This is a genomic window from Comamonas sp. BIGb0124 (genome assembly GCF_003752175.1).
Classification (GTDB): domain Bacteria; phylum Pseudomonadota; class Gammaproteobacteria; order Burkholderiales; family Burkholderiaceae_C; genus Comamonas_F.
Map to the genome: position 1 here is coordinate 1 of NZ_RJVF01000002.1, position 56,719 is coordinate 56,719.

General features: G+C 66.2%; 55 protein-coding genes, 3 tRNA genes and 1 pseudogene (1 of these 59 cut by a window edge). 26 read left to right on the forward strand and 33 right to left on the reverse strand.

The features are described 5' to 3' along the window. From EC845_RS00740 to EC845_RS00755, 4 genes are all read right to left on the reverse strand, one after another. Positions 1–93, reverse strand: a 93-nt coding sequence (locus EC845_RS00740; RefSeq protein WP_005434227.1) for a GTP-binding protein, incomplete at its 3' end; no start/stop codon positions are given. Positions 94–164: 71 nt separating this feature from the next. Next, positions 165–239: transfer RNA gene (locus EC845_RS00745), tRNA-Thr, on the reverse strand. A 56-nt stretch (positions 240–295) separates the two neighbouring features. Then, positions 296–369 (reverse strand) — tRNA-Gly (locus tag EC845_RS00750). Between the two features lie 66 nt (positions 370–435). Continuing rightward, positions 436–521: transfer RNA gene (locus tag EC845_RS00755), tRNA-Tyr, on the reverse strand. Between the two features lie 193 nt (positions 522–714). Here EC845_RS00755 and EC845_RS00760 point away from each other — a divergent pair. Continuing rightward, complete coding sequence (locus EC845_RS00760) at positions 715–1,803, forward strand: patatin-like phospholipase family protein (RefSeq protein ID WP_123295324.1); 1,089 nt, start codon at positions 715–717, stop codon at positions 1,801–1,803. 9 nt (positions 1,804–1,812) lie between these two features. Here the strand turns inward: EC845_RS00760 and EC845_RS00765 are convergent, their stop codons facing one another. From EC845_RS00765 to EC845_RS00780, 4 genes are read right to left on the reverse strand one after another with little or no spacing between them, the layout of a single operon-like run. Then, positions 1,813–2,508, reverse strand: a complete 696-nt coding sequence (locus EC845_RS00765) for a uracil-DNA glycosylase (RefSeq protein ID WP_123295325.1) — start codon at positions 2,506–2,508, stop codon at positions 1,813–1,815. Positions 2,509–2,519: 11 nt separating this feature from the next. Next, positions 2,520–3,323 (reverse strand): indole-3-glycerol phosphate synthase TrpC, encoded by an 804-nt coding sequence (gene trpC / locus EC845_RS00770; RefSeq protein ID WP_123295326.1) that lies wholly within the window; start codon positions 3,321–3,323, stop codon positions 2,520–2,522. Positions 3,324–3,357: 34 nt separating this feature from the next. Then, entirely contained in the window at positions 3,358–4,392 is a 1,035-nt protein-coding gene (trpD, locus tag EC845_RS00775) for an anthranilate phosphoribosyltransferase (RefSeq protein ID WP_123295327.1), read from the reverse strand. An 11-nt stretch (positions 4,393–4,403) separates the two neighbouring features. Continuing rightward, complete coding sequence (locus EC845_RS00780) at positions 4,404–4,997, reverse strand: aminodeoxychorismate/anthranilate synthase component II (RefSeq protein ID WP_199739693.1); 594 nt, start codon at positions 4,995–4,997, stop codon at positions 4,404–4,406. A 618-nt stretch (positions 4,998–5,615) separates the two neighbouring features. Here EC845_RS00780 and hpf point away from each other — a divergent pair. Further along, complete coding sequence (gene hpf, locus EC845_RS00785; protein ID WP_123295329.1) at positions 5,616–5,945, forward strand: ribosome hibernation-promoting factor, HPF/YfiA family; 330 nt, start codon at positions 5,616–5,618, stop codon at positions 5,943–5,945. Between the two features lie 115 nt (positions 5,946–6,060). Here the strand turns inward: hpf and dprA are convergent, their stop codons facing one another. Next, positions 6,061–7,311 carry a DNA-processing protein DprA gene (gene dprA / locus EC845_RS00790; RefSeq protein ID WP_123295330.1) on the reverse strand — a complete coding sequence of 417 codons (1,251 nt, stop codon included), beginning with the start codon at positions 7,309–7,311 and terminating at the stop codon, positions 6,061–6,063. Between the two features lie 184 nt (positions 7,312–7,495). On the opposite strand from dprA, the gene def reads away from it, so the two are divergent. Beyond that, positions 7,496–8,014, forward strand: coding sequence for a peptide deformylase (def, locus tag EC845_RS00795; protein WP_123295331.1), 519 nt, complete (start codon positions 7,496–7,498; stop codon positions 8,012–8,014). Positions 8,015–8,055: 41 nt separating this feature from the next. Further along, positions 8,056–8,586: a hypothetical protein gene (locus EC845_RS00800; protein WP_123295332.1), complete on the forward strand. Its 531-nt coding sequence runs from the start codon at positions 8,056–8,058 to the stop codon at positions 8,584–8,586. A 58-nt stretch (positions 8,587–8,644) separates the two neighbouring features. Here the strand turns inward: EC845_RS00800 and EC845_RS00805 are convergent, their stop codons facing one another. Continuing rightward, the gene (locus EC845_RS00805) at positions 8,645–9,625 is read right to left on the reverse strand and encodes an AEC family transporter (protein WP_123295394.1); all 981 of its coding nucleotides are present in this window, start codon (positions 9,623–9,625) and stop codon (positions 8,645–8,647) included. A 105-nt stretch (positions 9,626–9,730) separates the two neighbouring features. Here EC845_RS00805 and EC845_RS00810 point away from each other — a divergent pair, with 105 nt between their 5' ends. The 8 genes from EC845_RS00810 to EC845_RS00845 all read left to right on the forward strand — a co-directional run bounded on the left by EC845_RS00810 (position 9,731) and on the right by EC845_RS00845 (position 18,468). Beyond that, the gene (locus EC845_RS00810) at positions 9,731–11,818 is read left to right on the forward strand and encodes an ATP-dependent helicase (RefSeq protein WP_123295333.1); all 2,088 of its coding nucleotides are present in this window, start codon (positions 9,731–9,733) and stop codon (positions 11,816–11,818) included. Between the two features lie 80 nt (positions 11,819–11,898). Continuing rightward, positions 11,899–12,474: a hypothetical protein gene (locus EC845_RS00815; protein ID WP_148077204.1), complete on the forward strand. Its 576-nt coding sequence runs from the start codon at positions 11,899–11,901 to the stop codon at positions 12,472–12,474. Positions 12,475–12,516: 42 nt separating this feature from the next. Then, positions 12,517–13,794, forward strand: coding sequence for a phospholipase A (locus tag EC845_RS00820; RefSeq protein WP_233597890.1), 1,278 nt, complete (start codon positions 12,517–12,519; stop codon positions 13,792–13,794). 278 nt (positions 13,795–14,072) lie between these two features. Continuing rightward, entirely contained in the window at positions 14,073–14,714 is a 642-nt protein-coding gene (queE, locus tag EC845_RS00825) for a 7-carboxy-7-deazaguanine synthase (RefSeq protein WP_123295335.1), read from the forward strand. 49 nt (positions 14,715–14,763) lie between these two features. Next, positions 14,764–15,129, forward strand: a complete 366-nt coding sequence (locus EC845_RS00830) for a 6-carboxytetrahydropterin synthase (protein WP_123295336.1) — start codon at positions 14,764–14,766, stop codon at positions 15,127–15,129. Positions 15,130–15,278: 149 nt separating this feature from the next. Beyond that, positions 15,279–16,037: a DUF3108 domain-containing protein gene (locus EC845_RS00835; RefSeq protein WP_123295337.1), complete on the forward strand. Its 759-nt coding sequence runs from the start codon at positions 15,279–15,281 to the stop codon at positions 16,035–16,037. A 168-nt stretch (positions 16,038–16,205) separates the two neighbouring features. Next, entirely contained in the window at positions 16,206–16,517 is a 312-nt protein-coding gene (locus EC845_RS00840) for a DUF3567 domain-containing protein (RefSeq protein WP_123295338.1), read from the forward strand. A 262-nt stretch (positions 16,518–16,779) separates the two neighbouring features. Next, positions 16,780–18,468, forward strand: coding sequence for a diguanylate cyclase (locus tag EC845_RS00845; RefSeq protein WP_123295339.1), 1,689 nt, complete (start codon positions 16,780–16,782; stop codon positions 18,466–18,468). On the opposite strand, the gene EC845_RS00850 is transcribed toward EC845_RS00845, so the two are convergent. Together EC845_RS00850 and rsmI are read right to left on the reverse strand one after the other, a co-directional pair. After that, positions 18,465–19,550, reverse strand: coding sequence for an AbrB family transcriptional regulator (locus EC845_RS00850; protein WP_370451218.1), 1,086 nt, complete (start codon positions 19,548–19,550; stop codon positions 18,465–18,467). The genes EC845_RS00845 and EC845_RS00850 overlap by 4 nt on opposite strands. Then, positions 19,534–20,454, reverse strand: coding sequence for a 16S rRNA (cytidine(1402)-2'-O)-methyltransferase (gene rsmI / locus EC845_RS00855; protein ID WP_199739694.1), 921 nt, complete (start codon positions 20,452–20,454; stop codon positions 19,534–19,536). The genes EC845_RS00850 and rsmI overlap by 17 nt, the downstream gene beginning before the upstream one ends. Positions 20,455–20,493: 39 nt before the next feature. Between rsmI and EC845_RS00860 the strand changes: the two genes are divergently transcribed. The 3 genes from EC845_RS00860 to EC845_RS00870 all read left to right on the forward strand — a co-directional run bounded on the left by EC845_RS00860 (position 20,494) and on the right by EC845_RS00870 (position 22,244). Next, on the forward strand, positions 20,494–20,886 hold the full coding sequence (locus EC845_RS00860) for a YraN family protein (RefSeq protein WP_233597891.1): 393 nt from the start codon (positions 20,494–20,496) through the stop codon (positions 20,884–20,886). Positions 20,887–20,997: 111 nt separating this feature from the next. Continuing rightward, positions 20,998–21,558 (forward strand): phosphoheptose isomerase, encoded by a 561-nt coding sequence (locus tag EC845_RS00865; protein WP_123295342.1) that lies wholly within the window; start codon positions 20,998–21,000, stop codon positions 21,556–21,558. 2 nt (positions 21,559–21,560) lie between these two features. Beyond that, positions 21,561–22,244 (forward strand): BON domain-containing protein, encoded by a 684-nt coding sequence (locus tag EC845_RS00870; protein ID WP_123295343.1) that lies wholly within the window; start codon positions 21,561–21,563, stop codon positions 22,242–22,244. Between the two features lie 45 nt (positions 22,245–22,289). Here the strand turns inward: EC845_RS00870 and EC845_RS00875 are convergent, their stop codons facing one another. Together EC845_RS00875 and EC845_RS00880 are read right to left on the reverse strand one after the other, a co-directional pair. Continuing rightward, the gene (locus EC845_RS00875; RefSeq protein ID WP_123295344.1) at positions 22,290–23,192 is read right to left on the reverse strand and encodes an NAD(P)-dependent oxidoreductase; all 903 of its coding nucleotides are present in this window, start codon (positions 23,190–23,192) and stop codon (positions 22,290–22,292) included. Positions 23,193–23,304: 112 nt separating this feature from the next. Continuing rightward, positions 23,305–24,348, reverse strand: coding sequence for a type IV pilus twitching motility protein PilT (locus EC845_RS00880; RefSeq protein WP_123295345.1), 1,044 nt, complete (start codon positions 24,346–24,348; stop codon positions 23,305–23,307). A gap of 73 nt (positions 24,349–24,421) precedes the next feature. Here EC845_RS00880 and EC845_RS00885 point away from each other — a divergent pair, with 73 nt between their 5' ends. From EC845_RS00885 to EC845_RS00905, 5 genes are all read left to right on the forward strand, one after another. After that, the gene (locus EC845_RS00885) at positions 24,422–25,177 is read left to right on the forward strand and encodes a YggS family pyridoxal phosphate-dependent enzyme (RefSeq protein WP_370451219.1); all 756 of its coding nucleotides are present in this window, start codon (positions 24,422–24,424) and stop codon (positions 25,175–25,177) included. 4 nt (positions 25,178–25,181) lie between these two features. After that, complete coding sequence (locus tag EC845_RS00890; protein ID WP_123295347.1) at positions 25,182–26,447, forward strand: patatin-like phospholipase family protein; 1,266 nt, start codon at positions 25,182–25,184, stop codon at positions 26,445–26,447. A 329-nt stretch (positions 26,448–26,776) separates the two neighbouring features. Further along, entirely contained in the window at positions 26,777–27,763 is a 987-nt protein-coding gene (gene corA, locus EC845_RS00895) for a magnesium/cobalt transporter CorA (RefSeq protein ID WP_123295348.1), read from the forward strand. A gap of 293 nt (positions 27,764–28,056) precedes the next feature. Next, on the forward strand, positions 28,057–29,055 hold the full coding sequence (locus tag EC845_RS00900) for a tripartite tricarboxylate transporter substrate binding protein (RefSeq protein WP_123295349.1): 999 nt from the start codon (positions 28,057–28,059) through the stop codon (positions 29,053–29,055). Positions 29,056–29,771: 716 nt separating this feature from the next. Next, complete coding sequence (locus EC845_RS00905; RefSeq protein WP_233597892.1) at positions 29,772–30,965, forward strand: murein transglycosylase A; 1,194 nt, start codon at positions 29,772–29,774, stop codon at positions 30,963–30,965. Between the two features lie 95 nt (positions 30,966–31,060). Here the strand turns inward: EC845_RS00905 and EC845_RS00910 are convergent, their stop codons facing one another. After that, positions 31,061–31,528, reverse strand: a complete 468-nt coding sequence (locus EC845_RS00910) for an Lrp/AsnC family transcriptional regulator (protein ID WP_123295351.1) — start codon at positions 31,526–31,528, stop codon at positions 31,061–31,063. A 115-nt stretch (positions 31,529–31,643) separates the two neighbouring features. Between EC845_RS00910 and EC845_RS00915 the strand changes: the two genes are divergently transcribed. The 5 genes and pseudogenes from EC845_RS00915 to purU all read left to right on the forward strand — a co-directional run bounded on the left by EC845_RS00915 (position 31,644) and on the right by purU (position 39,844). After that, complete coding sequence (locus EC845_RS00915; RefSeq protein WP_123295352.1) at positions 31,644–35,240, forward strand: indolepyruvate ferredoxin oxidoreductase family protein; 3,597 nt, start codon at positions 31,644–31,646, stop codon at positions 35,238–35,240. 212 nt (positions 35,241–35,452) lie between these two features. Next, positions 35,453–35,788, forward strand: coding sequence for a preprotein translocase subunit YajC (gene yajC / locus EC845_RS00920; protein WP_123295397.1), 336 nt, complete (start codon positions 35,453–35,455; stop codon positions 35,786–35,788). A 177-nt stretch (positions 35,789–35,965) separates the two neighbouring features. Next, a pseudogene (secD, locus tag EC845_RS00925) lies at positions 35,966–37,846 on the forward strand (protein translocase subunit SecD); the annotation flags it as partial. 107 nt (positions 37,847–37,953) lie between these two features. After that, complete coding sequence (gene secF, locus EC845_RS00930) at positions 37,954–38,907, forward strand: protein translocase subunit SecF (RefSeq protein WP_123295354.1); 954 nt, start codon at positions 37,954–37,956, stop codon at positions 38,905–38,907. An 88-nt stretch (positions 38,908–38,995) separates the two neighbouring features. Then, the gene (gene purU / locus EC845_RS00935; RefSeq protein ID WP_123295355.1) at positions 38,996–39,844 is read left to right on the forward strand and encodes a formyltetrahydrofolate deformylase; all 849 of its coding nucleotides are present in this window, start codon (positions 38,996–38,998) and stop codon (positions 39,842–39,844) included. 34 nt (positions 39,845–39,878) lie between these two features. Here purU and EC845_RS00940 read toward each other — a convergent pair whose 3' ends face one another. The 9 genes from EC845_RS00940 to EC845_RS00980 form a co-directional block, all read right to left on the reverse strand. Beyond that, entirely contained in the window at positions 39,879–40,370 is a 492-nt protein-coding gene (locus EC845_RS00940; protein WP_123295356.1) for a RidA family protein, read from the reverse strand. After that, positions 40,367–40,840 (reverse strand): cupin domain-containing protein, encoded by a 474-nt coding sequence (locus EC845_RS00945; RefSeq protein ID WP_123295398.1) that lies wholly within the window; start codon positions 40,838–40,840, stop codon positions 40,367–40,369. The genes EC845_RS00940 and EC845_RS00945 overlap by 4 nt, the downstream gene beginning before the upstream one ends. A gap of 37 nt (positions 40,841–40,877) precedes the next feature. Then, complete coding sequence (locus EC845_RS00950; protein WP_233597893.1) at positions 40,878–41,789, reverse strand: glycine betaine ABC transporter substrate-binding protein; 912 nt, start codon at positions 41,787–41,789, stop codon at positions 40,878–40,880. 110 nt (positions 41,790–41,899) lie between these two features. After that, positions 41,900–42,733, reverse strand: a complete 834-nt coding sequence (locus EC845_RS00955; RefSeq protein WP_158615575.1) for an IclR family transcriptional regulator — start codon at positions 42,731–42,733, stop codon at positions 41,900–41,902. Positions 42,734–42,877: 144 nt separating this feature from the next. Next, positions 42,878–43,594, reverse strand: a complete 717-nt coding sequence (locus EC845_RS00960) for an ABC transporter ATP-binding protein (RefSeq protein ID WP_199739692.1) — start codon at positions 43,592–43,594, stop codon at positions 42,878–42,880. Further along, positions 43,587–44,339 (reverse strand): ABC transporter ATP-binding protein, encoded by a 753-nt coding sequence (locus EC845_RS00965; RefSeq protein ID WP_123295358.1) that lies wholly within the window; start codon positions 44,337–44,339, stop codon positions 43,587–43,589. Before EC845_RS00965 ends, EC845_RS00960 begins: the two co-directional genes overlap by 8 nt. Positions 44,340–44,367: 28 nt before the next feature. Continuing rightward, the gene (locus EC845_RS00970) at positions 44,368–45,660 is read right to left on the reverse strand and encodes an ABC transporter substrate-binding protein (RefSeq protein WP_123295359.1); all 1,293 of its coding nucleotides are present in this window, start codon (positions 45,658–45,660) and stop codon (positions 44,368–44,370) included. 57 nt (positions 45,661–45,717) lie between these two features. Next, positions 45,718–46,692, reverse strand: a complete 975-nt coding sequence (locus tag EC845_RS00975) for a branched-chain amino acid ABC transporter permease (protein ID WP_158615576.1) — start codon at positions 46,690–46,692, stop codon at positions 45,718–45,720. Beyond that, positions 46,689–47,555 (reverse strand): branched-chain amino acid ABC transporter permease, encoded by an 867-nt coding sequence (locus EC845_RS00980; protein ID WP_123295361.1) that lies wholly within the window; start codon positions 47,553–47,555, stop codon positions 46,689–46,691. The genes EC845_RS00975 and EC845_RS00980 overlap by 4 nt, the downstream gene beginning before the upstream one ends. A gap of 265 nt (positions 47,556–47,820) precedes the next feature. Here EC845_RS00980 and EC845_RS00985 point away from each other — a divergent pair, with 265 nt between their 5' ends. After that, entirely contained in the window at positions 47,821–49,326 is a 1,506-nt protein-coding gene (locus EC845_RS00985) for an FAD-linked oxidase C-terminal domain-containing protein (RefSeq protein WP_123295362.1), read from the forward strand. Between the two features lie 39 nt (positions 49,327–49,365). Here the strand turns inward: EC845_RS00985 and EC845_RS00990 are convergent, their stop codons facing one another. From EC845_RS00990 to atpE, 9 genes are all read right to left on the reverse strand, one after another. Next, positions 49,366–50,442 carry a YheT family hydrolase gene (locus EC845_RS00990; protein ID WP_123295363.1) on the reverse strand — a complete coding sequence of 359 codons (1,077 nt, stop codon included), beginning with the start codon at positions 50,440–50,442 and terminating at the stop codon, positions 49,366–49,368. 4 nt (positions 50,443–50,446) lie between these two features. Next, on the reverse strand, positions 50,447–50,896 hold the full coding sequence (locus EC845_RS00995) for a nuclear transport factor 2 family protein (RefSeq protein WP_123295364.1): 450 nt from the start codon (positions 50,894–50,896) through the stop codon (positions 50,447–50,449). A 220-nt stretch (positions 50,897–51,116) separates the two neighbouring features. Next, positions 51,117–51,533 (reverse strand): F0F1 ATP synthase subunit epsilon, encoded by a 417-nt coding sequence (locus EC845_RS01000; RefSeq protein ID WP_123295365.1) that lies wholly within the window; start codon positions 51,531–51,533, stop codon positions 51,117–51,119. A 103-nt stretch (positions 51,534–51,636) separates the two neighbouring features. Then, positions 51,637–53,040, reverse strand: a complete 1,404-nt coding sequence (gene atpD, locus EC845_RS01005; RefSeq protein ID WP_123295366.1) for a F0F1 ATP synthase subunit beta — start codon at positions 53,038–53,040, stop codon at positions 51,637–51,639. Between the two features lie 36 nt (positions 53,041–53,076). After that, a complete protein-coding gene (atpG, locus tag EC845_RS01010) occupies positions 53,077–53,958 on the reverse strand; it encodes a F0F1 ATP synthase subunit gamma (RefSeq protein WP_123295367.1) in 882 nt (293 codons plus the stop codon). 30 nt (positions 53,959–53,988) lie between these two features. After that, entirely contained in the window at positions 53,989–55,542 is a 1,554-nt protein-coding gene (gene atpA, locus EC845_RS01015) for a F0F1 ATP synthase subunit alpha (protein ID WP_123295368.1), read from the reverse strand. Positions 55,543–55,578: 36 nt separating this feature from the next. Continuing rightward, a complete protein-coding gene (locus EC845_RS01020) occupies positions 55,579–56,121 on the reverse strand; it encodes a F0F1 ATP synthase subunit delta (RefSeq protein WP_123295369.1) in 543 nt (180 codons plus the stop codon). A 9-nt stretch (positions 56,122–56,130) separates the two neighbouring features. After that, a complete protein-coding gene (locus tag EC845_RS01025; protein ID WP_123295370.1) occupies positions 56,131–56,601 on the reverse strand; it encodes a F0F1 ATP synthase subunit B in 471 nt (156 codons plus the stop codon). 36 nt (positions 56,602–56,637) lie between these two features. After that, positions 56,638–56,719, reverse strand: partial view of a F0F1 ATP synthase subunit C gene (gene atpE / locus EC845_RS01030; RefSeq protein ID WP_123295371.1) — the end only. The gene runs 176 nt beyond the window's last position; 82 of the gene's 258 nt are visible here — the last part of the coding sequence; the start codon falls outside the window, past its right edge; it ends in the stop codon at positions 56,638–56,640.

A 56,719-nucleotide genomic window follows, 5' to 3' on the forward strand; every position in this document is an offset into this window, starting at 1 on the left:
CGCTGCCGTCAGCGTGGTCTTGCCGTGGTCAACGTGACCAATCGTGCCCACGTTCACGTGCGGCTTGGTACGTTCGAATTTTCCTTTTGCCATTTTCGACTCCGATCTGATCTATGGACGCTTACTGCGAAACTAGACGCTAACGAATTTAGAACATCAAACTGTGGTGCCCATGGCGGGAATCGGACCCGCGACCTCTCCCTTACCAAGGGAGTGCTCTACCACTGAGCCACATGGGCTTATGCACCGGCGAGGCCGTTGCACAAAATTTTTACCGTTTGCCAACTACCTTGACTGGAGCGGGAGACGGGAATCGAACCCGCGTCATTAGCTTGGAAGGCTAGGGTTCTACCATTGAACTACTCCCGCCCGATTGCTGCAAGCCACCCTAACAGCCGGCGACTGTACAGATCTCAACGACACTTCAAGGATCGCTGGTGGAGAGGGCTGGATTCGAACCAGCGTACTCGTAAGAGGGCAGATTTACAGTCTGCTGCCATTAACCACTCGGCCACCTCTCCAGCGAATCTCGAAATATACCACACCTTTGGCTCGGCGTGTGGCGATATTCTGGCACAAAAAATACGGCGTTTCAGCTTCGTGGCCACCTCTTTCTGCAATGAAAGGGTGTCACAGGGCTGACACGCCTTTGCGGCAGTGGCGTCGCCGCCGCGCTGTCATCACGCGATCGGCCACAGGCGCCACAATGAGTCCATGCAAAACGACTCCACCCCGTCCAGCAAGACCGATCCGGTGCAGCCCCAGGCACACCGGCCCATCAACCTGGCGCTGCAGGGCGGCGGCTCGCATGGTGCCTTCACCTGGGGCGTGCTCGACACCCTGCTGGCCGACGAGCGCCTGTCCATCGAGGGCATCAGCGGCGCCAGTGCCGGCGCGGTCAATGCGGTTGCATTGGCCCATGGCTACGCCAGCGCCCTGGCCAGCGGCGAGGATGCACGGCTGGCGGCCCGGCAATCGCTGCGCCGGGTGTGGGAAGGCGTGGTGGGGCTGGGCAGCCTGGGCTCCATCCAGAACAGCCTGCTCAAGATGCTGCCGGGCTTCAGCATGCCCATGGACATGATGAAGGGCGCCATGAACCGGCTGATCTCGCCCTACCAGGCCAACCCGCTGGACATCAACCCCCTGCGCGACCTGCTTCAGCGCGAGGTCGACTTCGACGCCGTGGCGCGGCTGCGCCAGCCCAAGGTATTCGTCTCGGCCACGCACGTGACCACCGGCAAGGTCGAGGTCTTCGAGGGCAAGCGCCTGAGCCTGCAGGCCGTGATGGCATCGGCCTGCCTGCCGATGATGTTCCAGGCGGTCGAGATCGACGGCCACGCCTACTGGGACGGCGGCTATTCCGGCAACCCGGCCATCACGCCGCTGATCAACCAGTGCAGCACCCGGGACATCCTGCTGGTCCAGATCTCGCCGCTGGTGCGGCCGCAGACGCCCCAGAATCCCGCCGACATCCTCGACCGCATCAGCGAGCTCACCTTCAACTCCAGCCTGCTGAGCCAGATGCGCATCATCGACTTCATCAACCGGCTGCTGGAAAACGGCAGGTTGTCGGGAGACGATTACAAGCAGGTCCTGCTGCACCGCATCGACGGCGGCGAAGCCATGGCGGCCTATCCGGTGTCGAGCAAGCTGTCGACCGATCCCTCGATGATCCAGGCGCTGTTCCAGCTCGGCCAGAGCGCGGCCGAGAACTGGTTGCACAAGCACTATGCCGCGCTGGGCGTGAAAAGCACGGTCAATATCCGCCGCGACTACCTCGACGACATGAAGCTGGGCATCTGAACGCCCGGCTCAGCCCCCGTGCTGTTCGCGCCAGGCACGTGCCTGCGAGAAATGGCCGTTGCCGATGAAAGGGACGGGCGGGCGCAGGGCCGACAGCGGCGACGGGTGGTTCGAGGTCAGCACCAGATGGCGCTTCGCATCGATCAGCGCCCGTTTGCTCTGGGCATGCGAACCCCACAGCATGAACACCTTGGGGCGATCGTGATCGGCAACGTGACGGATCACCGCATCGGTCAGGTGCTCCCACCCCTTGCCGGCATGGCTGGCAGGCTGCCCTTCCTCGACCGTGAGGCCGGTGTTGAGCAGCAGCACGCCGTGCCGTGCCCAGTTGACCAGGCTGCCGCCCGGCTCGGGAAACGCAGGCGGCGGCGTGCCGAGGTCGCGCTGCAATTCCTTGAAGATATTGCGCAGCGAAGGCGGCAGCGGCACACCGGGCGCCACCGAGAAGGCCAGGCCCTCGGCCTGACCGCGGCCATGGTAGGGATCCTGCCCCAGGATGACGACACGCACCGACTCGGGCGGCGTCAGCTCCAGCGCCCGCAGGGGCTGGGGCGGAAAGATCACCGCGCCGGCATCGAGCCGCTGCTGCAGGAAGGACCGGATGCCCTGCCCCGCCGCACTGGCAAAGAAGGTATCGACCAGGGCCTGCCAGCCCGGGGCGACAAGCCATTCGGCGGGATCCGCGCTCTGGAGCTGATCGGCCATGGGCACGGTCCTCAGGCAAACAGCTCGGCCAGGGCCTCGCCGGGTTCGGGGGCGCGCATGAACGCTTCGCCCACCAGGAAAGCGTGCACGCCGGCTTCGCGCATGCGCTGCACATCGGCGGCCTGCAGAATGCCGGACTCCGTCACCAGCAGGCGATCTGCCGGCACCTGGCTCTGCAGCGACAGCGTGGTGTCGAGCGTGACCTCGAAGGTCCGCAGATTGCGGTTGTTGATGCCGATCAGCGGCGTCTTGAGCTTGAGCGCCCGCGCGAGCTCGGCTTCGTCGTGCACTTCGACCAGAACGGCCATGTCGAGCGTGGCTGCAATGGCCTCGAACTCGGCCATCTGCGCATCGTCGAGACAGGCGGCGATCAGCAGGATGCAATCCGCACCCATGGCGCGCGATTCATACACCTGGTAGGCATCGACGATGAAGTCCTTGCGCAGCACCGGCAGGTCGCACGAGGCACGGGCCTGGCGCAGATAGTCGGGACTGCCCTGGAAGAACTGCCGGTCGGTGAGCACCGACAGGCAAGCCGCGCTGACGCGGCCGTCGCCGTAGGCATAACTCTGGGCGATGTCGGCGGGAACGAAGTCGGCGCGCAGCACGCCCTTGGAGGGGCTGGCCTTCTTGACTTCGGCGATCACTGCAGCCTGGTTGCGGGCGATCTTGGCGCGCAGGGCACCGACAAAATCGCGGGTGGTCAGGCGCGAGAACGCATCGGCACGCACGGCCTCGAGGGGCGCGCGGCGCTGCGCCGCAGCGATTTCCTCGCGTTTGACGGCAACGATCTGGTTCAGGATGTCAGAGGACATGGTGGCTTATGGCTGTAAGGGGGTCTGGGGCGCCTCAGGCGCGGCCGAGCTGCTGGCTCAGGGCGATGAAGTGTTCGAGCTTGGCTTGCGCGCCGCCGCTGTCGATGGCGAGCCGTGCCAGGGCGATGCCCTCGGCCAGGCTGGCGGCGACATTGGCCGCATACAGCGCGCCGGCGCTGTTGAGCAGCACGATGTCGCGGGCCGGACCGCTGTCGCCGGCCAGCACGCCGCGCAGCATGTGCAGCGATTGTTCGGGGGTCTCGACGCGCAGGCTGCGGGTACTGGCCATGGGCAGGCCGAAGTCTTCCGGATGGATCTCGTACTCGTGGACCTCGCCGTGCCTGAGCTCGCCGACCAGGGTGCCCGCACCCAGGCTGATTTCGTCGAGCCCGTCGCGGCCATAGACCACCAGGGCATGCTCGGCGCCCAGGCGCTGCAGCGCCCGCACCTGGATGCCGACCAGATCCGCATGGAAGACACCCATCAGGATGTTGGGCGCGCCGGCCGGGTTGGTGAGCGGCCCGAGGATGTTGAAGATCGTCTTGATGCCGAGTTCCTTGCGCACCGGCGCCACGTTCTTCATGGCGGGATGGTGGTTGGGCGCGAACATGAAGCCGATGCCGACCTCGGCGATGCAGCGGGCGATCTGCTCGGGCTTGAGATTGATCTCCACGCCCAGGGCATCGAGCACGTCGGCACTGCCGGACTTGCTGGATACGCTGCGTCCGCCGTGCTTGCTCACCCGCCCTCCGGCAGCGGCGACCACGAAAGCCGAGCAGGTGGAGATGTTGAAGGTATGCGCGCCGTCGCCGCCGGTGCCGACGATGTCGACCAGATGGGTCGGGTCGCCGACATGCACCCGGGTGGCGAATTCACGCATCACCTGTGCGGCGGCGCTGATCTCGCCGATGGTTTCCTTCTTGACGCGCAAGCCGGCGATCAGGGCCGCGGTGATGGCGGGCGAGAGTTCGCCCCGCATGATCTGCCGCATGAGATGCAGCATTTCGTCGTGGAAGATCTCGCGGTGTTCGATGGTGCGCTGCAGCGCTTCCTGGGCGGTGATGGGCATGTTTGAACTCCTCATGCGGCCAGTTCGGCCGGAACGTTGGCCGGGCGCTGCAGGAAGTTTCGCAGCATGTCGTGTCCGTGTTCGGTCAGGATGGATTCGGGGTGGAACTGCACGCCCTCGATGTCCAGCGTCTTGTGGCGCACGCCCATGATCTCGCCGTCGTCGGTCCAGGCGGTGACTTCCAGCACGTCGGGCAGGCTTTCGCGCGCAATCGACAGCGAGTGGTAGCGGTTGACGGTGAACTGGCGGGGCAGGCCGGCAAAGACGCCCTGCTGCGTGGTGGTGATGACGCTGGTCTTGCCATGCATGAGTTGCTGGGCGCGCACGATGGTGCCGCCGAATGCGGCGCCGATGCTCTGATGGCCCAGGCAAACGCCGAGGATCGGCAACTGGCCGGCAAAGCGCTGGATGGCACCGACCGAGATGCCGGCCTCGGCCGGCGAGCACGGACCGGGCGAGATCACGAGGCGGTCGACGCCCTGGCGGATCCGTTCGGCGACTTCGTCGAGCGTGATCTCGTCATTGCGGGCGACCTGCACGTCGGCGCCCAGTTCACCCAGGTACTGGACGATGTTGTAGGTAAAGCTGTCGTAGTTGTCGATCATCAGCAGCATGGCTGTTCTTCTTTCTGTTCGGGATAGGCTGGGGGCCGCTGCGGTCATTGAACGCAGCGTGGACACACACGCTGGGGGGTGTCGCAGGCATCGGACGAGCGCCCAGGGGCGCGCAAGGAGTTCAGGCTGAAGGCTTACGCCAGCGCCCATCCAGACACGCTGCCGCAGGGGCGGCAGGAGAAGAAAGAAAACGATCGAAGCGGGACATGGCGGTCATTATGGCTGTGGCCGGCGCGAAGATACAAGTTTTGACAGTTTTTTCAAAAGCGTGAGGCCGCCGTTCGTTTCTGTCACGATCGATAGCAGCGAAGACACCGTCGAACGGAAGAAAAGCATGAAAGACGCATGGGGCCCTGCACGACGACCCGCGGCGGTCGGTGGCCCCATCACCTCCAGCATCATAACCAGGGCACCGGTTGCTGGCTAGCAGAGCCACAGTGGCGAGCAGGGCGGCCCCTTGCCAGAACGCGGACTGCGAACGCATATTGGTTCCAACGCCGTAGGCCCCAGGCGTTGAGGAATCCGGCTTCGGGTTCCGGGTGCCGTCCTGCCATCGTTTACCAAGCGGGACGGATGTGTTTCCTTGCGAAAATTGAGAGAGGCTGTTCCATGAACTTGACTATCAGCGGTCACCACCTCGACGTATCCCCTGCCCTGCGCAGTTATGTCACCACCAAGCTGGATCGCATCACGCGACACTTCGACCAGCTTGTCGACGTCAAGGTGCTGCTCACGATCGACAACATGAAGGAGAAGGAAAAACGCCAGCGCGCCGAGTGCAACATCCGAGTGAAAGGCAACGATGTATTTGCAGAAAGCGCGCACTACGACCTGTACGCCGCCGTCGACGAACTGATGGACAAGCTCGATCGCCAAGTCATCAAGCACAAATCCCGCCAGCAGAACCACATGCACGAACCGCCCAAACGCATGATGTGACGCAACGGGGCCCTGCCCCATCCCCCTTTTTTCTCGAAACCACAGCCCGCCGGCCGCCTCAGGCCCGCGGGCTTTTTCGATGCGGCTGTGCCTTCTGTGCCGGCCCCCCGGCGGATCAGTGGCCCAGGCGCTGGAACATTCCACCGGGCAGGCGGGCCACGCGGCCGTCCATTTCGAGTTCGAACAGCTGGACCTGGAGCTGCGGCACATCCAGGCCGGTGCGGGCGAGCAGCACATCGAAGCCGACCGGGTCATGGCCGAGCGCATGCAGCAGGCCGTGCAGATCGCCCTGGGTCATGCCCGGCATGCCGGCCAGCAGGCTGCCCTGGCGGGGATCGGCAGGCGTCGCGGCGCTGACGACCGTGGCGCCGCCCTCCCGCCGATGGGCGGTGACGGCGCCGGCCTGAGGCTGGCTCCGGACCGCCGGTGCCGTGTACTGCGGCACCAGTTCCTCGAGCACATCCTGTGCACATTCGACCAGTTTGGCGCCTTGTTTGATCAGGGCGTGGCAACCCCGGGATTGCACGGCGTGGATGGAGCCGGGGATGGCCATCACCTCGCGGCCCTGCTCGCTGGCCAGGCGCGCGGTGATGAGCGAGCCGGATTGAAGCGCGGCCTCGACCACCAGCGTGCCCAGGGCCAGCCCGGCGATCAGGCGATTGCGGCGCGGAAAGTTGCCGGCCAGCGGCGGCGTGCCCAGCGGGTACTCGCTGATCAGAAGGCCGTGGCCGCAGATTTCCTGCGCCAGCGCCGTGTGCGACTTCGGGTAGACCGTGTCCAGGCCCGTCCCGACGACGGCGACGGTGGCGATCCGGCCGTCCACCGGCCGCTCGCGCCAGCCGTCGAGGGCTCCCTCGTGGGCGGCGACGTCGATGCCGCGCGCCAGGCCGGACACGACCGTCAGCCCGGCCTGCACCAGCGTGCGGGCAAAGGCGCGGGAATTCGCCTCGCCCTGGGCCGTGGGATGGCGGCTGCCGATCAGGGCCACCGACGGCTGGATGGCCGGCAGACACGCCAGGCGCCCCATGGCGTAGAGCAGCACCGGCGGATCGTGCAGCGCCAGCAGCGCCTCGGGATAGGCCGGGTGGCCCAGCGCCAGAAGGGCACGCGGCGCTCCGGGTGCCTGCAGCCATTGCTCGGTCCGCAGCCGGTGTTCGGACCAGCCCGCAGGCACCCGCACCAGCGCCTGCGCCACCGAGGATGAGACGACCTGGCCCAGAGCGGCCACGGTCTGCGCAAAAATGGCCTGCGGCAGGCCAAAGACCGCCAGGAGGCGGCGTGCGCTGTCCGGCCCCACGCCCGGCGTCGCCATGAGCCGCAGCCAGTCCGGCCAGTCGTCGGCGGTGTGGGGGTCGGGGGCGTTCATCGATCGATCTTTCGGGAGGCAAAGCGAGTGGCTCGGGCATCGGCCGACCGCCGCGATGTGCAGGCGCCCGGCGCGACAGGCTGTACGACCCGGCCCACTGCGGGGCCGTCGATTCGCAAGTCCTTTTGAAAACAGCGAAAATATGGCTCCAAGGGCACCGAGCCCATCGACAGCCAAACAAACCATGACGATCCTGGACATTCTTTGCTACCCCGATCCCCGCCTGCACAAGGTGGCCAAACCTGTTGCCGCCATCGACGGCCGCATCCGCCAGCTCACGCAGGACATGCTGGCCACGATGTACGACGCGCAAGGCGTGGGCCTGGCCGCGACACAGGTGGACGTGCATGAGCGCGTGGTGGTGATCGACGTTTCGGAAGAGCGCAACGAGCCCATGGTGCTGATCAATCCCGAAATCACCTGGGCCAGTCCCGAGCGCAAGAAAGGCGACGAAGGCTGCCTGTCGGTGCCGGGCGTCTACGACGGCGTCGAACGCGCCGCCGAGATCGAGTTCAAGGCCCTGGATGCCGATGGCAAGACCTATACGCGCCGCGCCGATGGCTTGCTCGCAGTCTGCGTTCAGCACGAGCTCGACCATCTGATGGGCAAGGTCTTCGTGGAATATCTCTCGCCGCTCAAGCGCAACCGCATCAAGACCAAGATGGTCAAGGCGCAACGCGACGCGGAACGCGAACGCGCCTGAGCCCGCCGCTGCGAGCGCAAGGCCTTTACCGAAAGCTGCCCATGCCCTTATCGACTGTGTTTCGGCGTCTCGGACGAGCCCCGCTCTCGGGCCTGCTGACGGCCGGCCTTCTGGCGGCGCTGCTGGCCGGCTGCGCCACCAACCCCGACCGCCTGCCGCTGGGCATGGGCGCAGACCAGGTGCTGCAAGCCTCGGGCCGGCCGACCTCGCGCATGGCCCTGCCGGGCGGCGGCGAGCGGCTGGTCTATTCGCGGCAGCCCGCCGGCCAGCAGGTCTACCAGGTGGACCTCGATGCCCAGGGCCGCGTGGTGCGGCGGGAGCAGGTGCTGGACGAAGCGTTCTTTGCCAGGGTCGCACTGGACCGCTGGACACGCGAGGACATCCTGCAGAACTTCGGCCCGCCTGCAGAGCAGTCCCGGGTGTATGCATTCAAGGGCGACGTCTGGACCTACCGCTATGTCCAGAACGGCATCGACCGGCTATGGCACGTGCACATCGATCCGCAAGGCGTGGTGCGCCAGGCCTACAGCACCGACGAGCCGCGCCACACCGACGATTTCATGATCTGGTGACCCCCACAGGCGCCGGCCGCACGGCGGACGCCCTCGCGGGCCGCGTCGTACAGGGCCCTCAGGCCAGCCAGGCGACAAAGCCCGCGAAGCTGGCAAAGGCCAGTGCCGTCGAGACCATGATGATGCGCGCCACCCGTGCGCTGTCGGCACCGTAGCGTTCGGTCAGCAGCGAGACGTTGCTGGCGCTGGGCAGCGCGGCCACCAACGCCAGGACGTGGAGAACCGCCACATCGAGCGGCAGGCCGCAGGCACGAAGCCCATAACCGATGCCCAGCACCAGCAGGGGATGCAGCAGCAGCTTGACCAGCGCCAGGACGACATCGTCGCGGCCGCGCAGCATCCGGGTGGGACCGGCCGGATCCTGATGGCTGGCCTGGATGCGTGCCCGCGCCAGCACGGCCCCGATGGTGAACAGGGCCACGGGCGACGCCGCCGCAGCCAGCAGCCCGACCGTCTGCGACACCGGCGCAGGCAGCGCCAGACCGGCGGCCGACGCTACGGCGCCCAGCGCGATGGCCCACGGCATGGGATTGCGCACGATGCCGCCGGCCGCGTTGCGCAAGGCCACCGCAGCGCCCTGCCCGCCCGCTGTGGCGTCGAGCCGCGACAGGGCCAGGCACAGGGAGCTGGTGAACACCATGTCGATGAGCATGGTCAGGATGACCGGGCCCGATACCGCCGGTCCCAGCAAGGCGACCAGCAGCGGCACGCCCATGAAACCGGAGTTGGGGAAGGCCGTCACCAGCGCGCCGAATGCGGCGTTGTTCCAGTCCAGCCCCATGCGGCGACCCGCGGTGACCACGCCCGCGACCAGCAGCAGCGCGCAGCCGCCGTAGACCAGCAGGACATGGGTGTCGAGCAACTGGGCCACCGGTGTGCGGGCGCCCATCTGGAACAGCATGCAAGGCAGTGCGAAGTACAGCACGAAGCCGTTGAGGCCCGGAATGGCCGGCAATGGCAATAGCCCGCGCTGCGCGGCCACGAAACCGCACAGCACCAGGGCAAAAAACGGGAAAGTGGTCGCCAGGACCTGCAACAGAGACTGCACGGCCGCCATTGTGCGGGATTGCGCGCCGGCCCGCTGCCCACGGACAGGCCGGCCGGGCAGCTTGTATGATCGGACGCTTTGCCGATTGCCCCTCTCATGTCCGGTCTCAACTTTGCCCAGCAAGAAGCGGTCAACTACCTGCACGGTCCGGCGCTGGTGCTGGCGGGCGCAGGCTCGGGCAAGACCCGCGTGATCACCCACAAGATCGGCCGCCTGATCCAGGCCGGCATGCCTGCCAAGCGCATCGCGGCCATCACCTTCACCAACAAGGCCGCCAGCGAAATGCGCGAGCGGGCCAAGCAGCTCGTCGGGCGCGGCGCCAACGACGTGGTGATCTGCACCTTCCACGCCCTGGGTGTGCGGCTGATGCGCCAGTTCGGCGACGTGCTGGGCCTCAAGCCCCAGTTCTCCATTCTCGATGCCGACGATGTGCTGTCCATCCTGAAAGACGCCGGCGGCAGCACGGACAACGCTGCGGCACGCCAGTGGCAATGGACGATCAGCCTGTGGAAAAACGAGGGCCGCAACGCCGAACAGGCACTGGCCCAGGCTCGCGACGACAACGAGCGAGTGATCGCGACCATCATGGGGCGCTACGAGGAACGCCTGACGGCCTACCAGAGCGTGGACTTCGACGACCTCATCGGCCTGCCCCTGCGCCTGCTGCGCGATCACCCCGAGGTGCGCGAGCAGGTCCAGCAGAACATGGGCCACGTGCTGGTCGACGAATACCAGGACACCAACGCCACCCAGTACGAACTGCTCAAGTACATGGTGGGCGAACGCGGCCGCTTCACCGCCGTGGGCGACGACGACCAGTCCATCTACGGCTGGCGCGGCGCGACGCTCGACAACCTCAAGAAGCTGCCGATCGACTACCCCGAGCTCAAGGTCATCAAGCTCGAGCAGAACTACCGCTCGACCTCCGCCATTCTTCGCGCGGCCAACAACGTCATCGGCCCCAACCCCAAGCTGTTTCCGAAGACGCTCTGGAGCGACCTGGGCGAAGGCGAACCCGTGCGGGTGGTCGACGGCGACAACGAGGAACACGAGGCCGAACGGGCCGTCAACCGGGTCCTGAGCCTGCGCGCGGGCGACACGTTGGGGGCCAGCGGCTCGCCGCAGTTCAAGGAGTGGAAGGATTTCGCCATCCTCTATCGGGCCAACCATCAGGCGCGCGTGCTCGAAAAAGCGCTGCGCCGCGCCCAGATCCCCTACAAGGTGTCGGGTGGGCAGAGCTTCTTCGACAAGGCCGAGATCCGCGACCTGTGCGCGTGGTTCCGGCTCATCGTCAACAACAACGACGATCCCGCCTTCCTGCGCGCCGTGGGCACGCCCAAGCGAGGCATCGGCCACACCACGCTGGGACAGCTCGGCGCCTTTGCCACCCAATACAAGGTCAGCCTGTTCGAAGCGCTCTTCAGCAACAGCCTGCAGACGGTGGTGAGTGCGCGTGCGGTGGGCTCGCTGCACGAGTTCGGCCGCTACATCAACGACCTGGAGTACCGCGCACGCCAGACCCTGGGCGCGGAAGACGCCAAGACCTTCCTGATGGAATGGCTCAAGGAGATCGGCTACGAGCAGCATCTGCTCGACAGCGAGGAAAACGACAAGGTCGCCGCCGCCCGCTGGGGCAACGTGCTCGATTTCTGCGACTGGATGAGCGCCCGCTGCGGCGGCACGCTCGACGACGCCGCGGGCGCCACGACCGGGCCGGAGATCAAGACCCTGCTCGAAGTCGTTCAGACCGTGTCGCTGCTGTCGACCATCAGCGAACGCGAAAAGGACCAGAACGTCCTGACGCTGTCGACCCTGCACGCCTCGAAGGGGCTGGAGTGGCCGCACGTCATGCTGATCGGCGTCAACGAAGGCCTGCTGCCTTTCAAGCTCGACGACGACAACGGCAAGAAGCAGGTGGTGAGCGACGACATCGCGCAACGCCTGCAGGAAGAACGGCGCCTGATGTACGTGGGCATCACGCGGGCCCAGCGCTCGCTGGCCGTGAGCTGGGTCAAGCAGCGCAAGCAGGGCCGCGAGACGGTCCGTGGCGTTCCCAGCCGATTCATCGCCGAGATGGCGCTGGACCAGGCCACGATCAAGGAAGACCCGCGCGAGAAACTCAAGGCCCTGCGGGCCGAGTTCGCCAAGAAGGCCCAGACCGACCTGGCCAGTGCCAAGGGATGACGCCGCGCGCCTTCCGCAAGCCCTTCCACTCGATGGGCCGCTCTCTTTCGCGGCCACCCGACCTGTTGCCGACCTTGCCCATGTACCGTTCCGATCTCTCCCTCTCGTCACCGACTGCCCCGGCCTCTTTGGCCCGAGGACCGGGCCTCCGCCGCCGGCACCGCCTGCACCGCCTGGCCGTGGGCGCCGTGCTGCTCTCGCTGGCTGCGCTGCAAGCCTGCGCGCCCCTGCCGGCGGCGACGGCGACGACAGCCGGCGCTCCGGCCTGCCCGCCCGCCGCCGCGCCGGGCAGCCAGAGCCTGTACGGCCAGTGGCTGGTACAGGTCGACGGCCAGCCCGAAGGCCGGATGACGCTGCAGCGCCACCCCGAATACGCCGGCAGTGTCAGCGGCACGCTGGCGCGAGAGGGGCAGACCGGTACGTCACGGGTGGTGGGCGACATCGACCAGGGCCTGGTCGCACTGGAGGAGTCGGCCGACGGCAAGACCACCTCCGGCCGCTGGAGCGGTGAGTTCGTGGCGCCGGCCTGCGACAGCGAAATCCGCGGGACCTGGCTGGATGCGCAGGCCGAATCGGCCGCACTGTCATCGCCCGACAACAAAATCAAGCTTCGACCGCACGCGTTTGTCATGCGCAGAGCACCAGGCTGGCAATAATGTCCGGATCAGGTCGGCGTCCCGGCCCGTTGTTCCGTACCCATGCGTTCCACCCTCGACCTGTCCCACGTTTCACGCTCGACATTCCGCGCCTGCACGCCGCTGCAGCCTGCAGGCCGCCGTCCCGTCGGGCTGATGCTCATGCTGGGCGTGCCGGCCTTCTGGGCCATGACGCCCTACGCCGCAGCCCAGGGCGCCGCACCGGCAGCCCTCGCCGACAACGGCTGGCAGGCTTGCTACGCGCTCAAAGGCAACGAAACCGAGCAACTCACCTGTTTCCGCCAGTGGGCGGCCAAGCAACCCGGCATCGCCCCCGGCACCACCGATGCGGCCCTGCGCGACGCACCGGCTCAGCCTGTGGCCCCGATCAGCCCGCCCGAGGTGCCCCCAGCCGCCATCGCGGCCGCCCCCATCGGCTCTGCCGAAGACGGCACACCCGTTCGGCTCGTGCCCGTGCCCAGCCCGCAGGATTGCAAGAGCCGGCAGTACTCGCCCCTGTCTCGGTTCTGGGAGCTTGAACCCGGTACCGACTGCGGCCTCTACACCATCCGCGGTTATCGCCCGATGAGCCTGATGGTGGCGACCGGGACCAATATGAACCGCTTGCCGACGTCGGCCAATCCCGCCAACGACGCGACACGCTACGAGCCGTTCAAGAATCCCGAGATGTTCGTCCAGCTGTCGGTGCGCACCAAAATGGCGCAGGGCTTGCTCGTCAACACGCCTTCGCTGCGCGACTCGGTGTGGTTCGGCTACACCCAGCGCAGCTACTGGCAGATCTTCAACAGCAAGCTTTCGCGGCCATTCCGCAACACCGACCACGAACCCGAGGTCACCTACATCCTGCCCAGCGATCTCTCGCTCGGCGCCGGCTGGCGTTACCGGGTGACCGGACTGTCGCTGGTCCACCAGTCCAACGGCCAGAGCGATCCGCTGTCGCGCAGCTGGAACCGTGTCATCCTCTCGGCTGCTGCGGAAAAGGACGACAAGTACAGCCTCACGGCACGGGTCTGGAAGCGTTTGCCCGAGCACGCCGAAGACGACAACAACCCGGAAATCACCACCACCTACGGCCGTGCCGACCTGATGGGCACCTGGCAGGTCAACCGGCTCAACAGCGTGGCCCTGCTGTTGCGCAGCAACCTGCGCGCCAGCGGCAAGGGCGGTGCGCAACTGAGCTGGATGCACACCATCGGCAACCCCGAAACCAGCAACCTGCGCTGGCACGCCGAGCTGTTCCACGGCTACGGCGACACGCTGCTGGACTACAACCACAAGCGCACGGTGCTGCGCGTCGGCGTCAGCCTGCTCGACTGGTAAGGCCCACGCGGGCAGCCCTGGGCCTGTTGCACACGCACAGCGCCCGACTGGCCGGGTTCAGCCCGGCATGCGACAATCACGACCCTGCGCGCGGGCCCTGCGGCCCGCTGCATTGCAGTGCGCAAAGCCGCCGGCCCGGGTTTCCGGTCTTGGCGACTTTTGCACTGCCCTCCGATGCCTGCCGTCTCGCCCCCCTCGAGCCGTAGCCGCAGGATGCCCTATGGGCCCGCTCCGCCGCCACCCGTCTTTTTGCCGCACTTTTGCCCTTTTTGCCCACCATGAGCTACGCCGTCAAGGAAATCTTCTACACCCTGCAAGGCGAGGGTGCCAACGCCGGACGGGCTGCCGTGTTCTGCCGGTTTGCCGGCTGCAATCTCTGGAGCGGCCGCGAGGCGGATCGCGCGACGGCCGTTTGCCGTTTCTGCGACACCGACTTCGTCGGCACCGATGGCACCCTGGGCGGCAAGTACCGCAGTGCGGATGCCCTGGCCGACCAGGTCGGGGCCCAGTGGCCCGCATCCGCCCGCGGCACCGGACTGCCCCTGGTCGTGCTGACCGGCGGCGAACCGCTGCTGCAGGTCGACACGGCGCTGGTCGAGGCGCTGCATGCGCGCGGCTTCGAGATTGCGGTCGAGACCAACGGCACGCTGGCCGCCCCGGCCGGCATCGACTGGATCTGCGTCAGCCCCAAAAGCACCGCCCCGCTGGCCCAGCGCAGCGGCAGCGAACTCAAGGTGGTGGTGCCGCAGCCCGAGGTCGATCTCGCCGCGCTCGAACAGCTCGACTTCACGCATCGTTTCGTGCAGCCCATGGACGGTCCCGACCAGGCGGCCAACACCCGCTGGGCCATCGACTGGTGCATGCGGCATCCCGGCTGGCGGCTGAGCGTGCAGTCGCACAAAGTCATCGGCATCCGCTGATGCATCCCCACCCCGGCCGTCCCCTGCCCTCATTCTCCCGATCTCGTCCATGCGCTACGAACTGACCCAGGAATTCTTCTTCGACGCCGCCCACACGCTGGAACGCGCCATCGAAGCCGAGCCCAGCCGCCGCATCCACGGCCACACCTACCATGCCGTGGTCAGCATCGGCGGCCGGCCCGACCCCGTCACCGGCATGCTGATCGACCTCGGCTTTTTCCGTGCCGAACTGGCCCGCGTGCGCGAACAGCTCGATCACCGCCTGCTCGACGAAGTCCCCGGACTGCGCGCGGCCACCCTCGAGAACCTCTGCGCGTTCGTCGCCGAAGCCCTTCGGCCCGCCCTGCCCCAGTTGAGCAAGGTGACCATCGCCCGGCGGGCCTCGGGCGACCGCTGCACGCTCTATCTGGACTGATCCCGCACGGCCGGGCACGCGAAGACGGTCTGCGGGACAGCCGGAGTAGCCCTCGACCGACAGGCGCTCCCGGGAACATCCCCCGCCGGCGCGGGTCAGAACGGATCGAAGCTCTTTCCATCGAAGGAAAAAGCCATGGAGTCCGGAGCATGATGCGAAACACCCAACCCGGGGCGATCGTCCCTGCCGTGCTGATGAGCATGGCCCTCGCGCTGGCCGGGCCTGTCCAGGCCCAGGCCGCAAGACCCGCCGCCAAGGCCTGGAACCTGCCGGCCGATGTCGAGCTCGCCTACGACCTCCAGGGTCAGATCAAGGGCATCCGCTACAGCGCCAGCAGTGTTCTGCATTGGCAATCGATCGAGGGCGGCCGCCAATACCGCTTGCGCCTCGACACCAAGCTGCCCATCCTGGGCACCCGCAGCCAGGTCAGCGAAGGGCGCATCACGGCGCAAGGCCTGTCGCCCGACCGCTACACCGAACAGATGCGACGGGCCGACAGCGCGACCGTCGACCGCGCGGCCAGACAGGTGACCTTCAACACCGACCGGCCGGCACAGCCCTGGCAAGAAGGGGCTCAGGACAGACTGAGCCTCATGCTGCAGGTCGGCCAGTCGCTGCGCGCCAATCCCAAACGCTACAAGACCGGCGACACCGTCGACCTGCAGGTCATCGGCCCGCGCCATGCGCCGGACTGGCAGTTCCGGGTCGACGGGGTGGAAAAGGTCAAGCTGCCGGCCGGCACGGTCGATGCCGTGAAGTTCACCCGCTTGCCACGCGAAGCCAACGACGACCAGGTGATCGAGTTCTGGCTCTCGCCCACCTACCGCTACATGCCCGTGCGGGTCCGCTGGACGGAGGACGGCGACCGTGCCGATCAATTGCTGTCGCGTGCCACCGGTCTCAAATAGATTGCCGATCGGTTGCCGGATTCGCTCTCCTACACACAGGTCCGACACAAAAAAAGGGTAAACACGACCCCGTCCCACCTGCGTGGCGTGTTGCACTGCGTTAAGGTGGGCTTGAATCTGGCGCGTTCGTTGCTAGATAGTCAAGGCAACTCTGAAGGACACCTCGACATGAACATGCTGTATGACTCGGAATCGTTTGTTGTCGTCCACATTCATGCCAATGCTGGCGAGGCGGACGACACGCCTAGACGCAATGACTCCTCCCTGAGCCTGGAGCCCAGCGTGCCCACCCTGGCCCGCCACGGTTTCGAGATCGTCGACAAACGATCGGGCAAGGAGGTCTACCTGGACGGCTCCTGGGCCGAGATGTTCCAGTTGCAGCTCAACGCCTGGGAAGTCGATACCCCTTCCGAGGAAGAAGTCGAACGCATTCTCGACGGCTACACCGGCCTGGCCCAGCAGCCCGTCCTGCTGCACTGAGCGGGCGGCGATCCGCACGGGGGCCACGCGCCCGGACGGTTCGACCGCCGCGCCGGGATGCACCATGCCCTCCGAAAGCCGCATCCTGCGGCTTTTTTCATGGGTGCGTCCCTCGATCGGGCAGGGACTTCGCCCCCGGTGCGGGGAATGACCGGGCCGCACACGTTGTTTTTGCACCCGAGCGCGCCCTGGCCCTGCAAAATTAGCCGTACGGCCGGCGGTGGATCGCTAACATCGGCCATCGCCCGTGTTCACTCGTCCGATGACCCCCACCCCCCGTACCTTTCGCAGCCGGCTGGCCATCCTGTTCGGCATGCTGTTCGTTCTGGTCGGTCTGCCCACCTACCTCTACGTCAGCAAGGTCCATCGCGACCAGCTGGTGGCCGAGCGGCTGCAGAACCTGCAGGGCGTCACCACATCGGCCGCCACCGTGATCGCCGAGAACCTGATCGAGCGACGGCGCGAGATCGAACTCCTGGCGCAGACCAGCACCTACCAGCAGAGTCCGCTCGACAGTCCCGAGATCCGGGCCAGCCTCGAGCGGCTGCAGCGCTCCTATCCCCACTATTCCTGGATCGGACTGGCCGACACCGCCGGTCAGGTCCAGTCCGCGACCTCGGGCCACCTGGTCGGCCAGAGCGTGAGCAAGCGTCCGTGGTTCATCGAAGGCCGGCAAGGCGTGTTCGTGGGCGACGTGCACGAGGCCGTGCTGCTGGCCAAGCTGCTGCAGACCGATCCGTCGGCCCAGCCCATCCGCTTCATCGACTTCGCGTCGCCCGTCTATGACACGCAGGGCCAGTTGCGGGGCGTGCTGGCGTCGCATTCCCATTGGCGCTGGGCCGGCGATGTGCTCAGCGTCGCCACGCCCAAGAATGCGGCACGGACGCAGACCGAAGTCTTCATCGTCAACAAGGACAACGACATCATCTTCCCGGAACATGCCGTCGAAGGCCAGACGCCGCCCACGGCCGAGTTGCGCAGCGCATCGCACGACGCGTTCCTGAGCTGGGGCGGCACCACCCTCTATCTCACCACCATGGCCGATGTGGCCGATCCGGTGGCGGGTACCCCGCTGGGCTGGAAGGTGGTCGTCAGGCAGCCCATGGACATTGTGCTGTCGAGCGTGCGCCAACTGCAGGCAGCATTGCTCCTCATCATGGGCGGAGGCGCGCTGGCCTTCCTGATCCTGGCCTGGCTGGGCGCAGGCTATATCAGCCGCCCGCTGGCCCGGCTCACCCACATCGCGCGCCGGATCGAAAAAGGCGAAGAGAACGTGCAGTTCCCCGTGCATGGCAAGACACTCGAACTGAAACGGCTTTCGGGCGCGCTCAGCGGCATGGCCAACACGCTGCTGGAACGCCGGCGTGCACTCGAGCAACTCAACACCGAGCTCGAAGGCCGTGTCGCACAGCGCACCGCCCAGTTGCTGGCGGCCAACGAAGAATTGCGCACCCTGGTCCGGCGCGATGCGCTCACCGGGCTGCCTAACCGGTTTGCCGCCAACGAACGCATCAAGGCCGCCTACGCCGACATGGGGCGCGGCGTCGCGCCGTATGCGGTGCTCATGGTCGACATCGACCATTTCAAGCACATCAACGACTCATGGGGCCATGCTCAGGGCGATGCCGTGCTCACCCGTGTGGCCGGCCTCATCCTGCACACCCTGCGCGAAACCGATTTCGTGGCCCGTGTCGGCGGCGAAGAATTTGTGGTCGTCCTCCCTCGCACCGGTCTGGCCCAGGCCCTGCAAGTGGCCGAGAAAATCCGTGTCGCCGTGGCCGACACGCCGATCGCGCCGGTCGGCCACGTCACGGTCAGCGTGGGGCTGACCGTGGCCTCGCCCACCGACGAAGCAGAGGACTCGGCCGTGCGACGGGCCGACATGCTGCTCTACAAGGCCAAGCAGGACGGCCGCAACCAGGTCGCCTCGGCGCCGCCGGCCGACGACTAGCGGGCCGGCGTGCCTGAATCGGTGCGAACCATGCGGTGGTACATCGGTTCGACCAGAATCAACACGGCCACCAGGCGGCACACCTGGAAGGCGACGACCACCGGCACGCCCAGCTGCAGCACCTTGGCCGTGATCGACATCTCGGCGATGCCGCCCGGCGAAGTGCCCAGGATCAGGGTCGCCAGGTGCAGTCCGGTCGCCAGCGACATCAGCCACGCGAACGCCACGCACAGCGTCACCATGCCCAGCGTTCCCCAGGTCACCGACAGCAGCCAGCGGGGCGCACCACGCAGAAAAGCCGGCGTGAAACGCACGCCCAGGCTCACGCCGATCACCAGTTGGGCCGCATTCGACAGCACGGCCGGAATGGCCGACCAATCCTGGCCGGACACGGTCAGCAGCATCGCGGCCACGAATGCGCCGAGAAACCAGGGGTTGGTGCGCCGGGCCCAGACCATGACCATCGCCCCCACCGCACTGGCCAGCAGCAGGCCGGCCAATCCCATGCCATCGACGACACGGGCGGCCGGCGGCGTGGCATCGAGACCGTGCATGCCGCTCCACTGAATGGCAAACGGAATCAGCACGGTCACGATGAGCACCCGCAGACTGTGGGCGGAAGCGACCAGATCGGTGCGTGCGCCATGGCGCTCGGCCAGCAGCGTCATCTCGGACGCCCCGCCGATGCTGCCGGCAAAAAAAGTGGTGCCCTGGTCCAGCCCCGGTACGTGGGCCCTGTTGACCGCGAACAGCCAGCGACTGAAGAACATGCCCAGCGCCAGGGCCCAGACCACCGCCAGCACGATCGCCCACCACAGCCGGCCCAGCAACGCCAGCACCTCGGGCGTGAAGTAGAGCCCGAGCGCCGTGCCGATGATCCATTGACCCGCGTTGCGAAACGGGATCCAGCTCACGGTGGGTGCGCCCAGGATGGAGACCAGCGCCGTCGCCAGCAGAGGTCCGATCATCCACGGGATGGGGGTGCCAAGCCAGACGCAGAGCAGGGCCGCGACAGCTGCCACGCCCAGAGTCGCCACCACGCGCGCGGGCAACGGCAGTCGTCCTTCACTCGCCATCGGCATCTCGCGCTTTCTTGAGTGCCAGGCCGTGTTCGTACAGCGGATTGCGGGCTTCGCCGGTGATCTCGGCCGCCAACTTGACGGCGGTCTTGAGCGGCAGTTCGGCCATCAGCAAGGCCAGCGCCCGGCGGCCCGGACTGTCGGCCTCGCTGTCCTCGGCTTCGGGCAAGGCCGGATGCAGCGCCAGCACGAATTCGCCGCGCTGGCGCTGCGGCGTGGCCTGCAGCCAGGCGACGAGCGCTTCGGCGGGCACCGTGTCGATGTCCTCGAACTGCTTGGTGAGCTCGCGCCCGACGGTGACCGGTCTGGCGCCCAGCACCGCCAGCGCCTCGGCCAGCGCCAGGATGCGATGCGGCGCCTCGAGCAGCACCTGCGTGCGCGGCTCGGCCGCCAGCCCCTGGACGGCCTGCTGCCGTTCGGCGGATTTGCTGGGCAGAAAGCCCACGAAGATGAAGTCGCCACGCAAGGCGATGCCCGCCACGCTCAGCAGCGCCGTCACGCTGCTGGCCCCCGGCAGGGGCAGCACCCGGAGACCGGCCGCCCGTGCAGCGGCCACCAGACGCGCCCCCGGATCGCTCACGGCAGGCGTGCCTGCATCGCTCACGTAAGCGATGCGCTGTCCGTCCAGCATGCGCCGCACCATGGCTTGCGCGGCCTCGGCCTCGTTGTGTTCGTGCAAGGCCACCAGGGGCCGTTCGATGCCGTAGGCCGACAGCATGGACGCGGTATGGCGCGTGTCCTCGCAGGCCACGGCGTCGACGATCTGCAGTACATGCAGCGCCCGCAGGCTGATATCGGCCAGATTGCCGATGGGCGTCGCCACCACATACAGGGCGCCGACCGGATAATGCTGCTGACCGGCCGCGTCTCGCGCGGCCGGCAGGGCGGAAGTCAGGGAGGGATTCACGTGTGTAGTTCCAGAAATCGCCAGGGCTCTGGCGCTGCCGTGGCTCGAACGGAGACCGGCGGGCAGCCGGGCTCGACCCATGAGCGAGGCGCCGCCGCCGAGAGGCTGGCCTGTGATTATCTGCGAGCGCAGGGCCTGCGCCTGCTGCAAGCGAATTACCGCACGCCCGGACGCGGCGGCGGCGAGATCGATCTGGTCATGGCAGACCGCGACGGCACCCTGGTTTTCGTCGAAGTCCGGAAACGGCGACAGGACGCCCAGGGTGGAGCAGGCGCCAGCATCGGCGCCCTCAAACAGCGCCGCATCGTCCTGGCCGCACGCCACTACCTGATGCGCACCGGCTCGCGTGCGCCCTGCCGCTTCGACGCCGTGTTGCTCGACGGCGAGCCGATCCGGATCACCTGGCTGCGCGGCGCCTTCGAGGCCGGTTGATCCCGCCGACACCGGCCGTCCGGCCCTGGCGCCCCCCCTGCCCGGTACAACGCGATGCACGGCGTCCCATCCTGCGCCGCACGGCCACCGCCAGCGGGTATCATCGCGCCCATGCTAGAGCAGCGCATCCACCAGCACTTCATCGACAGTGCAGATCTGAATTACCAGTTGGCGCAAGGCCTGTCCAAACCCATGGCCGAAGCCTTGCAGGCCTTGCTGGTCTGCGTGACCAGCGGCGGCAAGGTGCTGGCCGGCGACCAGGGCAGCGGGCTCTCCAGCCTCTTCGCCCGCCATTTCATCGGCGGCTTCGAGCGGGAACGCCCCGAGCTGCCGGCGGTCGCCCTCGACAACACGCCCGAATTGCTGGCCCGTCAGGTCCGCGCGCTGGGCCAGCCCGGCGATGTCGCCGTCCTGCTCGCAGATGCCCGGGCCGCGCTGACCGATGCCGCCCCGCTCCAGGCCGCCGTGATGGCTGCTCACGAGCGCGAGATGACCGTCATCCTGCTGGCCGGACGCCATCCGGAACTGGACTGGGGGAACGAACTCCAGGATACCGATATCCATATCCCCATCCCGCACAACCGCCCGGCCCGTGTCCAGGAACTGCAGCTCCAGATTCTGCATGGCCTGTGCGACGGGATCGATGTGCAGCTACTTGGAGAGGACACCTGAGCATGAAACGCATCATCTACATCCTGCTGGCCGCCGCGGTCACGTCGACGGCGCTCACCGCGTGTTTCCCGCTGGCCGTGGGCGCCGTCGGCGGCGGTGCGCTGGTGGTCGCGGATCGCCGCACCCCCGGTGCCCAGCTCGACGACCAGACGATCGAACTCAAGGCATCGAGCAACATCCGCGACGTCTATGCCTACAACGTGCACGTCAATGTGACCGCCTACAACCGGCGTGTCCTGCTGACGGGCTCGGTGCCCAGCGAAACCCATCGCCAGCGCATCGAGCAGATCACGCGCGATGTGGAGAACGTGCGCACGGTGTTCAACGAGCTCAAGGTCGCCAACAGCGCGACGCTGACGGAACGCAGCTCCGACGGCCTGCTCACGGGACGCGTCAAGGGTGCACTGATCGAGAACAAGGAACTGTCGGCCACGTCGTTCAAGGTCACGACCGAACGCGGCACCGTCTACCTGCTGGGCCTGGTCACCCAGCGCGAAGCCGACTCGGCAGCCGATACGGTGCGCAGCGTACCGGGCGTGCAGCGCGTGGTCCGGGTGCTCGAGATCATCACCGAAGAACAACGCATCCAGGGCGAGCCGCAGGAAACCAGCACCGTCCCGCCGGCCAATCCGGCCAACGTCTCGCCGCTGGGCGACAACTACCGCGAAGGCACTGCCGCGCCCTGACCGGCACCTGCGGGCCCGATTCGGCCCGCCGTGCCGTCGTCCGGCTTACTTGAGCCGCTTGATCAGGCTCGAGGTGTCCCAGCGGCCGCCGTCCATCTGCTGCACATCGGCATAGAACTGATCGACCAGCGCCGTCAACGGCAAGCGGGCGCCGTTGCCCTTGGCCTCTTGCAGGACCAGGCCCAGGTCCTTGCGCATCCAGTCGACGGCAAAGCCGAAATCGAAGCGGCCGGCCACCATGGTCTTGCCCCGGTTGTCCATCTGCCAGCTCTGCGCGGCGCCCTTGCCGATGACGCCCAGCACCTGTTCCATGTCGAGTCCGGCGCGCTGGCCAAAGGCGATGGCCTCGCTGAGGCCCTGGCAGATGCCGGCAATGCAGATCTGGTTGACCATCTTGGCCAACTGGCCCGAGCCGCTGGGGCCCAGCAGCGTGACGGCCTGTGCAAACGCATCGGCGATCGGTGCGACGACCTCGAAAGCCGCCGCATCGCCGCCGCACATCACGGTCAGCTTGCCGTTCTGAGCGCCAGCCTGGCCGCCGGACACGGGGGCATCGATGAATTGCAGGCCCAGCGCGCGTGCCGCCTGGTCGAGCTCCCGCGCCACATCGGCCGATGCCGTGGTGTGGTCGACAAAGATGGCGCCGGCCTTCATGCCGGCCAATGCGCCCTGCTCGCCCAGCACCACGCTGCGCAGATCGTCGTCATTGCCGACGCAGGCAAACACGATGTCCGCATCGGCCGCAGCCTGAGCCGGGGTAGGTGCATGGCGGCCGCCGAACTCGGCGGCCCAGGCCTCGGCCTTGGCTACGCTCCGGTTGTAGACCGTCACCTCGTGGCCTGCACGCGCCAGGTGGCCGGCCATGGGGAAACCCATGACACCCAGGCCCAGAAAGGCGACTTTGCGGGCGGGAACGGCAGAATAACTCTTGGCTTGGATGCTGCTCATGGCGTGCTAAACAAAATAAAAAACGGTCTGGACACGGCGTTGCCGCATGCGCCTGCATCAGGCCCGCGGCACGCCACCAGCAAGAAGGATAGCGTACAGGCCGCTTTTGCGCTCAGCCGGCGATGGCGTCGGGATAGCGGGCCAGCGTCCGCGCCACCTCGGCGGAAACCCGCCCGCGGGCCACCTGCGCGGCCAGGCTCTGGTCCAGTGTCTGCATGCCCTGCGCCTGTCCGGACTGGATCGCCGAGTAGAGCTGGGCCGTCTTACCCTCCCGGATGAGATTGCGGACCGCCGGCGTGGCCCGCATGATCTCGTGCACGGGCACGCGGCCCGCACCGTCCTGCTCTGGCAGCAGCGCCTGCGCCACGACTGCCTGCAGCGCTTCGGACAGCATGGCTCGCACCGCAGGCTGCTCCGCTCCGGGAAACGCATCCACCAGACGATCGACCGCCTGCGCGGCGCTGGCGGTGTGCAGCGTCCCCAGCACGAGGTGGCCCGTTTCGGCGGCCGTGAGGGCCAGACGGATGGTCTCGAGTCCCCGCAGTTCGCCCACCATGATGAGGTCGGGATCCTCGCGCAGCGCAGCTTCGAGAGCACGGCAGAAACTCGGTGCATGCCGCCCGATTTCACGCTGGCTCACGAGGCTCTTCCGGCTCGTATGGACAAACTCGATCGGGTCTTCGAGCGTCAGGATGTGGCCGGCGCGATGGGTGTTGTAGTGGTCGACCAGGGCCGCCAGCGTGGTCGATTTGCCGGACCCCGTCGCCCCGCACACCAGCACCAGCCCGCGAGGCAGCAGCGCGAGGTCGGCCAGTTGCGCCGGCGCGGCGACACGCTCGAGCGTCGGCACCGCATGCGGCAGGCACCGCAGCGCCAGGGCCGCTCCGCGCGCGTGATGAAAGGCATGGACCCGCAGACGGGCACGGCCTTCGAACGACAGGGAGGCGTCGACCTCCTGTCCGGCCTGGAACCGTAGGTATTGCTCCTCGTTCAGGATCTGTCCGACGAGGTGCATCATGGCGGCATCGCCGAGAATCGGGGCATCGAGGCGCTGCAGGTTGCCCTGCACGCGCAGCAGGGGAGGCAGGCCGGCCGACACGTGGATATCCGAGGCCTGCCGCGCCAGCGCGCATCCCAGAAGATCGTCGATTTGCATCCTGCTCCCTGTTGCGCGACGCTTGCCAATACCGCTTTTCCGTTTTGACCCATTCTGTATGAATCCCCCTGCCTTGACCACTCTTGCGCACGCTCTGACCGAAGTCCACCGGCGCATCGAAGAGGCCTGCCGATCTGCAGGCCGCGATCCGCACGGCGTCCAGTTGCTGGCCGTCTCCAAGACTTTCGGCGCCGATGCGGTCGCCGACGCACTGACCGCAGGGCAACTGGCCTTCGGCGAAAACTACGTGCAGGAAGGCTGCGACAAGATCGCCGCCCTGCGCGCCGGCTGCCACCCCCGCCGCGAGGACATCCAGTGGCACTGCATCGGCCCGATCCAGAGCAACAAGACCCGCCTGGTCGCCGAACACTTCGACTGGGTGCACACCATCGACCGGCTCAAGACCGCACAGCGCCTGTCCGACCAGCGGCCGGCCGACCGCCCCCCCCTCCAGGTCTGCCTGCAGGTCAACGTCGACGGCGGCGCCAACAAGTCGGGCGCGGCGCCGCAAGACATCCTGCCGCTGGCACGCGCGGTGGCCGGCCTGCCGCACCTGGTGCTGCGCGGCCTCATGAGCATTCCCGAACCGGTGGAAGGCCATGCGGCCCAGGTCGAACGCCATCGGCTGGCCAAGGCCGTCTTCGATTCGGTGGCTCTGGCGCTGCAGCAGGATCCGCCTGCTGGCGGTGGCCATCCCCCCCGATGGGACACGCTGTCCCTGGGCATGAGCGGCGACCTCGAAGCGGCCATCCAGGCCGGCAGCACGCTGGTGCGCGTCGGCACCGCCATCTTCGGCGGCCGCCCGCGGGCGGCTGGCACGCCGGCGTAACGCCATGGCAGAAGGTCCGGTTGCCGAGGCCGCCGCACGCACCCCGTGCGCCCTGGTGCTCATGGGCGGCGGTGCCCGCACGGCCTACCAGGCCGGCGTGCTGCACGAAGTGGCCCGCCTGCTGAGACACCGCGACCCGTTGCGCGCGGCACACCTCGCCCGCAACGCGCCGCTCGAACGGCCGCCCGCATCCCCCTTTCCATTCGGCATCCTGCTCGGCACGTCGGCAGGCGCCATCAACGCCGCCTTCCTGGCTTCGCGTGCCCATCAGGGCAGCCAGGCCCTGGTCCAGCTCGCCCGCTTCTGGCGCCATGTGCACTCCGAACAGGTCTACAGCCTGCGCACCTCGCCCTGGGTCCGCTGGAGCCGCATCGCCACCGCCTACAGCCTGGTCACGGAAGCCCGTCGTCAGGGTTCGTTCCTCGACAGCGCCCCGCTGGCCGGCACGCTCACGCGCTTGATCGACTTCGAACGCATCGGTGCCAACCTCGACTCGGGCCGCCTGCAGGCGCTGGGCGTGACGGCTTCCAGCTACGCCACGGGTGAGCACTGGACCTTTTTCCAGCAGGCGGCACACACGGTGCCCCAGGGTGAAATCGCGCCCGCGTCATGGTGGAGGTCCGGACGGCGCATCGTGCAACAGCGCCTGACGGCGCAGCACCTGCTGGCCTCGAGCGCCCTGCCCTTCCTGATGCCCGCCGTGGCGCTCAGCCCGCCCGCCCAGGACGAAGTCAGCCCTGCCACTTACTTCGGCGATGGCTCGATGCGGCAGATCGCCCCGCTGTCGGCCGCGCTCTACCAGGGCGCCGGCCGCATCCTGGTCATCGGCGTCGGCCAGCCGCAGCGTCCTCAACGGGCGGCAGCGGCCACACGGACCGGCCCGCCTTCGCTCGGCGCCGTGGCCGGGCACGCCATGGGCAGCGTATTCCACGACGCCCTCCAGGCCGACGTCGAACAGGCGCAGCGCATCAACCGGGCGCTCGCCCGGCTGCCGCAGGCTCAACGCGAACAGTGGCCTTACCGCCCGGTGCAGATCGTCCTGATGCAGCCCTCGCAATCGCTCGATGCCCTGGCCGAGCGGCACGTCCACGCGCTGCCTGCGGCCACGCGCCACACCCTGCAGGGATTGGGTGCCTTCCACGGTTCCGGCGCCGCACTGGCCAGCTACATGCTGTTCGAGCCGGCCTTCGTGAAGGCCCTCATGGCGCTCGGCGCCGACGACGCACGTGCCCGCCAGGACGAGTTGCTGGCCCTGCTGTCTCCCGCATGACCTCGCGCCGCAACGGAACCTCGCGCTCGCCCGCGACTCCTACACAACAGTCCCGACGCCGCCATGGCCGCCGGCGCCGGTTTCGGTGCCCGGCAGCGTGCAGCAGTGACATAATCCCGCCTGCCCGCCCCCGGCGCGGGCGCAGCCCGATGCGCGGCAACGCGTCGCGCCGCCCGATCCCCTTCAATCAGGAAAGCATTTTGGAAGCCAGTCCGAGTCCGAGTCGCTAGCTTCCGCGCCCCCGGCAAGGTGGTCGCGGAAGCAGCCTCGATCACCGCCACCCATCGTCCGGCAGGCCTTCGCCTGCCTTACCCTTGCCGGGAGTCCCCATGCTGAATATCTTTACCCTGGTCAACGGCCGCCTGTTCCAGGAAGAAATCGAATCGCTCGAAGAGCTGGCCCGTTTCAAGCCCATCTGGGTCGATCTGGAAAGCCCCTCCCCCGAGGAAATCCGCTGGATCCAGCAGCACTTCGGCGTCAACATCCCCGCCGACGCACTCGATGACGACATCGAGGAATCCGCCCGTTTCTACGAAGAAGACAACGGCGAACTGCACATCCGGTCCGACTTCCTGATCGACGACCATGAAACGCCGCGCTCGATCCGCGTGGCCTTCATCATGAATCTCTCCAACCCCGAGCTGCGCAGCAAGGGGGTGCTGTTCTCGGTCCACAAGGAAGACCTGCCGGTGTTCCGCCTGCTGCGCATGCGTGCACGCCGCATGCCCGGCCTGATCGAGGATGCCAAGGAAGTGCTGCTGGCGCTGTTCGACACCGACGCCGAGTACTCGGCCGACACGCTCGAGAACGTGCACGACGTGCTCGAGCAGGTCAGCGCCAGCGTGCTCAAGGGCAAGGTCAGCGACAGCCAGGCCGAAGCGGCCCTGGCGACCATCGCGCGTCAGGAAGACATCAACGGACGCATTCGCCGCAACCTGATGGACACTCGGCGCGCCCTGAGCTTCATGATGCGCAGCCGCATGCTCAACGCCGAGCAGTTCGAAGAGGCACGCCAGATCATGCGGGACATCGATTCGCTCGAATCCCACACCACCTTCCTGTTCGACAAGATCAACTTCCTGATGGACGCCTCCATCGGTTTTCTGAACATCAACCAGAACAAGGTCATCAAGATCTTCTCGGTGGCCAGCGTCGCGCTGCTGCCGCCGACCCTGATCGCCAGCGTCTACGGCATGAACTTCGCCAACATGCCCGAAACCCAGTGGCGCCTGGGCTACCCCTACGCCATCGTGCTGATGATCATGAGCGCGCTGCTGCCCCTGTGGTACTTCCGGCGACGCGGCTGGCTCGACTGAAGAGCGCAGGAAAAACCGGCAGCAGCCGGTTTTTTTACACCTCTACTTGTATGACATCGTAATCATTACCGGATTTGGGGTCCCCCTTCACACGTTGCTCCTATTGCAGGACTCAGACCCCTCGATTTACCGATGATCCTCGCGCTTGACCCCTAGGGTTAGCGCTAGGTTTGGGCCTCACGACCTGCATATACGATGACCGACATCAAGACGGGCGAGGTCGCATTCAAACGACCCGGCAGCACAGGCCGTGCCGCTCTCGTCGAGGGTTCATCAGAAACAGGAGACAGTCCATGTTCCACGCTTCCCGGCGCACCACCGTAGTCGCCAGCCTGGCATTCGCCGCCACCACGGCACTCGGCCTTGCCGCCGTGCCGACCGCCGCACAGGCTGCGGACGAATGGCCCACTCGCCCGGTCCGCATCATCGTGCCGTACACCCCCGGCGGCAGCTCGGACATCATTGCCCGCGCCGTATCCCAACCGCTGTCGCAGGCGCTGGGCCAGCCGGTGATCGTCGAGAACCGTGCCGGCGCCAACGGCAACATCGGAGCCGACCTGTCCGCCAAGGCCGCGCCGGACGGCTACACCTTCCTGCTGGCCGACCTCGGCTCGCTGGCGATCAGCCCCTCGGTCTACCCCAAGCTGCCCTTCGACCCCTCGAAGGATCTGCGCGGCGTCGCCATGCTGGCGTACTCGCCTCACCTGCTGGTCGTTCACCCCTCGGTCAAGGCCAACAACCTGCAGGAACTGCTCGCACTGGCCAAGAAGGACAACCTCAATTTCGCAGTCACGGCCACCGGCAGCGCCGCCCACCTGGCCGGCCTCGAGCTCGAGCGCCTGACCGGTGCGAACTGGGTCTATGTGCCTTACAAGGGCGGCTCGCAATCGGTGCAGGACACCGTCGCCGGCGTCACGCAGGTGCTGATGAACGGCATGCTGGCCACCTACCCGCACGTCAAGAACGGCAACCTCAAGCTCATCGGCATCTCGAAGGCCACCCGCATGCCGGTCATCCCCGAAGTGCCCACGCTGGCCGAGCAAGGCGCCAAGGGCTTCGAGAGCGGCAGCTGGCAGGGCGTGATGGCCCCGCGCGGCACGCCCGATGCCATCGTCAACCGCTTCAGCGCAGAACTGCTCAAGATCGTGAACTCGGCCGACATCAAGAGCCGCTTCGAAGCCCAGGGCGCAGAAGTCTCGCCGATGGAACCGGCCCAGATCGATCGGTTCTTCAACCAGGAACGCGCACGCTGGTCCAAGGTGGTCGAGGCCAACAACATCAAGCTCGAATAAGCCTGCCTCGCGTCGACGCCGCCCCCAGCGGGAGCGGCGCCCCATTCGACGAATCGCGCCAGCCCAGCGGCCGGATGTCCTGCGACATCCGGCTTCTTTTTTGCCGGTCCGGCAGGGATGCCTCGGCTTGAAAAACCGGTCTGGGCGAACGCGCGCGCGTGCGCTTCGGCCCCCTCGGCACACCGGCAATGAAGCTCTGTAGGACAACGCCGCAGCTTCAAAACCACCCCAAAAAAATCTGCAGAATAGTGCGTAGAGATCAAAGGCGACGGCTTGCAAACACAACGCGGAGCGGAATCAATTTTTCACAAATGAATTCAACTTCAGCGGAACTGTCCCAAACCCCGATGGTCTATCGGACTGGATCGCAAGACAAGATGCCCGATAGAAAAGCCTCTGTCTAACAACCTTCAAACGAGATGCCAATCATCCGTCATTGACCAGTTTCATTCACTGTTGTGTGGACTTCCGGGGCAACCCCGGATGGAATCCTGAGGTGCATTCCTCCTCCTCCCTCCCTCCCTCCTTCACGTCAGGGCGCCACACAACGGTTCTTTTATTCGCACGCACCAGGCCCTCAGGCCTGTGCGGCACACTCAAGCGGCACACGATGCCGCTTTTTTCTGGGCACGCCGTCACGTGTGAATGTCGTCCACCATCGCGCACAATCGACCCCCATGCACAGCACGCCGTTCACTCGTTCCGGAATCCTTCGTTTGTTTGCCACCGGCTTGAAGCCCGCCGTCTGCGGACGCCTTCTGGCAGGCGCCGTGGTCCTGATCCTGGCAGCCTGCGCCAGCAAGGCACCGCCGCCTCCCGAACTCGGAGGCGCCACGCCGCCCCTGGATCTGCCCTCCACCCTGCCTGCCGACGACGCGCCCCTGCCCCTTGCGATCAGCCAGCCCAAGAGCCAGTGGATACCCGTGCGCTGGAAGGACCTGCCCGGCTTTTCGAAAGACAGCCTGCACGAGGCCTGGAACGCCTGGATCAAGAGCTGCGAAAAACCGGCGCCCGCTCTTGCCTACACCTGCGAGAGCGTGCGTCACCTGAGCATCGCCACGCCCGAGCAACAGCGCACCTGGCTGATGACGTACTGGCAGCCTTATCGGATCGAACCGCTGCCCGGCCAGGCGGCCCCCGCCAACGGTCTCCTGACCGGCTATTTCGAACCCATCATCCCCGCCATGCGGCAGCCCGGCGGCGCGTTCACCATTCCCCTCTACACGCCGCCGGCCGGCCTGAGTTCGGGCAAGGCCTGGTTCACCCGCCAGCAGATCGACACCCAGCCCGCCGTGCAGGCCCAGCTCAAGGGCCGCGAGATCGCCTACCTCAACGACCCGATCGAAGCGCTCGTCCTGCACATCCAGGGCTCGGGCCGCCTGCGCATCACCGAGCCCGACGGCAGCCAGCGTATCGTGCGCGTGGCCTACGCCGCCAACAATGGTCAACCCTACCGCAGTGTCGGCAGCTGGTTGCTGTCGCAGCGCGCCATCACGGATGCCACCTGGCCCGGCATTCGCGCCTGGGTCGCGGCGAATCCCGATCGCATCAACGAAATGCTGTGGACCAACCCCCGGTACGTGTTTTTCCGCCAGGAGATCCTGGCGGGTGTCGATGCCTCTTTCGGACCGCGGGGTGCCCAGGGTGTGGAGCTGACGCCCGGCCGCTCGATCGCGGTTGACCGTCTCAGCATTCCGTACGGCACGCCGGTCTGGCTGGCCAGCCCCGGGCCAACGGTGCCGCTCGAACGGCTGGTGATGGCGCAGGACACCGGCAGCGCCATCCTGGGCGCCGTGCGTGCCGACTTCTTTGTGGGCTGGGGCCCGGATGCGGGCGATGTCGCCGGCACGCTCAAGCAGGACCTGCGCCTGTGGGCCCTCTGGCCACGCGGCAAGACACCGGGGCAATGACGTCACGCCCACGCGACCGCGCCGCAGCGGCGGCCGCGGCAGGGGCGATATCCGGCCGGCGCATGGCCCGTCCCCGGGCGAGCGCCTGACCGGTCTCAGTCGGCCAGGGGCAGTACCCCCGCCACCTTGATCTCGCCCAGCGAGAAACTGGTCTGCATGTCCTTGACGTGGGGCAGGTGGAACAGGTGATCGCGGGCGAACTGCGAAAACGCATCGAGATCGCGCGCCACCACCTGCAATTCGAAGGTGCCCGTGCCGCTGATGTAGTGGCAGGACATGACCTGCGGCAGCGCCTGGATGGCCCGCTCGAGATCCCGTACGGCCCCGCCGCTGATGCGCTCGGCATCCAGGCGCACGAAGGCCAGCACGCCCAGGTCGACCTTGCTGCGGTCGATGACGGCGCGGTAGCCGGTGATGATGCCTGCCTCTTCGAGGGCCCGTACACGGCGCCAGCAAGGCGCCGCGGACAAGCCGACGCGCTGCGCCAGCTCGGCATTGGTGAGCCGCGCGTTGACTTGCAGTTCTTTCAGGATGGCGAGGTCGTATCGGTCAAGTTTGTCCACAACGCATTATTTGCAGAAAAGATCTTTCCAAATCTAGGGAAAACACGGCGCATGAAAGAAAGGACATATCCGGAGGTCGGGCCTAGACTTTTTTGATACAAAAAGGAGACCCGCGATGAACGCTCCGCTGCCCGAATCCATCCGCCGTGCACTCGACCAGGTCACGCTCGACGACAAATACCGGCTCGAGCAAGGCCGGGCCTTCATGAGCGGTGTCCAGGCCCTGGTCAAGCTGCCCATGCTGCAGCGTGCCAGGGATGCCCAGGCCGGCAAAAACACCGCAGGCTTCATCAGCGGCTACCGGGGCTCGCCGCTCGGCGGCTACGACCAGGCTCTCTGGAAAGCCGCGCCCCACCTGCGCAGCCAGAACATCGTGTTCCAGCCCGGCGTGAACGAGGAGCTCGCAGCCACCGCCCTGTGGGGCACGCAGCAGCTCGGCTACGCCCCCGAGGGCAGCAACAAGTACGACGGCGTGTTCGGCATCTGGTACGGCAAGGGGCCGGGCGTCGACCGCTGCTCGGACGTCTTCAAACATGCCAACATGGCCGGCACCACCCCCTGGGGCGGCGTGATCGCCATCGCGGGCGACGATCACATTTCGAAGAGCAGCACCGCAGCCCACCAGAGCGACCACATCTTCAAGGCCTGCGGCTCGCCCGTTTTTTTTCCTTCCACGGTGCAGGAGATCCTCGACCTCGGGCTGCACGCCTTTGCCATGAGCCGTTACGCCGGCATCTGGTCGGCCGTCAAGACCATCCAGGAAATCGTCGAATCGTCGGCCACGGTCGAGATCGACCCCGATCGCGTGAAGATCCTCATGCCGGACGATTTCGACATGCCGCCCGGCGGCCTGCACATCCGCTGGCCCGACGCGCCCCTCGAGCAGGAAGCGCGCCTGATGCACTACAAGTGGTACGCCGCGCTCGCCTACGTCAGGGCCAACCGGCTCAACCGCAACGTCATCGAGGGCCCGCATGACCGGCTGGGGCTGATCGCCAGCGGCAAGGCCTACAACGACACCCGGCAGGCCCTGTTCGACCTGGGGCTGGACGACGACACCTGCAGGCGCATCGGTCTGCGCCTGCACAAAGTCGCCGTGGTGTGGCCGCTCGAGGCCAGCATCACCCGCGAGTTCGCGACCGGGCTGCAGGAGATCCTGGTCATCGAGGAAAAACGCCAGGTCATCGAATACCAGATCAAGGAAGAGCTCTACAACTGGCGGGCCGATGTGCGGCCCAACGTGCTGGGCAAGTTCAACGAGCTGCAGGGCGACTTCTCGGGCGGTGAATGGTCCATGCCCAATCCCACGGCCAACACGCTGCTGCGCGGCAACGCCGACCTGTCGCCCGCCCTGATCGCGCAGGCCGTCGCCGCGCGCTTGCGCAAGCTGGGCGTGGATGCCGACATCGCCGCCCGGCTCGACACCCGGCTGGCCCTCATCGAGGCCCAGGAACGCGCGCTCGAGACGCTCGAGGTGCAGGGCGAGCGCCCGCCCTGGTTCTGTTCCGGCTGCCCTCACAACACCTCCACCAAGGTGCCCGAGGGCTCGCGTGCGCTCGGCGGCATCGGCTGCCATTACATGGCCACCTGGATGGACCGCGCCACCCTCGGTTTCACGCAGATGGGCGGCGAAGGCGTGCCGTGGGTCGGCCAGCAGGCTTTCTCGAACGAACACCACGTCTTCGCCAACCTGGGCGACGGCACCTACTTCCACAGCGGCTTGCTGGCGATCCGGCAGGCGATTGCAGCCGGCGTCAACATCACCTACAAAGTCCTCTACAACGATGCCGTGGCCATGACCGGCGGCCAGCAGGTGGGCGAACGCCCCGAAGGCCATTCGGTTCTGCAGATCATGAACAGTCTGATCTCGGAAGGCGTGCGCAAGCTGGTCATCGTCAGCGACGACCCGGCCAAATACGCATCGGCCCCTCTTGCCGCCGGCGTGACGGTCCACCACCGCGACGAACTCGATCGCCTGCAGCGCGCATTCAGGGACATCGCCGGAACCACCATCATCATCTACGACCAGACCTGCGCCACCGAAAAGCGCCGCCGTCGCAAACGTGGGGAACTCGCCGATCCCGCCAAGCATATGGTCATCAACCCGCTGGTCTGCGAGGGCTGCGGAGACTGCAGCGTGCAGTCGAATTGCCTCTCCGTCGAACCGCTCGAAACCGAGTTCGGACGCAAGAGGACCATCAACCAGAGCACTTGCAACAAGGACTATTCGTGCGTCAACGGATTCTGCCCCAGCTTCGTTTCGGTCGAAGGCGGAAAGCCGCGCAAGCTGACGAGCCAACGCAAGGCCAGCCCTGATCAAGGACCTGAATTCCCCGAACCCACGATTCCCGACCTGGATCTTCAAAAGAGCTGGGGCATCGTCGTCGCCGGCGTGGGCGGTACGGGCGTCATCACCATCGGCCAGATCCTGGGCATGGCAGCCCACCTCGAAGGACGCGGAATCGTCACGCAGGATGCCGCCGGCCTGGCCCAGAAGGGCGGCGCGACCTGGAGCCACATCCTGCTCGGCGCCACGCAGGACGACATCCGCACCACCCGCGTCGGCATGGCCGGCGCAGCGCTCGTGATCGGTTGCGACCCGATCGTGGCCGCTCATCCGGAAACCCTGATGCGGGTCCGCGAGGGCCGGACCTTCGTCGCGCTCAACGGCCACTCGGCCCCCACGGCGGCGTTCGTCAAGGATCCGGCCTGGCGCAATCCGGGCGCGGCCTGCAGCCAGGAAATCGACCAGGTGGCCGGACAAGGACAGGTCGGCCACCTCGATGCCGATGCGATCGCCAGCAAACTCATGGGCGACAGCATCTATGCCAACCCCATCATGCTGGGTTATGCCTGGCAGCGTGGCTGGATTCCGCTGAGCCTGGCCACGCTGATACGGGCCATCGAACTCAACGGCGTGGCCGTCGAAGCCAACAAGACGGCATTCGCCTGGGGCCGGCGGGCGGCCATCGACCTCAGCGGGGTCTACAAACTCTGCGAGCCGACCCAGATCATTCCGCTGCAGGCCGTGCGCCAGCGACTGGCGGGCAGCCAGGGCTCGCTCGACGATGTCGTGGCGCGCCGCTACGAGTTCCTGCGCGGTTACCAGAACGAAGCCTATGCGCACCGCTACCGCACCTTCGTCCAGCAGGTGCACCGCATGGAAACACAGGCCGCGGCGGGCTCCTCGCAACTGGCGCTGGCCGTGGCACACACCCTCTTCAAGCTGATGGCCTACAAGGACGAGTACGAAGTGGCCCGCCTGCACAGCGATCCGGCGTTCCTGGCCCGCATCGCCGAGCAGTTCGAGGGCGACTACACGCTGGCCTTCCACCTGGCGCCGCCGCTGCTGTCGCGGCGAGACGATCAGGGCCGTCTGGTCAAGCGGCGCTTCGGCCGGGCGGTCCTGCCGCTGTTCCGGCTGCTGGCGCGGTCGCGTGGCCTGCGCGGTACGCCGTTCGATCCCTTCGGCTGGCAGGCCGAGCGGCGCGAGGAGCGGGCCCTGGTCGAAGAGTACCGGCGCAACGTCGAGGGCCTGCTGCCCCGGCTGGCCGCCGGCAACCTCGCCGCAGCCGCCGAACTGGCCCGGGCACCCGACGCGATTCGGGGTTACGGCCACGTCAAACAACGCAACCTGGCGGCCTTCCGCGAGCGGTGGGATCGGCTGACCGCCGACTTCGATCGTCCGATCACTCCCAAAAAGGCAGCGTGATCATCAGATAGGACGCTGATTTTCAGCCATTCAAGACTCCCCCTGAATAGCCCGGGAAAGACCGCAGGCCCGGCGCCACACCCAGCACACCGGCGCCGCTTACAATTTATGGTTCGGCCCCGACCGGGGTCGAGGGTCGGCTGGCGGTTTTTTCCTGCAGCGCCGCTGCCGATTCCGCCTCGCCAACGACTATTTTTGTGGAGTCTTACACCGTGTTCATTTCTTCCGCCTACGCCCAGACCGCTCCCGCCGCCGCAGAAGCCAGCGGCGGCATCATGGGATCCCTGGGCAGCATGCTGCCGCTGGTGCTGATGTTTGTGGTGCTGTACTTCATCATGATCCGCCCCCAGATGAAGCGCCAGAAAGAACACCGCGCCATGATCGAGGCCCTCGCCAAGGGCGACGAGGTCGTGACCACCGGCGGTATCTTCGGCCGCGTCACCGCCATCGGCGAAGGCCAGCTGACCATCGAGATCTCTTCCGGTGTGGAAGTGCAGATCCAGCGCGGCGCCGTGACCCAGGTCCTGCCCAAGGGTTCGGTCAAGTAAGTTGTCCTCCGGCGGGGCCTCCTGAGCCCCGCAGCCTGCGCCGCGCTGCACAGCCAATACTCCACAACGGCAACGCGCAGTGCCATCTCCGGACCTCCCCTCCGCCACCCGGCGCAGAGGTCCCGGCCGGGCATTCAGCCCGGCCTTTGCTTTGTTCAACGTCAGGACAACACGGTCATGAATCGTTATCCGATCTGGAAGTACCTGGTCATCGTGGTCGCACTGCTCGTCGGTGTGCTCTATACGCTGCCCAATTTCTATGGCGAGGCGCCCGCCGTGCAGGTTTCCAGCGCCAAACCGACCGCCCCGGTCGACACAGCCACGCTGCAACGGGTCGAGCAGGTGCTGAGCCAGGCCGGCATCACGGCCGAGCAGATCACGCTCGACAGCGGTTCGATCCGCGCCCGGTTCACCGATACCGACACCCAACTGCGCGCGCGCGACCTGATCCAGAACAGCCTGGTGCCCCAGGCCGATGATCCGGCTTACGTGGTCGCACTCAATCTGCTGTCGCGTTCGCCGGAGTGGCTGACCGCCATCGGCGCCCACCCCATGTATCTGGGCCTGGATCTGCGCGGCGGCGTGCATTTCATGCTGCAGATCGACATGCAGTCGGCACTCGCCAAGCGGGCCGAAGCCCTCACCGGCGACCTGCGCACCCTGCTGCGCGACAAGAACATCCGCCACAGCGGCATCAGCCGCAACAACCTCGGCATCGAGGTCTCGGTCCGCGACGAAGCCACGCTCAACGCCGTGCGCGACGTGATCGACCAGCAGTTGCCCGACCTCGCCTACACCACCGCGGCGGACGGCGGCGCCTACAAGCTGAGCGCCACCATCAAGCCGCAGGCGGCACGCAGCGTGCAGGATCTCGCGCTCAAGCAAAACATGACCACGCTGCACAACCGGATCAACGAACTCGGCGTGGCCGAGCCGGTGATCCAGCAGCAGGGCCTCGACCGCATCGTCGTCCAGCTCCCCGGCGTGCAGGACACGGCCAAAGCCAAGGACATCCTCGGCCGCACCGCCACGCTCGAAATGCGCATGGTCGACGAAAGCAGTGCCGCCCGTGCCGCGGAAGCCGGCGGCGGCCCCGTGCCCTTCGGCAGCGAACGTTACCTCGATCGCAACGGCACGCCCGTGATCGTGCAGCGCCAGGTCATCCTGACCGGCGAGAACCTGACCGATGCCCAGCCCAGCTTCGACCAGCAGACCAACGAAGCCGTGGTCTCCCTGACGCTCGACGCCCAGGGTTCGCGGGTCTTCCGCGACCTCACCCGCCAGAATGTCGGCAAGCGCATGGCCCTGCTGCTGTTCGAAAAGGGCAAGGGCGAAGTCGTGACCGCCCCGGTGATCCGCGGCGAGATCGGCGGCGGACGCGTGCAGATCTCCGGCGCGATGACCACCCAGGAAGCCAACGACACCGCCCTGCTGCTGCGTGCCGGTTCGCTGGCCGCTCCCATGGAAATCATCGAGGAACGCACGGTCGGCCCCAGCCTGGGTGCCGAGAACATCGCCAAGGGCTTCCACAGCGTGCTGTGGGGCTTCGTGGCCATCCTGGTGTTCATGAGCCTGTACTACATGCTGTTCGGGCTGTTCTCGAGCGTGGCCATGGCCGTCAACCTGCTGCTGCTGGTGGCCATCCTGTCCCTGCTGCAAGCCACCCTGACCCTGCCCGGCATCGCCGCCATGGCGCTGGCTCTGGGCATGGCGATCGACTCGAACGTGCTGATCAACGAGCGCATCCGCGAGGAACTGCGTGCGGGCGCCTCGCCGCAAGCCGCCATTCACGCCGGCTTCGATCGCGCCTGGGCCACCATTCTCGACTCCAACATCACGACGCTGATTGCCGCGCTGGCGCTGCTGGCCTTCGGCTCCGGCCCGGTGCGCGGCTTCGCCGTGGTGCACTCCATCGGCATCGTGACCTCCATGTTCTCGGCGGTGTTCTTCATGCGCGGCCTGGTCAACCTCTGGTACGGACGCCAGCGCAAGCTCAAGAGCGTGTCCATCGGCCAGATCTGGAAGGCCGAAGGCCAGACCAGCGTGGCCGGACGCGGAACCTTCCAATCCGACGACGATGACGAAACGCCTGCAACGGCTGCCGGCATCCCGTCCAAGCCGGCCCGCCTGGCCGGCAAGACCAAGTAACGAAAGGAAGGACGATCATGGAATTCTTCCGCATCAAAAAAGACATCCCCTTCATGAAACACGCGTTGATCCTCAACGCGATTTCACTGATCACCTTTGTGCTGGCCGTCTTTTTCCTCGTGACGCGCGGCCTGCACCTGTCGGTGGAATTCACCGGCGGCACGGTGATGGAGGTCAACTACACCCAGTCGGCCGACCTCGGCAAGGTCCGGCAAGTCGTCAGCGGCCTGGGCTATGCCGACGACGTGCTGGTGCAGAACTTCGGAACCTCGCAAGACGTGATGATCCGCCTGCCCGTCAAGGCCGGCCAGACTTCCGCACAGCAGAGCGAGCTGGTGCTGAGCGCGCTGAAGACGGCAGACCCCGGCGTCAGCCTGCGCCGCACCGAGTTCGTCGGACCGCAGGTGGGCGAGGAGCTGGTCCACAACGGCCTGCTGGCCCTGCTGATGGTGGTGATCGGCATCTCGCTTTACCTGGCTTTCCGCTTCGAGTGGAAATTCGGTATCGCGGCGATCATCGCCAACCTGCACGACATCGTCATCATCCTGGGGTTCTTCGCTTTCTTCCAGTGGGAGTTCTCGCTGGCGGTGCTGGCGGCCATCCTCGCGGTACTGGGCTACTCGGTCAACGAGTCGGTGGTGATCTTCGACCGGATCCGGGAGGCCTTCCGCAAGTTCCGCAAGATGGACACGCCGCAGGTGATCAACCACGCCATCACCAGCACCATGAGCCGGACGATCATCACCCACGCCTCGACCGAGGCCATGGTGCTGTCGATGTTCTTTTTCGGTGGACCGACGCTGCACTATTTCTCGCTGGCCCTGACCATCGGCATCGTGTTCGGCATCTACTCCTCGGTGTTCGTTTCTGCGGCGCTGGCCATGTGGCTGGGCGTCAAGCGCGAAGACCTGGTGAAGAACAACGGCAAGAAGATCGACCCCAACGACCCCCACTCGGGCGCGGTCGTCTGACCTTCACCCCGTGGATTCCTGGCGCCGCACCGCACGGTGCGCCGCCAGGGCCAGCGCTTTTTTCAGGCATCCTTTGACCCTCTGCCCCATGACTTCTTCGTTCATCCTCACCCTGGCCTGCCCGGACCGCACGGGCATCGTGCATGCCGTTTCCGGTTTTCTGCTCGAGCGGGGCGGCAACATCGAAGAAGCCGCGCAGTACAACGACACGGGCACGGGTCTGTTCTTCATGCGCGTGCAGTTTGCCTGCACCGACATCGACCATGCGACGCTCAAGGCCCAGCTCACGCCGCTGGCCGAGGAATTCAAGATGCGCTGGGCCCTGCACAACCGTGCCGAGCCCATGAAGACCGTGATCATGGTCAGCCGCCAGGGACATTGCCTCAACGACCTGCTGTTCCGCTTCAAGAGCGGCCTGCTGCCCATCGACATCCGGGCCATCATCAGCAACCACCGCGACTTCTACCAGTTGGCCGCGAGCTACAACATCCCTTTCCACCACGTGCCCGTGACGGCGGCCATCAAGGCGCAGGCCGAAGCGCGGCAGTTCGAGATCATCGAAGCCGAAGGTGCCGAACTGGTCGTGCTGGCGCGCTACATGCAAGTGCTGTCCAACGACCTCTGCGTCAAGCTGGCGGGCCGGGCCATCAACATCCACCACAGCTTCCTGCCCAGCTTCAAGGGTGCCAAGCCCTACTACCAGGCCCATGACCGCGGTGTGAAGCTGATCGGCGCCACCGCCCATTACGTCACCGCCGACCTCGACGAAGGCCCGATCATCGAGCAGGATGTGGCCCGCGCCGATCACACCGCCACCGTCGAAGACCTGACCGCCCGCGGCCAGGACACCGAAAGCCAGGTCCTTGCCCGTGCCGTGAAATGGCACAGCGAACACCGGGTGCTGCTCAACGGTCACAAGACGGTGGTGTTCAAGTAAGGGCTGCGCCGGCGGCCTGCGCCGCACGGGCCGACTATCCCACCTCGGCCATCACGTAGATCAGGACCGGCGAATCGAGGGCGGTCTGATAAAGGCCCAACGCCGAACGGGTATGCCGCCCCGAGGCGCCCAGCACCTCGTTGAACAGATCGGAGGCGCCGTCCAGCACGGTCGCATGATCGTGAAAACCTTCGCCGGTCTGAAGATGTCCATCGATGCGGACGATCTGCCGGATGCGGGTCAGATCGCCGACGGCATGCTTCAACTGGGCCAGCGCACTCAAGGCGGCCAATTGCGCACAGGCGTAGCCCTGCTCGACCGACAGCCCTCCCGCTCCCCCGATCCGGCCGGTGTACGCGAGGTGACCATACACCCCGTCGCGCCATGGAAACTGGCCCGAGGTATGAATCACGTTGCCCACGCGCAGCCACGGGGCATATTGACCGACGGCCTGCGGCGCAGCGCCCAGAGTCAGCCCCATTCTGGCCAGCCGGGCTTCCGGCAGCGAATTCGACGATTCGGTCATGAGCACACCTCCATGCGGGTATTCGGGGCGCTCGGCCGGCTGGCCGGCTCCACAGACGCCTTCTCGACAAATTCGACCGTGATGAAACTCAGCGGTGCATCTCCCACGTTGTGCAGGTCATGCACGAGATACTCGCCGGGCGCAAACGCCACATGCCGCGTCTGTCCCTGGCTGTAGACGACCCGGCGGGTCCGGCCATCGTGGCTGTGCTGAATGCTGCGTCCCTCGCAGAGAGCCGTCCAGAAGTAGTCGCTGTCGTGCCGGTGGAAGCCGATGCGCTCGCCGGGCTGCAGCACGATGGACCAGACCTTCACACGCTCGGATGCACTGAGCAGTTTCTGGCCGACCTGGGTGTTCGCCATGCCGTGCAGCAGCTCGTCCCGGAGGGCGTCGCTCCAGCCCTCGAAGTTTTCACCCATCAGGATCTCGTCCGGTGGAGGCACCGGGACATTCTTTGCGGTTTGCAACATCGTTTTCTCCTTGTCGTTGAACACCCAACACACTCGATCAACCCCAGGCCGCCACGGTGGCGGGGTTCTCATCCATCCATTGCCGGGCGGCATCCAGAGCGGACCGGCCGTCGCGCGCCATGCGGTCGTCGAGATTCGCCACCACGGCGTTGCCCAGCCTCATGCGCTGCAGGGTGGCCAGCGTGCGCTCGGGCAGCAAGGGCAAGGCGGCCCGGCGCACCACCAGCGTCGCGGCGTCCTTGCCGCGCAGCAGGCCGTGGGGCTCAGCCAGCTCGCGGATGCGGTAGCGGTTGTGCAGATACTGCGGGTGCCATAGGGGCACCACGGCCCAGCGCCCCTGCGCGACGGCCTGCTCGAAGGCATCGGTGCAGTCTTTCAAAGATCCGTTGCGGAACATGTAGCCTGCGGCATCCAGGCCGTAGCGCGCGAAGATCTCACGCGAAAACCGGCTGATACCGGCGCCCGGACCGATGCCCTGGATCAGGGGGTTCATGCGGGCGACGACTTCGGGCTTGAGCAGATCGGCCACTTCACGCACGTCGGACTCGGGCACGGTATCCGGTACGCCCCACAGCGCATAAGGCTCGTAGAGCGCCCCCAGCTTGACGAGATCGGTCTCGTACGGACGGATGTACTCGCCATGGCTGCCCGGCAGCCATGCGGAGACGGCCATGTCGATACGGCCCTCGCCCAGCATCCGGTAGATCTGTTCATGGGGCGCCTGGACGACGGAATGCGCGACGCCGTCGCGCATGAGAATGCGGCGCACGACCCCGGCGCTGGCGGCGTGGAAACTCAGCGCGATCTCCCCCAGCACCAGCGGCCTGCTGGCGACAGCCAGGCCGGGCTGCAGGCTCTGGGCATGCGCCACGGACGTCAGGCCGGCGGCCATGCCGGTCAACAGCAGACGGCGGCGGCGATCGATACGAGCGACAACGACGGGAGACATGGTGATTCCTTGCAAGATCCTGTTCGAGAGAGACTTCACGATAGGCGCACGCGGCCATGGCGACCCCCGACCCGTTGAGCAATGCGCAACGGCCCGCAGGTCGCGGGTAATCACCGAGTCGTCGGCCGCGTCGTGGTCAACAGGGTGGACAGGGCCCGTGCGGCCTCGCGTACCGCCGCCACGCAGACATGCTGGCCACGGATGCCCTGCGGATGCAAGGGCGCCCGCATCGAAATGCCGATCGAGGCCATCGGGTAACCGCTGTTGTCGAGGACCGGCGAGGCGACGCAGCCGATGTCGGGGTTGTTCTCGCGGTCGTCGAACGCCACACGATCGCGGCGTATGCTCCGGAGCTCCACATGCAGTTGCTCGGACGAGGTCAAGGTGCGCGGCGTCCGGGCGTGCCACCCCATGCGTGTGACGACTCGCTGGAGGATCACGATGGGCAGAAACGCCACGATGGCCTTGCCGACGGCAGAACAGTAGAGGGGCTCCCAGTCGCCGGGCGTCTGCCGCACGGAGGCCGGCGCCTCGGCTTCCTTGACTTCGACCAGGACGACGCGGTCGTCACGCAGAACCGCCAGATGCGCGGTATGCCCCGTCACGCGGCGCAAGTGGCGCAGATGCGGTCGAGCCAGCTCCAGCATCTTCCGGCTGGCATCCGACCCCTGCGTCCACAGCGCCACACGCTCACCGGCCCCGTAGGTGCGCGTCACGGGGTCGCGGACCAGGACTTCGTGGCGCAACAAGGTCGCGAGAAAACGCGAGGCCGAGCTCTTGTCGATGCCCATCGCGTCTGCGACCTGCTGCAGGCGGGGCCGTTCGGGCGCCCGCAGCACCCAGTCGAGAATCGCCAATCCCTTGTCGAAAGACTTGATGAGCACGGGAGACGTTGCGGTCTTCACGCCGGGTCGCCACGGGGTCGCGGCGGGCGAAGTGTTCAAGGAATGGACCATGATGGAATCGGAAAACACCGGAAGCAGGTTGTGGATCTGATGCCCAGTGGATCACAATGAACTTTCCGATTCCAGCCACCGAATGCCTTCACGACTTTCACATCGATCCAGCCGTTATCCCTTTCGGTTGGATCACTGATTTTCGGCCAGCCCGAGATAACGCTCCTGTGCAGCCATGTCCTGCGCGAAGACTTCGACCCGGGCCTCGTGTTCGATGCGTCCGGACACCATGACCGCCACGCGATCGGCGACCCGCAGCGCCATCCCCAGGTTCTGTTCGACCAGCAGCAACGTCATGCCGTCTTCCGCCATCAACTGCTGCATCAGCGTGACCCACTGCTCGACGACCAGAGGCGAAAGGCCTTCGGACGGTTCATCCAGAATGAGCAAGGTAGGCAGCCTGAGCAAGGCCCGGGCAAATGCCAGCATCTGCTGTTCTCCGCCCGACAGCTTCGAGGCCCCGCTGCGGCGCCGCTCGGCCAGACGGGGGAAAGCCTCGTAGACACGCGGAACCGTCCAGCGGCCTGTCCGGCTCTTCTCGGCCAGGAAAAGATGCTGCTCGACCGTGAGCGAAGGCCACAGCCGCCGCCCCTGCGGCACGATGGCCACGCCTCGTCGTTCCATCTCGTGCGGTGCACATGCCGAGACCTCTTCTCCACGCAGGAACATCGAGCCTTCGCATGCCCGGGCCATGCCCATCACCGCATGACACAGCGTGGACTTGCCCACGCCATTGCGTCCCACCAGAGCCAGGCACCCGCCGGCGACATCGAGATCGACGCCGTGCAGGATGCGGGTCTGGCCCATTTGCACCTTCAGCCCGGCCAGGCGCAGCAGCGGATCAGCCATGTGCGGCTCCCAGGTAGATGTCGCGCACGACCGGGTTGGAGCGGATATCCTGCGGGAAGCCCTCGGCGACCACACGACCGTCGCGCATCACCGTCACCGAGTCGGCCAAGGCCAACGCGATATCCATGTCGTGCTCGATCATCAGCACGGTCATCTCGCGCGGCAGATCCCGAATCAATTGCCGCAGCATGGGCCTGTCGCCCGGCGACAGGCCTGCGGCGGGTTCGTCGAGCAAGAGCAGCCGAGGCCGCTGGATCAATGCCATGCCGACCTCGAGCTGCCTGCGCTGGCCATGGGACAACAGCCCGGCCGGGCATTCCAGCGCCGCCGCCAGCCCCACCCGCTCGGCATAGCGGCAGGTGTCCCGCTGCGACTGCGCAGTTCCCGCCGGTGCGTGGATGCGCCACTGCCGCCCCTGCGTACCGGACCGCGCCAGATCCAGGTTCTGCCGCACGCTCAGGCTTTCGAACAGCAACGACGACTGGAAGGAGCGTGCGATCCCCATGCGGGCACGCCGATGCACGGATGTCCGTCCCAGCAAGCGGCCGAACAATCGCATGCGCCCTTCCGTCGCCTGGATCTCGCCCGCGATGAGATTGAACAGCGTGGTCTTGCCGGCCCCATTGGTGCCCAGCAGCGCACGGCGCTCTCCTTGTTCGACCCGCATGTCCACACCGTCGATCGCACGGATCGACCCGAAGCGCTTGACGATGCGCTGTAATTCCAGAGCCGGCTCGCCTGTCATGGGTTCCTTCGAAGGGGTTGAACGGATTTCAGGGCTGGCAGGGCGGATTGTTCCGCGAGACAGGTCCCTGCGCGATGAATGCCTCGCGCGGCCGGTTGAGCGTGGCGTTGACCTGCGGCACGACCTTGACCACCTTGTTGGCCAGCTTGCCGTCCGGCATCTGCACGACTTCGGTGACCAGAATGTCGGCCACGGCCTGACGATTCCCATCCAGACGGATCAGCCCTGTGGGCGTCTCGAACACCAGCGACTGCAAGGCTTTTCCGAGCGACTGCATGCCGTCGCCTTCGACACGCCCCTGTACCGCCTCGAGCCCCAGCAGCGTGGCCTTCATGCTGATGTAGTAGCCGTGCGCCATGCTCGAGGGAAAGGGCAACGCATGCTTGTCGTTTGCACGGTATGCGTTCACAAATTTCGTCCACGCAGGATGATCGTATTCGTCGGCCGATGAACTGGCCGAGGGGATGCCGACCATCCGTTTGCGAAACGGTCCCTTGCTGTTGAGCACCGCCGAATCGACGGTGATCGACCCGCCGATCAGGGGCGCCTTGCCACCCGCCTGCACATACTGGCTCAGGAAATTGACGGCGTCGGCACCGCCGAGCACCACAAAGACCGCATCCGCAGAAGCGGGAATCCGGGCGATGACGGTCGAATAGTCCTTGGTGCCGAGCGGCACCCAGAAACGATCGGCGATCTTCCCGCCCCGGCCGCAGAATTCGGTCACGAAACCTGCCACCTGGGCATACGGAAATGCGTAATCCTCGGCGACCACCGCCACGTTGCGATAGCCCTTGGTGTCGTAGACATAACTGCCGAGCCCGGCCACGCGCTGCGCGCCGTCGGTACTGAAGCTGAAGAAGTTGGGCGCGGGATCACGCAGCGTGGTGTCCTGGGCAGCGCCCGTTCCGTTGACGAACACCCGGTTGGGCAGGGTCTTTGCATACGCCTTGATCGCCAGCCCTTCGCCGCCGGAAAGCGGGCCGACCAGGACATCGACGCGGTCCTGCTCCACCAGCTTGCGCGCCTTCTGCAGTGCGGAATCGGGCGTCGCGTTGGTGCCTTCGCGGATCACGACCACCGGCCTTCCCGCGACTTTTCCCTCGAACTCGGCCAACGCCAGCTCCATGCCGCGCCGCGCGTCTTCGCCGAGGCTGGCCAAAGGACCTTCCGTCACCAGCAGCACGCCGATGCGGATCGGACGAACCTCTGCCGTCTGGGCCGCAGCCACGGTTGCGGCGGCAGAGAACGCAGCCAGGATGCAGGCCTGCTTCAATCCGGTGGAAATCGGGGCTTTGCGAGGCAGGGTCATCAGAGACATGGGGAAACTCCTTGGAAAGGAAGAGCGGAAAATGGAACGCGGCTCGAAGCTGCGGCGTCAGGACTGCGCTCGCACGCGGCGCTGGATGTTTCGGCAGCAGCGGCCGACCCGACTGACGACGCCGTCGGGTGAAAGCAGCACGACGGCGACGAAGACCGAACCCAGCAAGGTATTGAAACGCTCGGCCCCCACCCAACTGGCGGCAAACGTGTTCAGAAGCACATAGATCAGGGCCCCGACGAAGGCTCCCAGCGGATGACGCAGCCCGCCGATGACCGCCATGATGAGGATGGCGTTGATCATGGGCAGTCCGACCGTGCTGGCCGAGACGCGCTGGCTGTACCAGGTGTAGAGAATGCCGCCGACACCGGCCATCAGGCCCGACAGGGCAAACGCGGCAATGCGATGGCGCGTGACGTCGAAACCCAGGGCCGAGGCTTTGCGGGCGCTGTCGCGCAAGGCCTGCAGCGTGAGGCCGAACGGACTGCGGCTCACCCCCACCATGCCGACTCCGAACAGGGTGGCAGCGCCCAGCGACAGGTAATAGAACACCAGCGGGTCGCGCAGGGAAAGTCCACCAGGCAGACTCGGGACCTCGATTCCGCCAATGCCGTCGAAACCGTTGAAGACGGTGACGTTCTGCTGCACGAGAAAGAAGCCCCCCATGGCCAGCGCCAGGGTCAGCATGAGCAGGTAGATGCCCGATGAACGGGCCGCGATCACCCCGACCAGCGCAGCGCCCACCGTGGCCGACAGGACGGCAAGCGGAACACTGGCCAGCGGCGGCAGAGGCCATCCCAGATGAGCGGCATTGACGCTGGTCAGCGCCAGCGTGTAGCCGGCCATCCCGGCGAATGTCATCTGCGCCAGCGACACCATGCCACCCTGGCCCGCCAGAAAACACAGGCTCAGGGCGACGATGCCGAGCGACCAGGCCTGCCCCAGCACATTGAGCAGCCAGAAGTCGCTGGCCCAGGCCGGAATGGCGCCACCCAGCACCGCGACGGCCACCAACCAAGCCGCCCGTGTCATGCCGCCCCCTTGCCGAACAGGCCTTGCGCACGCACGGCCAGCACCCCGACCATGAGCAGATAGATGAGGGCCACCGAATACGTAGGAAAGAACAGCAGTCCGAGCTGTTCGAACCATCCCATGGCCAGGGCCCCCACGGCCGCACCGGCCAGGCTGCCCATTCCCCCCACGATGGCCACGACCAGCGAGGCCAGCAGATAGCGGGAATCCTCTCCGGGCGACAGCGACAGCGCCGTCCCCCCCACGACACCGGCCAGGCCCGCCATGCCGGCCCCCACCGCAGAGACCAGCAGGAAGAGACGCGCCGGATCGACGCCGATGGCGGCCAGCATGAGCCGGTCATCGACACCGGCTCGCACGGCCAGACCGACCCGTGTACGGTCGAGAACCAGCCAGAGGATCGCGCCGACGACCATGCTCAATCCGATGACGAAGATCCGGAAAAGAGGGTAACCCCCCATGCCGCCGGGAAGCTCGATGAAGTCGTTCGTCCATTCGGGTGGATCGAACTGGTATGTCAAGCCACCGAATCCGGCCAGCATGAGGTCGGCGGCGACGATGGCCAGACCCAGCGTCACCAGGGCCTGACGGAGATCCTGACCGCGAAGCCTGTCCAGGACAACGCGCTGCAGAATCCAGCCCAGGGCCGCTGCGGCGAGAGCGCCGGCCGCGGCGCCGGCATACCAGTTGCCCCCTGCATCGCTCACGAAGTAGCCGACATACCCTCCGAACAGGTACAGAGCGCCATAGGCAAGATTCACGGTCCGCATCAGACCGAAGGTCAGCGTGAAACCCATGGCGACCAGAAAGTACAGCGCCGCGGCGGATGTGCCGTTGAGCAGGGCCAATGCGAGTGTTTTCATGGCCTGCGGCTCGCCGCCGCGGAGCGACCGGCTTCTTGACTGCCCAATGACAACATCGTAAAAACTCCTTCATGTCGAAGGCCCTACGATAGGCAGGCAGTCGACACCAGTCCCGGCCGGCGTTGAGCAATGATCAACATCCGGGCGATCAAGGGAAACTACCCAGCCGCAACGAAACGCCGTGCCTGCACCGAAAAGGCTCGCTGCCGCCCGGCATGCACGCTTGCACGCTTGCACGCTTGCACACCACGAGGACTCATCGGTCATGAACGTTCCGGAATACAGCGCCCCGCCTTCCGCCGACGGTCCATCCCAACGCCGGGTGGTCGATGCGCTGCTGCGCCATCTGCCGTCCCACGCCGTGCTGTGGACGGACGAGAGCACCACGCCTTACGAATGCGACGGCCTGACCGCCTACCGCCAGCGGCCGCTGGCCGTCGCGCTGCCGGAGACCGATGCCCAGGTCCAACAGGTGCTCCGGACCTGTCATGCGCTGCAGGTTCCCGTGGTTGCCCGCGGTGCGGGCACGGGCCTGTCGGGCGGCGCCATGCCCCATGCGCGCGGCGTCACACTGAGCCTGGCCAAGTTCAACCGCATTCTGGCCATCGACCCGGCGGCCCGCACGGCCCTCGTGCAGGCGGGGGTGCGCAACCTGGCGATATCCGAGGCTGCCGCGCCTCATGGTCTGTACTACGCACCCGATCCGTCGAGCCAGATCGCCTGCACCATCGGCGGCAATGTGGCCGAGAACTCGGGGGGCGTGCATTGCCTGAAATACGGATTGACGGTGCACAACGTTCTCAAGGTCAAGGGCTATAGCGTCGAAGGCGACGCCGTCGAGTTCGGCAGCGACGCGCTCGATACGGCGGGCCTCGATCTGCTGGCCATCCTCAACGGCAGCGAAGGCATGCTGGCGGTGACCACCGAGGTGACGGTCCGCCTCATCCCCAAGCCGCAACTGGCGCGTTGCATCATGGCCAGCTTCGACGACATGCGGCGGGCCGGCGACGCCGTCGCGGCCATCATTGCCGCAGGCATCATTCCGGCCGGACTGGAGATGATGGACAGGCCCATGACCGCAGCCGTCGAAGATTTCGTGCATGCAGGCTACGACCTGGCCGCCGAGGCCATCCTGCTGTGCGAATCCGACGGCACGCCCCACGAGGTCGAAGAAGAAATCGGGCGCATGCGCGAGGTGCTGCTGCGCTGCGGCGCCACGGCCATCACGGTGAGCGTGGACGAGGCCGAACGCCTGCGTTTCTGGAGCGGCCGCAAGAACGCTTTTCCGGCCAGCGGCCGTATCAGTCCCGATTACATGTGCATGGACTCGACCATCCCGCGCAAGCGCCTGGCCGACATCCTGCTGGCCATCCAGGCCATGGAGCGGAAGTACGGCCTGCGCTGCGTCAACGTCTTCCATGCGGGCGACGGCAACCTGCATCCGCTCATCCTGTTCGATGCCAACGATCCGGACCAGTTGCATCGATGCGAACGGTTCGGCGCCGACATCCTGGAGACCAGCGTGGCGATGGGCGGCACCGTCACGGGTGAACACGGCGTGGGCGTCGAGAAGCTCAACTCGATGTGCGTGCAGTTCACCGCCGAGGAGCGCGAGGCGATGCTGGCCGTGAAGCGGGCGTTCGATCCGGCCGGCTTGCTCAACCCCGGCAAGGTGATCCCCAGCCTTCATCGCTGCGCCGAGTACGGGCGCGTCGTCATTCGCGGCAGCCAGGGGCAGGGCTGGTCGCATCCCGATCTGCCGCGCTTCTGACGCGCAGAGCCGAGGCATCGGCGCCGGCCGTTCAACGCATCAGGTCAGCTGTGCTGCGAGCCAGGCCAGCACCGCGAGCGGCATGGCCGTGACCCGGCCGGGCCAGTTGCCCTGTGCGAAGCCGACATGGCCTCCCCTGGCGGGCTGCCACAGGGTCACATGGCGGCCCACCTCGAGTGCCTCGGGCAGGCAGGCCGGGGGCACGAACGGGTCGTTGCGCGCATTGAGCAGCAGCGCCGGCAAGGCGATCTCGTGCAGACGGGGCCGGGCCGAGGCCCGGGTCCAGTAGTCGGCCACGCCGGCGTAGCCGTGCAACGGTCCGGTGAAGACGTCGTCGAACGCCCACAGGTCACGCGCGGCCTCCAGACGCCCGGCATCGAAGAGACCGGGGAACTGTCCCAGCTTGATCCGGGCCTTGGCTTTCATGGTCCGCAGGAACATGCGGCCGTAGACCTGCCGGTTGAAGCCGCGGCCCAGGTTCAAGCCTGCGGTCATCAGGTCCAGCGGGGCGGATACCGCCGCCAGCGCCTGAACGGTCTGACGGGCGCTGTTTCCGGCCTCCTGGGCCCAGCGCAGCAGGGCATTGCCGCCCAGGGACACCCCCACGGCCACCAAGGGCCCCGAATGGGCTTTCCGCAGGCGCTGCAGGATCCAGCCCACCTCTTCGAAGTCGCCCGAATGGTAGGCCCGCGGCGCCCGATTGACCTCGCCGCTGCAACCGCGGAAATGCGGCACCGCAAAGGCCCAGCCGGCCTGCAGGCAGGCATCGGCCATGGCGAGTGCATAGGGACTGCGCGAAGAGCCTTCCAAGCCGTGGAACAGGACCAGCAGGGGCCGGTTGCCGGCTTGGGGTACCGAGACCGATGGCACGGTCCCGCCGGGGGCTCCAGCGACGCCGGATGGCCCGCCGGGGGCCGCTGCAGGCCGCAGATGGTCGACGTCGATGAAATCGCCGTCGGGCGTATCCCAGCGCTGCCGGTGCCATTGCGGAGCCGGGCCGGCGTGGCGGCCCGAGAACAGCGCGGGCCAGATGGTCTGCAGGTGCCCTGCTCCGCGGCCGTCCCCACCCAGCCACCAGGGCGATGACGCGCGCCAGCCGGGTCCGGGATCGATCATGGCCTCAATGCAGCACGGAGGGGTTGTCGTTGACTTCGTGCAGCTCGGCCCCCGAGGCCGGGCCGGCATGGTGCGCCACCAGGCGCCAACCCTGGGCGGTGCGGTGATAGACGTTGGTCGCCACCACATAGACCTCGTCGACGCCGTCCGCATCGACCACTTCCACCCGTTCGATCAGGCTGTGCACCGCGCAGGTCATGGTTTCGACCCGCCGGACCTGCTCGGTGTGGATGCGCAGCGCGCCGTGCGAGAGCAGTTGCTCGTAGCCGCGCCGGATGGCACCGCTGCCCACCATGCGAGGGGCGCCGGGGTGCACGCAGACGATCTCGTCCTCGTCGGCCCAGCAGGCCATGACCCGCTCGACATCGGCGTCGCGCAAGGCTTCATAGAACGTCGTTTCGATTTCGTCCGGGCTGCTCGACAACGCGACAGCACGCATGCGGGTCTGGGGCATAGTGGCCGCATCATATGCGGTTCGTGCGTGCCGACCCACATTGTCGAGCGATCCACCACAGTGCTGCTCGGGCTTCGCTTGAAGCCGCCCCCTGGATGATGCTAGAGCGCCGCGGCGACGTGCATGAATGGCGCGGCCATGAAAAAAGCCACCCGAAGGTGGCTTGTCTTGTGCGTATGGACCCACAGGCCGCCGGCGTTGCCGCACGGCCTTCTGTCCATCAGCGACCGCTGCGAAAACGACGCAGGGCCGAAACCTGTGCGGCCAGCACGGCCAGTTCCGACTGGGCACGGGCCTGGTCGATCTGGGTCTTGGCGCCGCGCAGTGCCTCTTCGGCTTCCTTGCGTGCTTCGAGAGCCTTCTGTTCGTCCAGGTCCTTGCCACGGATCGCGGTATCGGACAGGACCGTCACGCAGTCGGGCTGCACTTCCAGGATACCGCCGGCCACGAAGATGAACTCCTCTTTGCCGTCGACTCCCTGAATGCGCACCGAACCCGGCTTGATGCGGGAAATCAACGGTGTATGACGCGGATAGATGCCCAACTCACCCAGCTCGCCGGGCAGGGACACAAACTTGGCCTCGCCCGAGTAGATGGATTCCTCGGCACTGACAACGTCGACCCTGATGGTGTTCATGTGTCGTTCCTTATGCTTTTGATGGACCGGTGGCGTCTGTTCGCGGCTGCGGCCCTAGCGTCCCGGTCCATGGACCGGAGCGCGCGGGCAGCCTGCCAGGCGATCAGGACGCCAGCTTCTTGGCCTTCTCGAAAGCCTCGTCGATCGTGCCGACCATGTAGAAAGCCTGTTCGGGCAGATGATCGCACTCGCCGGAGGTGATCATCTTGAAGCCGCGGATGGTTTCCTTGAGCGACACGTACTTGCCGGGAGCGCCCGTGAACACTTCGGCCACGTGGAAAGGCTGCGACAGGAAACGCTGGATCTTGCGGGCACGGGCCACGCTCAGCTTGTCTTCCGGTGCCAGTTCGTCCATGCCCAGAATGGCGATGATGTCGCGCAGTTCCTTGTAGCGCTGCAGGGTGTTCTGCACCGAACGCGCCACTTGGTAGTGCTCTTCGCCGACCACATGCGGGTCGAGCTGGCGGCTGGTGGAGTCCAGCGGATCGACGGCGGGGTAGATGCCCAGCGCGGCGATGTCGCGGCTCAGCACCACGGTCGAGTCCAAGTGGGCGAAGGTCGTGGCAGGCGAAGGATCGGTCAAGTCATCGGCAGGCACGTAGACGGCCTGGATGGAGGTGATCGAGCCGACCTTGGTGGAGGTGATGCGTTCCTGCAGGCGGCCCATTTCTTCGGCCAGAGTAGGCTGGTAGCCCACGGCGGAAGGCATGCGGCCCAGCAGGGCGGACACTTCGGTACCGGCCAGGGTGTAGCGGTAGATGTTGTCCACGAAGAACAGCACGTCGCGGCCTTCGTCGCGGAACGACTCGGCGATGGTCAGGCCGGTCAGGGCCACGCGCAGACGGTTGCCCGGGGGCTCGTTCATCTGGCCGTAGACCATGGACACCTTGGAGTCCTCGAGCTTCTCGAGGTTCACCACGCCCGAATCGGCCATTTCGTGATAGAAGTCGTTGCCCTCGCGGGTACGCTCGCCCACACCAGCGAACACCGACAGACCCGAGTGAGCCTTGGCGATGTTGTTGATGAGTTCCATCATGTTCACGGTCTTGCCCACGCCGGCGCCGCCGAACAGGCCCACCTTGCCGCCCTTGGCGAACGGGCAAACCAGGTCGATCACCTTGATGCCGGTTTCCAGCAGCTCTTGCGAGGGGCTGAGTTCGTCGTATGCGGGCGGCTTGCGGTGAATGGAAGCCGTCAGTTCCTGGCCCACGGGACCACGTTCGTCGATCGGCTGACCCAGCACGTCCATGATGCGGCCGAGCGTGGCCTTGCCGACCGGCACCGTGATGGGTGCACCCGAGTTCGTCACGATCAGGCCGCGGCGCAGACCATCCGACGAACCCAGCGCAATGGTACGCACCACGCCGTCGCCCAGCTGTTGCTGAACTTCCAGCGTCAGCGCAGAGCCTTCGAGCTTGAGTGCGTCATAGATTTTCGGCATCTGGTCACGCGGGAATTCCACGTCGACCACGGCGCCGATACATTGAACGATTTTTCCTTGAGCCATGTGCTTGCTCCGATAAATTTGCAGATTCTTGGACGGTCAGACCGCAGCGGCCCCGGCCACGATTTCCGACAGCTCTTTGGTGATGGCAGCCTGGCGGGTCTTGTTGTAGACCAGCTTGAGCTCGCCGATCAGCGTGCCCGCGTTGTCGGTCGCGGCCTTCATGGCCACCATCCGAGCGGACTGCTCGGAGGCCAGGTTCTCCAGGACGGCCTGGTAGACCAGCGCTTCGACGTAGCGCACCATGAGGTCGTCGATCACCGTCTGTGCATCCGGCTCGTAGATGTAGTCCCACGAATGGGCCTGCTTCTCTTCCTCGGATTGCGCCAGGTGATGGTCGGGCAACGGCAGCAGTTGCTCGATCACAGGCTCCTGTTTCATCGTATTGAGGAAACGGGTGTAGCACAGGTAGACAGCGTCGAACTGGCCTTCGAAGTAAGGCTTGATCAACACCTTGACCGGGCCGACGAGCTGGTCGAGCTGGGGCTTGTCGCCCAGCTGGACCGCCTGCGCGACGACCTTGGCGCCGATGCGGCTGAGGAAGCCGAGGCCCTTGTTGCCGATGGCGACCACTTCGACGTGGTTGCCTTCGGCTTCGAGCTCACGCAGCTTGCCGGTGACCTGCCGCAGCACGTTGGTGTTGAGGCCGCCGCACAAGCCCTTGTCCGTCGTGACCACCAGCAGGCCGACCCGTTTGGTCGGCACCGCGGGGGTGACCATGAAGGGGTGCTTGTACTCGGGCGTGGCCTGTGCCAGATGCGCCGTGATGTTGCGGACCTTGTCTGCGTAAGGGCGACCCGAACGCATCCGTTCCTGCGCCTTGCGCATCTTGGACGCCGCGACCATTTCCATGGCTTTGGTGATCTTCTTGGTGTTTTCCACCGATTTGATCTTGCCGCGTATTTCCTTACCTGATGCCATCTCGACTCCTGTTCAGAATGGTCGCCGCGCTCAGGCGAACGATTTCTTGAATGCCGTGATGGCAGCGGTCAGTTCGGCTTCCGTGTCCTTGTCCAGCTTCTTGGTCGCTTCGAGGGTCTCGAGCAACGCGCCATGGCTGGTCTTGAGGAACTGGTGCAGGCCGTGTTCGAAGTCAAGAACCTTCTTGACATCCACATCGTCCATGAAGCCCTTGGTGACGGCGAACAGCGTTGCGCCCATCAGGGACACCGACAGCGGCTGGTACTGAGCCTGCTTGAGCAGTTCGGTCACACGTGCGCCACGGTCGAGCTGACGGCGGGTCGCTTCGTCGAGGTCGGAAGCGAACTGCGCGAACGCAGCCAGTTCACGGTACTGTGCCAGATCGGTACGGATACCGCCGGACAGGCCCTTGACGATCTTGGTCTGGGCCGCACCGCCGACGCGCGACACCGAGATACCGGCGTTGATGGCGGGGCGGATACCGGCGTTGAACAGACCGGTTTCCAGGAAGATCTGGCCGTCGGTGATCGAGATCACGTTGGTCGGAACGAAAGCGGACACGTCGCCGGCCTGGGTTTCGATGATGGGCAGAGCCGTCAGCGAACCCGTCTTGCCCTTGACTTCACCCTTGGTGAAGGCTTCGACGTAGTCGGCGTTCACGCGGGCTGCACGTTCGAGCAGGCGGCTGTGGAGATAGAACACGTCGCCGGGGAAAGCTTCGCGGCCCGGGGGACGGCGCAGCAGCAACGAGACCTGGCGGTAGGCGACGGCTTGCTTGGACAGGTCGTCGTACACGATCAGGGCGTCTTCGCCACGATCGCGGAAGTATTCGCCCATGGTGCAGCCCGCGTAGGCCGACACGTACTGCATGGCAGCGGAGTCGGCAGCCGAGGCGGCCACGACGATGGTGTACTCGAGGGCGCCGGCTTGCTCGAGGGCACGCACGACGTTCTTGATCGACGAAGCCTTCTGGCCGATGGCCACGTAGATACACGTGACGCCCTGGCCCTTCTGGTTGATGATCGTGTCGAGCGCCACGGCGGTCTTGCCGGTCTGGCGGTCGCCGATGATCAGCTCGCGCTGGCCACGGCCGATCGGCACCATGGAGTCGATCGACTTCAGGCCGGTCTGCAGGGGCTGGTCGACGGATTGACGTGCGATCACGCCGGGCGCGACCTTTTCGATGACGTCGGTCAGCTTGGCGTTGATCGGACCCTTGCCGTCGATGGGCTGGCCCAGCGCGTTGACCACGCGGCCGCACAGTTCGGGGCCCACGGGCACTTCCAGGATGCGACCCGTGCACTTCACGGTGTTGCCTTCGGAGATGTGCTCGTACTCGCCCAGCACCACGGCGCCGACGGAGTCGCGCTCGAGGTTCAGGGCCAGGCCGTAGGAGGGCTGACCATCGTTGCCGGCCGGGAATTCAAGCATTTCGCCCTGCATCACGTCGGACAGACCGTGGATGCGCACGATGCCGTCGGACACCGAGACCACCGTACCTTCGTTACGGAGATTGGCGTCGCCGGAGAGCCCCTCGATGCGGCTCTTGATCAGTTCAGAGATCTCTGCGGGATTGAGTTGCATGACTCTTTCCTTCTTTCTTGGGTTATGCCGACAGCCTCAGGCTGTCAGCGCCGTCTTCATGTTTTCCAGCTGCGCCTTGACCGAGGTGTCATACACCTCGTCGCCGACGACCGCACGCACGCCACCGATGAGTTCCGGTGCCAGCGACACCTTCAGGGTGAGTTTGCGGCCGAACTTGCGCTCCAGCACGGACTGGAGATCAGCCATGGCCTGGTCTTCGAGCGGATAGGCGCTGTAGACCTGGGCATCCAGCACGCCTTCGCGCTCGTTCTTGAGCACGTGGAACTGCTTGGCGATCTCGGGCAGGGCCTGCAGGCGGCCGTTTTCGAGCACGGCCTGCAGGAACGCCTTGGCTTGAGCCGGCAGCGGCTGCTCGGCAGCGCCTTCGGCCACGCCGGAGATCAGGTCGGACACCTGGGTCGACGTCACGCGGGGATCGGCGGCATAGGCCAGCACACGCGAGTCTTCGGCCACGGCCGTGAGCTCGTCGAGCCAGGCTGCAGCACGGCCCAGATCCGCCTGCGAAGCCCGGAACAGGGCTTCTGCATAGGGACGGGCGATGGTGGCAAGTTCAGCCATGGAAACTCCTTACAGCTCGTTTTTGAGACGGCTCAGCAGATCCGCATGAACGTCGGCATTGACTTCCTTGCGCAAGATCTGTTCGGCGCCCTTGACGGCCAGCAGTGCCACTTGCTCACGCAGCGCTTCGCGGGCCTGGATGGCCTGCTGCTCGGCTTCAGCTTTGGCGGAGGCAACGATCTTGTTGCCCTCTTCCGTGGCGCGGGCCTTGGCTTCATCGATGATGGCCAGGGCACGACGCTCAGCATCAGCCAGGCGGTTGCTGGTTTCAGTACGAGTCTGAGCCAGCTCTTGCTCGACACGCTTGTTGGCAGAGGTCAGCTCGACTTGAGCGCGGTCTGCGGCAGCCAGGCCGTCGGCAATCTTCTGTGCACGCTCATCCAGCGCCTTCGCGATCGGGGGCCACACGAATTTCATCGTGAACAGCACCAGGATCAGGAAAACGATGGCCTGAACGATCAGGGTCGCATTGATACTCACGGCAACACCTTTCTAGAAATGGCGTGAACCGGGGATTTAAGCGGCCAGGGGAGCGATGAACGGGTTGGCGTAAGCAAACAGCAGAGCGATAGCAACACCGATCAGGAAGGCGGCGTCG

Coding starts and splice junctions, on each gene's coding strand:
- EC845_RS00760 (WP_123295324.1), top strand. CDS start 715: ATGCAAAACGACTCCACCCCGTCCAGCAAGACCGATCCGGTGCAGCCC.
- EC845_RS00765 (WP_123295325.1), bottom strand. CDS start 2,508: ATGGCCGATCAGCTCCAGAGCGCGGATCCCGCCGAATGGCTTGTCGCC.
- trpC (WP_123295326.1), bottom strand. CDS start 3,323: ATGTCCTCTGACATCCTGAACCAGATCGTTGCCGTCAAACGCGAGGAA.
- trpD (WP_123295327.1), bottom strand. CDS start 4,392: ATGCCCATCACCGCCCAGGAAGCGCTGCAGCGCACCATCGAACACCGC.
- EC845_RS00780 (WP_199739693.1), bottom strand. CDS start 4,997: ATGATCGACAACTACGACAGCTTTACCTACAACATCGTCCAGTACCTG.
- hpf (WP_123295329.1), top strand. CDS start 5,616: ATGAACTTGACTATCAGCGGTCACCACCTCGACGTATCCCCTGCCCTG.
- dprA (WP_123295330.1), bottom strand. CDS start 7,311: ATGAACGCCCCCGACCCCCACACCGCCGACGACTGGCCGGACTGGCTG.
- def (WP_123295331.1), top strand. CDS start 7,496: ATGACGATCCTGGACATTCTTTGCTACCCCGATCCCCGCCTGCACAAG.
- EC845_RS00800 (WP_123295332.1), top strand. CDS start 8,056: ATGCCCTTATCGACTGTGTTTCGGCGTCTCGGACGAGCCCCGCTCTCG.
- EC845_RS00810 (WP_123295333.1), top strand. CDS start 9,731: ATGTCCGGTCTCAACTTTGCCCAGCAAGAAGCGGTCAACTACCTGCAC.
- EC845_RS00815 (WP_148077204.1), top strand. CDS start 11,899: ATGTACCGTTCCGATCTCTCCCTCTCGTCACCGACTGCCCCGGCCTCT.
- EC845_RS00820 (WP_233597890.1), top strand. CDS start 12,517: ATGCGTTCCACCCTCGACCTGTCCCACGTTTCACGCTCGACATTCCGC.
- queE (WP_123295335.1), top strand. CDS start 14,073: ATGAGCTACGCCGTCAAGGAAATCTTCTACACCCTGCAAGGCGAGGGT.
- EC845_RS00830 (WP_123295336.1), top strand. CDS start 14,764: ATGCGCTACGAACTGACCCAGGAATTCTTCTTCGACGCCGCCCACACG.
- EC845_RS00835 (WP_123295337.1), top strand. CDS start 15,279: ATGATGCGAAACACCCAACCCGGGGCGATCGTCCCTGCCGTGCTGATG.
- EC845_RS00840 (WP_123295338.1), top strand. CDS start 16,206: ATGAACATGCTGTATGACTCGGAATCGTTTGTTGTCGTCCACATTCAT.
- EC845_RS00845 (WP_123295339.1), top strand. CDS start 16,780: ATGACCCCCACCCCCCGTACCTTTCGCAGCCGGCTGGCCATCCTGTTC.
- EC845_RS00850 (WP_370451218.1), bottom strand. CDS start 19,550: ATGCCGATGGCGAGTGAAGGACGACTGCCGTTGCCCGCGCGCGTGGTG.
- EC845_RS00865 (WP_123295342.1), top strand. CDS start 20,998: ATGCTAGAGCAGCGCATCCACCAGCACTTCATCGACAGTGCAGATCTG.
- EC845_RS00870 (WP_123295343.1), top strand. CDS start 21,561: ATGAAACGCATCATCTACATCCTGCTGGCCGCCGCGGTCACGTCGACG.
- EC845_RS00875 (WP_123295344.1), bottom strand. CDS start 23,192: ATGAGCAGCATCCAAGCCAAGAGTTATTCTGCCGTTCCCGCCCGCAAA.
- EC845_RS00880 (WP_123295345.1), bottom strand. CDS start 24,348: ATGCAAATCGACGATCTTCTGGGATGCGCGCTGGCGCGGCAGGCCTCG.
- EC845_RS00890 (WP_123295347.1), top strand. CDS start 25,182: ATGGCAGAAGGTCCGGTTGCCGAGGCCGCCGCACGCACCCCGTGCGCC.
- corA (WP_123295348.1), top strand. CDS start 26,777: ATGCTGAATATCTTTACCCTGGTCAACGGCCGCCTGTTCCAGGAAGAA.
- EC845_RS00900 (WP_123295349.1), top strand. CDS start 28,057: ATGTTCCACGCTTCCCGGCGCACCACCGTAGTCGCCAGCCTGGCATTC.
- EC845_RS00915 (WP_123295352.1), top strand. CDS start 31,644: ATGAACGCTCCGCTGCCCGAATCCATCCGCCGTGCACTCGACCAGGTC.
- secF (WP_123295354.1), top strand. CDS start 37,954: ATGGAATTCTTCCGCATCAAAAAAGACATCCCCTTCATGAAACACGCG.
- purU (WP_123295355.1), top strand. CDS start 38,996: ATGACTTCTTCGTTCATCCTCACCCTGGCCTGCCCGGACCGCACGGGC.
- EC845_RS00940 (WP_123295356.1), bottom strand. CDS start 40,370: ATGACCGAATCGTCGAATTCGCTGCCGGAAGCCCGGCTGGCCAGAATG.
- EC845_RS00945 (WP_123295398.1), bottom strand. CDS start 40,840: ATGTTGCAAACCGCAAAGAATGTCCCGGTGCCTCCACCGGACGAGATC.
- EC845_RS00950 (WP_233597893.1), bottom strand. CDS start 41,789: ATGTCTCCCGTCGTTGTCGCTCGTATCGATCGCCGCCGCCGTCTGCTG.
- EC845_RS00960 (WP_199739692.1), bottom strand. CDS start 43,594: ATGGCTGATCCGCTGCTGCGCCTGGCCGGGCTGAAGGTGCAAATGGGC.
- EC845_RS00965 (WP_123295358.1), bottom strand. CDS start 44,339: ATGACAGGCGAGCCGGCTCTGGAATTACAGCGCATCGTCAAGCGCTTC.
- EC845_RS00970 (WP_123295359.1), bottom strand. CDS start 45,660: ATGTCTCTGATGACCCTGCCTCGCAAAGCCCCGATTTCCACCGGATTG.
- EC845_RS00975 (WP_158615576.1), bottom strand. CDS start 46,692: ATGACACGGGCGGCTTGGTTGGTGGCCGTCGCGGTGCTGGGTGGCGCC.
- EC845_RS00980 (WP_123295361.1), bottom strand. CDS start 47,555: ATGAAAACACTCGCATTGGCCCTGCTCAACGGCACATCCGCCGCGGCG.
- EC845_RS00985 (WP_123295362.1), top strand. CDS start 47,821: ATGAACGTTCCGGAATACAGCGCCCCGCCTTCCGCCGACGGTCCATCC.
- EC845_RS00990 (WP_123295363.1), bottom strand. CDS start 50,442: ATGATCGATCCCGGACCCGGCTGGCGCGCGTCATCGCCCTGGTGGCTG.
- EC845_RS00995 (WP_123295364.1), bottom strand. CDS start 50,896: ATGCCCCAGACCCGCATGCGTGCTGTCGCGTTGTCGAGCAGCCCGGAC.
- EC845_RS01000 (WP_123295365.1), bottom strand. CDS start 51,533: ATGAACACCATCAGGGTCGACGTTGTCAGTGCCGAGGAATCCATCTAC.
- atpD (WP_123295366.1), bottom strand. CDS start 53,040: ATGGCTCAAGGAAAAATCGTTCAATGTATCGGCGCCGTGGTCGACGTG.
- atpG (WP_123295367.1), bottom strand. CDS start 53,958: ATGGCATCAGGTAAGGAAATACGCGGCAAGATCAAATCGGTGGAAAAC.
- atpA (WP_123295368.1), bottom strand. CDS start 55,542: ATGCAACTCAATCCCGCAGAGATCTCTGAACTGATCAAGAGCCGCATC.
- EC845_RS01020 (WP_123295369.1), bottom strand. CDS start 56,121: ATGGCTGAACTTGCCACCATCGCCCGTCCCTATGCAGAAGCCCTGTTC.